Annotated in this window: 44 protein-coding genes; 40 read left to right on the forward strand and 4 right to left on the reverse strand. The window is 48.8% G+C overall.

From position 1 onward, the window contains the following. The first annotated feature begins 110 nt into the window (after nucleotides 1–110). The gene (locus EFBL_RS18130; RefSeq protein ID WP_096183782.1) at nucleotides 111–1,244 is read left to right on the forward strand and encodes a dihydrolipoamide acetyltransferase family protein; all 1,134 of its coding nucleotides are present in this window, start codon (nucleotides 111–113) and stop codon (nucleotides 1,242–1,244) included. Nucleotides 1,245–1,299: 55 nt separating this feature from the next. Here the strand turns inward: EFBL_RS18130 and EFBL_RS18135 are convergent, their stop codons facing one another. Genes EFBL_RS18135 through EFBL_RS18145 form a run of 3 tightly spaced genes read right to left on the reverse strand, consistent with a single transcriptional unit; the run spans nucleotide 1,300 to nucleotide 3,556 of the window. After that, entirely contained in the window at nucleotides 1,300–1,971 is a 672-nt protein-coding gene (locus EFBL_RS18135; protein WP_096183784.1) for a GNAT family acetyltransferase, read from the reverse strand. Nucleotides 1,972–1,988: 17 nt separating this feature from the next. After that, nucleotides 1,989–2,663, reverse strand: coding sequence for a GNAT family N-acetyltransferase (locus tag EFBL_RS18140; RefSeq protein ID WP_096183786.1), 675 nt, complete (start codon nucleotides 2,661–2,663; stop codon nucleotides 1,989–1,991). A gap of 35 nt (nucleotides 2,664–2,698) precedes the next feature. Then, the gene (locus EFBL_RS18145) at nucleotides 2,699–3,556 is read right to left on the reverse strand and encodes a carbon-nitrogen hydrolase family protein (protein WP_096183788.1); all 858 of its coding nucleotides are present in this window, start codon (nucleotides 3,554–3,556) and stop codon (nucleotides 2,699–2,701) included. A 189-nt stretch (nucleotides 3,557–3,745) separates the two neighbouring features. Here EFBL_RS18145 and EFBL_RS18150 point away from each other — a divergent pair, with 189 nt between their 5' ends. The 39 genes from EFBL_RS18150 (at nucleotide 3,746) to EFBL_RS18340 (ending at nucleotide 44,156) form a co-directional block, all read left to right on the forward strand. Next, nucleotides 3,746–4,093: a winged helix-turn-helix transcriptional regulator gene (locus tag EFBL_RS18150; RefSeq protein ID WP_096183789.1), complete on the forward strand. Its 348-nt coding sequence runs from the start codon at nucleotides 3,746–3,748 to the stop codon at nucleotides 4,091–4,093. A 7-nt stretch (nucleotides 4,094–4,100) separates the two neighbouring features. After that, nucleotides 4,101–4,373, forward strand: a complete 273-nt coding sequence (locus EFBL_RS18155) for a hypothetical protein (RefSeq protein WP_096183791.1) — start codon at nucleotides 4,101–4,103, stop codon at nucleotides 4,371–4,373. 409 nt (nucleotides 4,374–4,782) lie between these two features. Continuing rightward, entirely contained in the window at nucleotides 4,783–6,309 is a 1,527-nt protein-coding gene (locus tag EFBL_RS18160) for an ABC transporter substrate-binding protein (RefSeq protein ID WP_096183793.1), read from the forward strand. Nucleotides 6,310–6,376: 67 nt separating this feature from the next. Continuing rightward, complete coding sequence (locus EFBL_RS18165) at nucleotides 6,377–7,318, forward strand: ABC transporter permease (protein ID WP_096183794.1); 942 nt, start codon at nucleotides 6,377–6,379, stop codon at nucleotides 7,316–7,318. A 14-nt stretch (nucleotides 7,319–7,332) separates the two neighbouring features. After that, complete coding sequence (locus EFBL_RS18170) at nucleotides 7,333–8,163, forward strand: ABC transporter permease (RefSeq protein WP_096183796.1); 831 nt, start codon at nucleotides 7,333–7,335, stop codon at nucleotides 8,161–8,163. A gap of 25 nt (nucleotides 8,164–8,188) precedes the next feature. Then, complete coding sequence (locus tag EFBL_RS18175; protein WP_096183798.1) at nucleotides 8,189–9,160, forward strand: ABC transporter ATP-binding protein; 972 nt, start codon at nucleotides 8,189–8,191, stop codon at nucleotides 9,158–9,160. Further along, complete coding sequence (locus EFBL_RS18180) at nucleotides 9,160–10,134, forward strand: ABC transporter ATP-binding protein (RefSeq protein WP_096183800.1); 975 nt, start codon at nucleotides 9,160–9,162, stop codon at nucleotides 10,132–10,134. Before EFBL_RS18175 ends, EFBL_RS18180 begins: the two co-directional genes overlap by 1 nt. Nucleotides 10,135–10,158: 24 nt before the next feature. Beyond that, a complete protein-coding gene (locus EFBL_RS18185; protein ID WP_096183803.1) occupies nucleotides 10,159–10,926 on the forward strand; it encodes a GntR family transcriptional regulator in 768 nt (255 codons plus the stop codon). Between the two features lie 10 nt (nucleotides 10,927–10,936). Then, nucleotides 10,937–11,893: an N-acetylglucosamine kinase gene (locus tag EFBL_RS18190; protein ID WP_096183806.1), complete on the forward strand. Its 957-nt coding sequence runs from the start codon at nucleotides 10,937–10,939 to the stop codon at nucleotides 11,891–11,893. A 24-nt stretch (nucleotides 11,894–11,917) separates the two neighbouring features. Then, nucleotides 11,918–12,814, forward strand: a complete 897-nt coding sequence (murQ, locus tag EFBL_RS18195; protein ID WP_096183808.1) for an N-acetylmuramic acid 6-phosphate etherase — start codon at nucleotides 11,918–11,920, stop codon at nucleotides 12,812–12,814. A gap of 11 nt (nucleotides 12,815–12,825) precedes the next feature. Further along, nucleotides 12,826–14,004 carry an anhydro-N-acetylmuramic acid kinase gene (locus EFBL_RS18200; protein WP_096183811.1) on the forward strand — a complete coding sequence of 393 codons (1,179 nt, stop codon included), beginning with the start codon at nucleotides 12,826–12,828 and terminating at the stop codon, nucleotides 14,002–14,004. A 20-nt stretch (nucleotides 14,005–14,024) separates the two neighbouring features. Next, complete coding sequence (locus EFBL_RS18205; RefSeq protein ID WP_165912484.1) at nucleotides 14,025–15,218, forward strand: serine hydrolase domain-containing protein; 1,194 nt, start codon at nucleotides 14,025–14,027, stop codon at nucleotides 15,216–15,218. A 23-nt stretch (nucleotides 15,219–15,241) separates the two neighbouring features. Next, entirely contained in the window at nucleotides 15,242–16,015 is a 774-nt protein-coding gene (gene nagB / locus EFBL_RS18210) for a glucosamine-6-phosphate deaminase (protein WP_096183814.1), read from the forward strand. Between the two features lie 67 nt (nucleotides 16,016–16,082). Then, the gene (gene nagA / locus EFBL_RS18215) at nucleotides 16,083–17,231 is read left to right on the forward strand and encodes an N-acetylglucosamine-6-phosphate deacetylase (protein WP_096183817.1); all 1,149 of its coding nucleotides are present in this window, start codon (nucleotides 16,083–16,085) and stop codon (nucleotides 17,229–17,231) included. Nucleotides 17,232–17,242: 11 nt separating this feature from the next. Beyond that, on the forward strand, nucleotides 17,243–18,238 hold the full coding sequence (locus tag EFBL_RS18220; protein ID WP_165912483.1) for a serine hydrolase domain-containing protein: 996 nt from the start codon (nucleotides 17,243–17,245) through the stop codon (nucleotides 18,236–18,238). A 143-nt stretch (nucleotides 18,239–18,381) separates the two neighbouring features. Then, nucleotides 18,382–19,665, forward strand: coding sequence for an ABC transporter substrate-binding protein (locus tag EFBL_RS18225; RefSeq protein WP_231705879.1), 1,284 nt, complete (start codon nucleotides 18,382–18,384; stop codon nucleotides 19,663–19,665). A 24-nt stretch (nucleotides 19,666–19,689) separates the two neighbouring features. Beyond that, the gene (locus EFBL_RS18230) at nucleotides 19,690–20,604 is read left to right on the forward strand and encodes a carbohydrate ABC transporter permease (RefSeq protein ID WP_231705880.1); all 915 of its coding nucleotides are present in this window, start codon (nucleotides 19,690–19,692) and stop codon (nucleotides 20,602–20,604) included. Nucleotides 20,605–20,664: 60 nt separating this feature from the next. Next, entirely contained in the window at nucleotides 20,665–21,447 is a 783-nt protein-coding gene (locus tag EFBL_RS18235) for a carbohydrate ABC transporter permease (protein WP_096184193.1), read from the forward strand. A 243-nt stretch (nucleotides 21,448–21,690) separates the two neighbouring features. After that, on the forward strand, nucleotides 21,691–22,203 hold the full coding sequence (locus EFBL_RS18240; protein ID WP_096183823.1) for a DUF2062 domain-containing protein: 513 nt from the start codon (nucleotides 21,691–21,693) through the stop codon (nucleotides 22,201–22,203). Between the two features lie 163 nt (nucleotides 22,204–22,366). Next, complete coding sequence (locus EFBL_RS18245) at nucleotides 22,367–22,930, forward strand: FAD-dependent oxidoreductase (RefSeq protein ID WP_096183825.1); 564 nt, start codon at nucleotides 22,367–22,369, stop codon at nucleotides 22,928–22,930. 247 nt (nucleotides 22,931–23,177) lie between these two features. Next, nucleotides 23,178–24,719, forward strand: a complete 1,542-nt coding sequence (locus EFBL_RS18250; protein WP_096183827.1) for a PucR family transcriptional regulator — start codon at nucleotides 23,178–23,180, stop codon at nucleotides 24,717–24,719. Between the two features lie 157 nt (nucleotides 24,720–24,876). Then, nucleotides 24,877–25,533, forward strand: a complete 657-nt coding sequence (locus EFBL_RS18255; RefSeq protein ID WP_096183829.1) for an aspartate/glutamate racemase family protein — start codon at nucleotides 24,877–24,879, stop codon at nucleotides 25,531–25,533. Between the two features lie 44 nt (nucleotides 25,534–25,577). Further along, nucleotides 25,578–26,450, forward strand: coding sequence for a DMT family transporter (locus EFBL_RS18260; RefSeq protein WP_096183832.1), 873 nt, complete (start codon nucleotides 25,578–25,580; stop codon nucleotides 26,448–26,450). Nucleotides 26,451–26,468: 18 nt separating this feature from the next. After that, nucleotides 26,469–28,076 carry an OPT/YSL family transporter gene (locus EFBL_RS18265; protein ID WP_096183834.1) on the forward strand — a complete coding sequence of 536 codons (1,608 nt, stop codon included), beginning with the start codon at nucleotides 26,469–26,471 and terminating at the stop codon, nucleotides 28,074–28,076. Nucleotides 28,077–28,087: 11 nt separating this feature from the next. Next, entirely contained in the window at nucleotides 28,088–29,149 is a 1,062-nt protein-coding gene (locus tag EFBL_RS18270; protein WP_096183836.1) for an S-methyl thiohydantoin desulfurase family protein, read from the forward strand. Between the two features lie 19 nt (nucleotides 29,150–29,168). Continuing rightward, nucleotides 29,169–30,116 carry a DUF1177 domain-containing protein gene (locus EFBL_RS18275; protein ID WP_096183838.1) on the forward strand — a complete coding sequence of 316 codons (948 nt, stop codon included), beginning with the start codon at nucleotides 29,169–29,171 and terminating at the stop codon, nucleotides 30,114–30,116. Between the two features lie 47 nt (nucleotides 30,117–30,163). Further along, the gene (locus EFBL_RS18280; protein WP_096183840.1) at nucleotides 30,164–30,835 is read left to right on the forward strand and encodes an AroM family protein; all 672 of its coding nucleotides are present in this window, start codon (nucleotides 30,164–30,166) and stop codon (nucleotides 30,833–30,835) included. A 15-nt stretch (nucleotides 30,836–30,850) separates the two neighbouring features. Continuing rightward, nucleotides 30,851–31,798, forward strand: a complete 948-nt coding sequence (locus EFBL_RS18285) for an aminopeptidase (RefSeq protein ID WP_096183842.1) — start codon at nucleotides 30,851–30,853, stop codon at nucleotides 31,796–31,798. A 92-nt stretch (nucleotides 31,799–31,890) separates the two neighbouring features. Continuing rightward, the gene (locus EFBL_RS18290) at nucleotides 31,891–32,751 is read left to right on the forward strand and encodes a nitroreductase family protein (RefSeq protein ID WP_096183844.1); all 861 of its coding nucleotides are present in this window, start codon (nucleotides 31,891–31,893) and stop codon (nucleotides 32,749–32,751) included. A gap of 24 nt (nucleotides 32,752–32,775) precedes the next feature. Next, nucleotides 32,776–33,306 carry a nitroreductase family protein gene (locus EFBL_RS18295; protein ID WP_096183846.1) on the forward strand — a complete coding sequence of 177 codons (531 nt, stop codon included), beginning with the start codon at nucleotides 32,776–32,778 and terminating at the stop codon, nucleotides 33,304–33,306. After that, nucleotides 33,278–33,607 carry a DUF6092 family protein gene (locus EFBL_RS18300; RefSeq protein WP_096183848.1) on the forward strand — a complete coding sequence of 110 codons (330 nt, stop codon included), beginning with the start codon at nucleotides 33,278–33,280 and terminating at the stop codon, nucleotides 33,605–33,607. The genes EFBL_RS18295 and EFBL_RS18300 overlap by 29 nt, the downstream gene beginning before the upstream one ends. A gap of 494 nt (nucleotides 33,608–34,101) precedes the next feature. Beyond that, a complete protein-coding gene (locus tag EFBL_RS18305) occupies nucleotides 34,102–35,085 on the forward strand; it encodes a type I phosphomannose isomerase catalytic subunit (protein WP_096184195.1) in 984 nt (327 codons plus the stop codon). A 126-nt stretch (nucleotides 35,086–35,211) separates the two neighbouring features. Further along, nucleotides 35,212–36,042: a pirin family protein gene (locus EFBL_RS18310; RefSeq protein WP_096183849.1), complete on the forward strand. Its 831-nt coding sequence runs from the start codon at nucleotides 35,212–35,214 to the stop codon at nucleotides 36,040–36,042. A gap of 38 nt (nucleotides 36,043–36,080) precedes the next feature. Then, nucleotides 36,081–36,653, forward strand: a complete 573-nt coding sequence (locus tag EFBL_RS18315) for an LLM class oxidoreductase (protein WP_096183851.1) — start codon at nucleotides 36,081–36,083, stop codon at nucleotides 36,651–36,653. A gap of 61 nt (nucleotides 36,654–36,714) precedes the next feature. Beyond that, a complete protein-coding gene (locus tag EFBL_RS18320) occupies nucleotides 36,715–37,644 on the forward strand; it encodes an NADP-dependent oxidoreductase (RefSeq protein WP_096183853.1) in 930 nt (309 codons plus the stop codon). A 556-nt stretch (nucleotides 37,645–38,200) separates the two neighbouring features. Continuing rightward, nucleotides 38,201–38,464, forward strand: a complete 264-nt coding sequence (locus tag EFBL_RS22010) for a heterocycloanthracin/sonorensin family bacteriocin (protein WP_165912482.1) — start codon at nucleotides 38,201–38,203, stop codon at nucleotides 38,462–38,464. 181 nt (nucleotides 38,465–38,645) lie between these two features. Beyond that, nucleotides 38,646–40,613, forward strand: a complete 1,968-nt coding sequence (locus EFBL_RS18330) for a putative thiazole-containing bacteriocin maturation protein (protein WP_096183857.1) — start codon at nucleotides 38,646–38,648, stop codon at nucleotides 40,611–40,613. Beyond that, nucleotides 40,610–42,553 carry a TOMM precursor leader peptide-binding protein gene (locus tag EFBL_RS18335; protein ID WP_096183859.1) on the forward strand — a complete coding sequence of 648 codons (1,944 nt, stop codon included), beginning with the start codon at nucleotides 40,610–40,612 and terminating at the stop codon, nucleotides 42,551–42,553. Before EFBL_RS18330 ends, EFBL_RS18335 begins: the two co-directional genes overlap by 4 nt. A 22-nt stretch (nucleotides 42,554–42,575) precedes the next feature. Continuing rightward, on the forward strand, nucleotides 42,576–44,156 hold the full coding sequence (locus EFBL_RS18340) for a SagB family peptide dehydrogenase (RefSeq protein ID WP_096183861.1): 1,581 nt from the start codon (nucleotides 42,576–42,578) through the stop codon (nucleotides 44,154–44,156). A gap of 622 nt (nucleotides 44,157–44,778) precedes the next feature. On the opposite strand, the gene EFBL_RS21540 is transcribed toward EFBL_RS18340, so the two are convergent. Then, a partial coding sequence (locus EFBL_RS21540) for a GerAB/ArcD/ProY family transporter (RefSeq protein WP_231705881.1) occupies nucleotides 44,779–45,255 on the reverse strand: 477 nt, incomplete at its 5' end.

Genomic DNA, 45,255 nt, shown 5'->3' on the forward strand with positions numbered 1-45,255 from the left:
TCCTTACAGCCGACCGCTTGAACAATTTGTGATTCCGGGTCCGCAAGCCATTTTTGACACGGTGATGAATTTGCTGAACGAATGACATACGGGAGTGGGAGGAAAAGCAAGTGGCAGAAACGATTGAAGTCAAATTGCCGGAAACGACAGCAGATGTAAATGAAAGTCTGGTCGTTTTTTGGCACCACTCGGAAGGGGAGTGGGTGGAACAGGGAACGGTGCTGGTCGAGGTCCAAACGGAAAAGGCTGTGTTCGAGGTGGAGGCTCCGGCCAGCGGCAAGCTGAGCAAGATTGTGGTGAAGAGGGGGGAAGTGGCCGCTGTCGGAGATGTATTGGCTCATATTGAACCGGCAAGCCAAGATTCCGGAACCCTCCCCTCGCAGGATGGGAAATTGACAGAGAATGAGCTGGCCAAACGGCAAGTCGCTTCCGCCATTGCAGAGAAACAGGTTCAGGTATCTCCGAGAATTCGCCGGCTTGCCAGGGAACTTGGCGTCGAACTGTCGGCAGTAACCGGCACCGGTCCCCACGGACGATTAACGGAAGATGACATCCGAAAAGCGGCTGAACAAATGAAATCAGGTGGCCGGATTCTGCAATCCACTTCAATTCGCAAGACGATTGCCAAACGAATGACTGAAAGTTTGCGGCAGTCCGCCCAATTAACCGAGACCTCCTGGGCCGATGTCACCCGTTTGGCGAGCTTCAGAAAACAATCGGCTCCTTCTGTCAGCTGGAACAGTTGGATTTTGCGTGCGACGGTTCTTGCGCTGATGCAGCACCCTTATATGAACTCCGTTTGGGATGAAGACGGACTTCGCACGTTCGAACATGTACATTTGGGAATTGCTGTCGATACAGAAGAAGGGTTGTTGGTTCCTGTCATTCACAATGCACAGCAATTGTCGTTACAACAGTTGCAAGATACGTTTGACCTGATGATCCATCAGGTGCGGGAAAGAAATTTGGCCGATCTTAAACTGACCGGCAGCACTTTTACAGTGACCAACTTGGGGGGATATGGAATCCAATTTTTCACTCCCATTCTGAATCCGCCTGAATCCGCGATCCTGGGAGTCGGCCAGATTGAACAGCAAGTTGTTTTGAGAGAAGGCAACTTGGAGCAAAGGGAAAGATTGCCGCTCAGCTTGACATTTGATCACCGCGGAATCGACGGGGCACCGGCTGCCAGATTTCTGCAAACGGTCGTGAAATTGCTGGAGAACCCGGAGCAATTGCTGTAAACATTTCTGTCTGGTTCTCAGAATCCCCAACCTTTATCACGGTTGGGGATTTTTTTTAAATAGGCAATAACGCTACCGAATCTTTCGCTTCCAGATTTTCAACCATTTCATACCACGACTTCGGTTTGTTTGATAAGACCGAATAATAACGTCTCAAGAACTTCACAATAAGATCTGTTTTAAGTTCATCCAAGCTATCGTCCATGGGAAGAAAACAAAGATCGAGTCCCGTTACGGCCTCTCCATCATTGTTCCAGGATGGGTGAACATAAGGGAAATCGAGGCGCTTATAACCAAGGTGAGACAATACCTCACGACGAACATACGGATCCATGGGCTTCACCCCGCCAAATTCATAATGCTCTACCCGATAAGGATCATAAATTTCGGCAAACATACCAAATAACCTCTTTTCGTTTGCCTCGGCCAAGGAGTTCAAATCCTTCAACCTCTTTTGCGCCAAAAACCGACCGATACCGAGTCCGGCTTGGCCAATGATCGTAAAATCTGTCATTGCCACATTAAAATCTTCATAATAGCGGTACTCCGTCGCGCCTACAACATTCCCTTCGTGAACGGCAACAAACACACGAATTCCCGGATCTTCCAGAGGCTCTTTCCAAAGATCGAATTCCAATACTTCTTCGGGAGGGAATACGTCTTGCATCAATTGGTGCATTTTTTTAAACAAAGGATCTTCAATACTCGTAATTCTGCGATATTCCATCTTTATGATTCTCCTTGTCAAGATTTTGAGGTGAAAAAAGGGTTTTTCCATTCCATAAGTGTCCCATAATTGCACGATTCTTCATCCTCTAAATAGTTAGGCACCACTTTAACGGGAGTACGGCCACAGCGCAGCAGGAAGGTGATAACAGGGTCCTTCAGTTCTCCTTTTACTACCGCTTCGAGGTATTGTTCCGCCGTCATCTCATTCGCTTTCTTGTGGTAGCCAGGCATTCTTCCTCCGCCTAACAATCGTTCCAATCTTTTGTGAATTACAACATCATACATTGAAAACATCAACCATTTTCCCAATCCTAATTTTCGATAGGAGGGGCGCACGCCGATATCAACGACATATAGCGTATTCCCATTTGGATTGTGGTTGCGAATATACCCGTTATCCGTGATTTCTTCCCATGTGTGTTCGGGATGATTCGGGTCAAAGTCAACAAGCAAGCCAGTCATCGATCCCGCGATTTCACCATTAACCTCAACACATAAGGCTCCTTCCGGGAACAAGGTAACATGGTTATTCAGCTGTTCCGTGTTCCACCATAATTCAGACGGGAATGGGGGAGGAAAACTTTCCTGTTGGATACGAAGTAAACCGGGAAAGTCACTTTCTTTATAATTTCGGATCAACGCCGGGACAGGCCGGTCCTTATCAAAAACGTAAAACTCCTTTCGATACATTTTTCTGCCTCCTCACAGAGAAGCTAAGTTTCTCCTCATTTCCAATCCGGATAGAGATCCGTACGCCGATCGCGCCAAGTGGTGACGGAACCACTTTCACGAACCTGATATAACAGTTCCAAATCCAGATCAGCGGTAACGATCATATCGTCATTGATTTCCCCTTCTGCCAAGATACCGCGGGGAGGAAACGGAATATCGTTTGGTGTAATCACTGCCGCTTGCCCGAAATTCGCGCGCATAAAATCAACGGTTGGGAGAGAACCCACTGTACCTGTAGTTACCACATATACTTGATTTTCCACCGCTCTTGCGTGACTTGTATAACGTACTCGGTGAAACCCATGACGATCATCGGTGCAAGAAGGACAGAAAATAACATCAGCACCCTTGGCCTTCGCCATCCGAACGATTTCTGGAAATTCGATGTCATAGCAGGTTAACATAGCGATTGTTCCCTTGTCGGTCTCAAACACCTGCAGGCTTTCTCCAGGAGTCATCTTCCATTCCTTAACTTCCGTTGGCGTGATATGAAGCTTTGGCTGTTCCGCAATCCTTCCATCGGGATAGAACAAATGAGCGACGTTGTATAATCGGTCACCTTTGCGGATGACATGGGTTCCCCCAATAATATGCGTCTTTGTTTGCTTGGCAAAATTCATAAACAAAGATCGATATTGTTCTGTAAAATCCGGCAGGTCTTGAATGGTCAAGGGTTGTCCGTGATCATTCCCAATCGACATTAATTGGGTGGTAAAGAATTCAGGGAACAGGACAAAATCCGCACCGAATTCTTCGGCTGTTTTCATATAATGTTCCACTTGTTTGGCAAATTCGTCAAAGGATTGTATCGTATGAAGATGATATTGGACCGCTGAGACTCTCAGTTTCATAAGCTCCTCCTTTTGCCACAAGGCCTGAAATATTTTCCCCCAATGTCTTTATGTTATGATAAAAATAATGAAAACAAGTTAAAATAAACGATACCGTTATTATTAGTCATATCATCCCTTAGGACAAGTACATACTTTTCTGTAATATAGTATCCTCAAGTATACTAAAGGGGTCATGGAGGCAGAAGCATGGGAGATACAGTATTTAAAAATTCTATAGAAACAACATTGAAGGTGATCGGCGGCAAATGGAAACCCATCATTCTGTGTCACCTGAAGGAAGGAACGAAACGGTTCGGTGAATTAAAGCGGGATATGCCCGAAATTACTCAAAAAATGTTAACTCAACAATTACGCGAATTAGAGCAAGATGGGATTATTCATCGCAAAGTCTATACCCAAGTACCGCCTAAAGTAGAATATTCTTTAACCGAATATGGGCAAACCATAGGAGAAGTTTTAGATGTCATGTCCCAGTGGGGAAGACGGCATATGGCAAGAAATAAGAACCATTATCTGGATCAGTCAGGAGGCTAAATCTCATATGAAACATTTCTTTACCGGTGAAATAATTTCCGGTGAGCTAAGCCCTGATAAGAGCGAATTTACTGTGACGGAAATTAAAAACATCCACACTCAGTCGATCTGGAATGAAAATCAACTAAGAGAAATGTATGATTTCCTTACAAAAGTCAAGAACAGTGGCGAAGATTCTCTTATTATATCGACAGGTACCTTTCCTGTCCTGATTAATCGGATTGAGATTGAGAAATTACACCAAGAACTTCAAGCCATATTGTCTAATGGAACTGTGTAACCGGGGAGAATGAAAATTCCCGACCCGGGCACCGCCCCAATGCACAACGCGACACCTTGGCTGAATGTGATGGTTCGTTCTGTCATTTCGCACCTTTGTTCATCCCGCACACTACCACCCCCGTTCTCATGTTTCCATTCTATCTTGTTACAATGTTCAACATAAGCCCTTGGAAATTAAAAGGCAAGAATTCGAAACGATCCAAGTGATTCCGATTGGATATTCAACCTCTGAAACTTGTGCAAAATGATATTTTTTTGATTGATTAACTGACAATTCTATCTTATACTGGTTTCAAGAGTTATAGAGGTCTAGACAACTTGATGTTTAAGGCAAGGGAGTCAGTGGACTAGACCTTTCTTTAGAACGGGTGGTTGGTAGAATGCCCGTATCGGAGGAGGATGTGTCGATGAAAAAGTATTGGGTTCCTGCCGCATTGTTATCTGTCAGCATGATTTTAAGCGCTTGTTCCGGCGACAAACCGGCAGCGGAACAAAAGCAGCCGAAAGGAGAAAGCCAGTTGGTGATCGCTGCCGACCAGGATCCGGTGGGACTCGATCCGCACAAAGTTCCGGCGGCTTCCAGTCTCCGCATTTATTCCCTGGTATACGACAGCCTGACCACCATGGACGCTGAATTCAATCTGCAGTCAGGTCTCGCCGACAAATGGGAAACGATTGACAACGGCAAAACTATCAAGTTTCAACTCCATCCGGGTGTTAAGTTTCATAACGGACGAGAAATGACTTCCGAGGACGTCAAGTTCACTTTTGAGCGAATTCTTGACCCGAAGACCGGTTCGATCGCGAAATCTTACTTCACCAGCATCGACAAAATTGAGACTCCCGACAAGAATACCGTGGTCTTCAAACTGAAAACCCCTGACTCTGCATTCCTAGCGAATACATCCAGTTCTTTCGCATCGATCGTACCGAAAGAAGTGGCCGACCTGAACAAGGAAGCGGTAGGCACCGGTCCTTTCAAACTCGAAAAGATTGAACAAGGACAGTACGTATTGTTGAAAAAGAATCCGGATTACTTTAAACAAGGTCTGCCGAAAGCCGATTCCATCAAATTCACGATCATGAAGGACGAAGCGGAACGACTGGCTGCAATTCGGGGAGGCAAGGTGGATTTGACAACCGTTTCCGCCGACTCGGCCAAACTGTTGGAAAACAGCAAAGGTGTTTCCGTCAAGAATTATCAATCGATGGAATACAGCTATCTTGGCATGAACGTAAAGAAAAAACCGTTTGACGATCCGCGCGTAAGACAGGCAATCAGCTATGCCGTTGACCGCAACGCGATTGTGCAAACCGTATGGAAAAGCCAAGCTTCCTTGACGGGACCGATTGCGCCGGCACAGAAAACTTGGGCACTTGATACAGGTGTGTTCCCGAGTTACAAACGGGACATTGAGAAGGCCAAACAGTTGTTGAAAGAAGCCGGTTATGCGGATGGTTTCAAAACCGTCATTCAAACCGCATCCACCTACCCGGACATGATTGAGACCGCTCAGGTTCTCCAACAGCAGTTGAAAGAAATCGGCATCAACGCTGAAATCCAGCAACTGGAATGGGGTACTTACGTCAATACCTGGAAATCGAAAGACATGACCCTGATGGTTGGCCGCAATACTTCCGGTACGGATCCGGACCGTTCGATGCGTTTCTTCTTCTCCACCACGGGATCGGCAAACGTATGGAATTACAGCAATCCGGACTACGACAAGCTGGTTCAAAAAGCTTTGGAAACAACTGATGTTGCTGAACGCAAGAAAATCTACGAAGATGCCCAGAAGATGCTGGTTCAGGACGCTCCGAACCTGTTCCTCGCATCGCCGAAATACTTCTATGCCGTACGAGACAACATTGAAGGATTCGTGCCTTCCGCGGCAGGTGAAGCTTTGGCTCTGATTCAGACATCCAAAAAGTAATTCCGTAAACACGGGTCGGCGGTGTAAGCCGTCCGGCCTTTTCTTTTCCTGGAAAGAGGGGGAAACTGTGGGACGCTATATTCTCAATCGTATGGTGACAATGATCCCGATTTTGTTTGGCATATCGGTGCTGGTATTTACCATCATGCACATGGTGCCCGGCGATCCCGCATCGATCATGCTCGGCACGAACGCGACTCCGGAAGCGATTGCAGCTATGCGGCAAAGCATGGGTTTGGACAAGCCGGTCGTCACTCAATATCTGAATTGGATCAGTGGATTGCTGCAGGGAAACTTCGGTGAATCGGTTCGCACCGGGGAAGCAATTCTGCCGGAAATCCTGGACCGCTTTTCTGTTACCCTGCAGCTTTCCATTTTCGCCGCGATTATCGGATGGACGATCGCTGTCCCTGTGGGTATCGTTTCTGCAGTCAGGGCCCACACTTCGATCGACGTTGTCGGGCGGATTGCTGCGATGCTGGGGATTTCCGTGCCCAATTTTGCGTTTGGTACCCTGCTCCTGCTGACGCTGTCGCTTTATTTCGGATGGTTCCCGCCAGTGGACTATGTGGATTTTTGGGTGGATCCGGCGGAAGCGTTTAAAGTCTTCATTTTACCGGCAGTTACCATGGGAGTTGTGTTGGCGGGCGGCATTATGCGGATGACCCGTTCGGCATTTCTGGAAACCCTCGACAAAGATTTTATCCGCACGGCAAGAGCAAAGGGGAACACTGAATGGAAAGTCGTTTTCGGGCATGCATTCCGTAACTCTGCATTGCCGATTGTTACGCTTGCGGGTATGCAGATCGGCTATCTGCTGGGCGGTGCGGTGATCGTGGAGCAGTTGTTCTCGATTCCGGGGCTTGGCCAGTACATTCTGGACGGAATTCACCAAAGGGACTATCCGGTGGTTCAGGGCGGCGTGTTGTTCGTCGCGTTGGTATTTGTGACGGTCAACCTGCTGGTTGACATCATCTACACCTGGATTGACCCGAGAATCAAGTACTAGAGGGGGGGCACATCTTGAATACGTTTCGTCAAAACCTCTTTCGAAACAAGACAGCTGTTGTCTGTGCCTCGATTCTGTTCCTGGTTGTTTTGAGTGCCGGATTTGCTCCACTGTTGGCCTCGCACCCACCCACGGAAATGTATAATGAATTTCGGTTGCAGGGCATTTCCTCCCAGTTTTTGTTGGGAACCGACCAGTTTGGCAGGGATCTTTTGAGCCGCATTCTGTACGGGGCAAGGGTATCGCTGATCGTAGGCTTGGCTTCGGTTGCCATCAGCGTGTTGTTTGGAACTTTGTTTGGCTTGATGGCGGGGTATTTCGGTCGTAAAATAGACGGGTTCATCATGCGGATTATGGACGTGCTGTTCGCTTTCCCGGAAATTCTCTTGGCACTTGCCATCGTTGCGGCGCTTGGACCGGGAATGTTCAATACGATCCTTGCCATCGGGATCGTCAACATTCCGGTGTTCACCCGAACGGTTCGTGGTGCAGTATTATCCGTCAAGAACATGGAGTATGTGGAAAGTGCACGGGCGATCGGGGCGGGCACGGGCCGGATTCTGTTCCGCGAGATTTTCCCGAATGTAACCGCTCCTCTCCTGGTTCAAGGGTCGATAGCAATTTCCGGCGCCATTCTGACAGAGTCCGCTTTGAGCTTCCTGGGTCTGGGCATTCAGCCACCGGATCCCTCCTGGGGCGGTATGATCTCGGAAGCGCGGAAATATATGGAGTTGGCACCGGGGATGATCGTGTGGCCCAGTGTGGCGATGATCATCACGATTTTGACTTTCAATCTGTTCGGGGATGCGCTGCGGGACCTCTTGGATCCCCGACATCGCAAGTAAAATCGAACACAGAAAGGAGTTTCCAATGGCACCGTTGTTAGAGGTTCAAAACCTTAAAGTGGAATTCATGGGCGGACAGGGAAGCGTGACGGTGGTGGAAGATGTCGATCTTGTCATTGAACCGGCGGAAACACTGGGAGTGGTCGGGGAATCGGGTTGCGGAAAAAGCGTCACCAGCCTCTCGATCATGAGATTGCTCGGAAAGAACGGCAAAATTGAAGGACAAATCCGGTTCGACGGCAAAGATCTGGTTTCTTTGACGGAACGGGAAATGCAGGGGATACGCGGCAACAAGCTTGCGATGATCTTCCAGGAACCGATGACGTCTCTGAATCCTCTTCATACGATCGGTAAGCAGATCTCAGAGCCGCTGGTGAAACATTTGAAACTTTCGAAGGCGGAAGCGAAACAGAAGGCGATTCAACTGCTCAAGGACGTGGGGATTCCCCGTCCGGAGGAGATTTTCTCGGAATTTCCGCATCAGTTGTCGGGCGGAATGAGGCAGCGGGTGATGATTGCGGTTGCAATGGCATGTGGTCCGAAATTGATTATTGCCGATGAACCGACCACTGCTCTTGACGTTACCATCCAGGCCCAAATCCTGCATCTGATGAAACGATTAAAGAAGGAACACCGGTCCTCCATCATGCTGATTACTCATGACCTTGGGGTAGTAGCCGAAATGTGCGACCGGGTAGTGGTGATGTATGCGGGACAGATTGTGGAAGAGGCGGATGTGCGGAACTTGTTCAAGTCACCTAAACATCCGTACACGGTCGGTTTGATGAAGTCGATGCCTGCCCTCGCGACAGGACAGGAACGCTTGGATTCCATCCCGGGCGTCGTGCCGCTGCCGACTGAAATGCCGAAAGGATGCAGGTTCGCTCCCCGCTGCGGACAAGTAATGGAAATCTGCCGGGAAAAGGCTCCGGAGTTGGCTGTGGTGGAAGGATCTCACAAGTGCCGCTGCTGGCTGTATACAGGGGAGGGACAATGATGACTCAACCCTTGCTTGAGGTAAAAGGCCTAAAAAAACATTTTCCCGTGAACGGCAAATGGGGGCGCTCGGCACGGGCGGTCCGGGCCGTCGACGGGGTGGATCTAACGGTATTTGAAGGCGAAACGATCGGGATTGTGGGGGAATCGGGTTGCGGCAAGTCGACCACGGGTCGCTGTATTTTGCGCTTGATTGAACCTACCGAAGGCGAGATCTTATTCAAAAGCAAAGACATTCGCGCACTGAATCCGAATGAACTGCGCCATATACGAAGAGACATGCAGATTGTATTCCAGGATCCGTTCGCGTCTCTGAATCCGAGAAAAACAATCAGGCAGATACTGAACGACCCGTTGATCATTCACAGAATCGGGACCCCGGCCCAAAGACGAAAAGCGGTTGAAGAGATGATCGAAATCGTCGGTCTCCGGAAAGAGCATCTGGATCGTTATCCGCATGAGTTTTCCGGCGGCCAGCGGCAAAGGATCGGCATCGCACGCTCGCTGATCCTCCGGCCAAAATTGATTATTGCGGATGAACCGGTATCCGCTTTGGACGTCTCGATTCAGGCCCAAATCCTCAATCTGATGATGGATTTGCAGAAAGACTTCCAGTTGACTTATCTGTTTATTTCGCATGACCTGAGTGTCGTCAGGCATATATCGGACCGGGTCGCGGTGATGTATCTCGGCAAAATTGTGGAGATTGCGGACAAGAACGAACTTTACGAAAGACCGGAGCACCCATACACCCAGGCGTTGTTGTCGGCGGTGCCGGTTCCGGATCCCGATCTGGTCAGGGAACGAATTTTATTGGAAGGGGACTTGCCAAGTCCCGCCAATCCTCCCTCAGGATGTGCGTTCCATCCCCGCTGTCCTGTCGCCGCCGACCTGTGCAAACAGCAGGCGCCTGCATTCAAGGAAACCGGCAGCGGTCATTGGGTTGCCTGCCATTTGGCGGAAGAAACTAGGTAAAGAAAAATCATTTGAGGTCATACAATGCAAAAGTTGTACAGACCTCCATATGTGCGGGTGAGCGGAGTGTTAAACAAAAATATACCTATCCCTTTGTATTACCAATTGAAAGAAAAGTTGACGCAGATGATTCAGAACGGAGAGATGCCGGTCGGTTCCCTTGTGCCTTCGGAACGGGAATTAAGCGAAAGGTATGGTATCAGCAGGATGACGGTCCGGCAGGCTCTCGGCGAATTGGTTAAAGAGGGGCTGCTTGTCAGGGAACAAGGCAAAGGCACATTTGTCGCGGAGCCGAAAATCAATCAGGGATTGTTGAAGCTTACAAGTTTCAGCGAAGACATGCGCAGCAGGGGGATGGAACCGGATTCCCGGGTGAAAGCGATTTATGTGCAGGAAGCGCCGCCAATGGTTGCATCCGCTTTGGGATTGTCCTCCGAAAAAAGGGTGGTGATCTTCGAACGGGTGCGCTTGGCAGATAACAAGCCGATGGCACTGGAGATATCCCATCTTCCGCTGGCGAAGTTCCCCGAGTTGGACAAGGAAGATTTGCACTCGGCGTCTTTGTACAAACTGCTTGAAGACAAATACAACGTTTCGATTCATCATGCCCGGCAAACGATTGAAGTCGGCCTGTCCAGCTCGGTGGAATCCAAGTATTTGGGGATCCGCAGCAAATCCCCGGTGCTTCTGATTGAACGGATTACCTTTGATGCAAAAGACCAGCCTTTTGAGTTTGTGAAGTCCGTTTATCGCGGAGACCGGTACAAGCTGCAAGTGGAACTTTATCGATAGGAGTTGCGCTATGGACGTTTTTGTCGGAATTGACGGAGGTGGCACCAAAACTCGGGCAATGGCGGTCACCAAGGACGGCCGGTTGCTGGTTGACTTGACGGCCGAAGGAAGCAATGTCAACAGATACGGTTGGGAGCCAACCCAGCGTTCCTTATCCGATTTGTTTGGAAAAATCCGGGCCGTTCTAAAGGAAGACGAAGCTGTGGTTTCCGTTTATCTTGGACTGGCGGGAATCGACCGGGAACAAGAGCGGCAGCGCATGAACGAATGGGTACGGAGTCAGTGGCCGGATGCGCATGTGCGTGTTGGGCATGATGCGCTTCCCGCATTGGTGGCCGCTTCCGGAGAGAGCAAAGGAATTGTTCTGATCGCTGGCACCGGTTCCATTGCATTTGGTGTGAACGAGGCCGGGGAAACCTGCCGTGTCGGCGGGTGGGGCTATCTGATCGGCGATGAGGGCAGCGGCTACGATATTGGGAAACGAGCGCTGATTGCCATAATGAGAAGTTACGACGGAAGAGGGCCTTCCACCCTGCTCACGAAAAAGATCTTAACCCGTTACGGATTGCAGGATGTGCCAGACTTGATCCCCTTGGTGTACTCCGAATGTTATTCGCGCGAGCGGATGGCGGAACTGGCCAGAGTCGTCATGGACGCCGCACTGGAGGGAGACCTTGTAAGTTCATTGTTGTTGGCGGATGCCACAGTCCATCTTTGTGAACTGGTGGAAGTTCTTTTGCGGCGCCTGAAGTTTGAAAGCCGGCAGATTCCGCTTGTTGTTACCGGAGGGCTTTTCCACCCGGGAAGCATGTTGACCGAAAGGATACGCGCAAGGCTGGAACCGGAAGTACGGGTTGTCACAAGCAAACATCCCCCTGTTGTGGGAGCCCTGCTGTTGGCACAGCAACAGTCCGGAAAAATCGCTGCAGAGGAATTCCAACAGTTGATCAGAACTCTGGAACAGTAAAACGACGAAAAAGCGGGTGAGCACGTGGAATCGATAGCAAATTTGGCGACAGAACAGCAAAATGAAAAGTCTGCAAGACTGGACGAAATGAGTGCGCTGGAAATCGTGACGTTGATAAACGGTGAAGACCAAACGGTAGCACAGGCGGTTGGCAAAGCCCTGCCTTCCATTGCCGAAGCGGTGGAAGTGATTACAAAGTCGTTGTCGGCAGGTGGCCGTTTGATCTATGTGGGTGCCGGAACCAGCGGCCGTCTTGGAGTGTTGGACGCTTCCGAATGTCCGCCCACCTTCAGCGTTGAACGCCAACTGGTGCAAGCAATTTTGGCAGGCGGCAGGAATGCCATGTTTGAGGCGATCGAAGGTGCGGAAGATGACATGCAGGCCGGAGGAGAAAACCTGAAGAACATTTCGCTCTCCAACCGGGACGTGGTGGTCGGCATCAGTGCCAGCGGACGAACGCCCTATGTGATCGGAGCGTTGAAATATGCGAAGCAAGTGGGGGCGTCTGCCATCGCACTTTCCTGTAACCTCTCGGCAAAATGCAGCGAAATAGCCGATGTGGCGATTGAGGTGGAAACAGGTCCGGAAGTGCTTGCCGGTTCAACAAGGATGAAGGCAGGCACCGCCCAAAAAATGGTTCTCAACATGCTGTCCACCGCTTCCATGGTACGGCTCGGGAAAGTCTACAAGAACCTGATGATCGATGTAAAGCCAACCAATGAAAAATTGGTCGATCGCGCCCGCCGGATCCTGATGAAAGCTGCAGGCGTTTCCTACGATGAAGCCGCAGCCGCTTTGCAGGCCGCAGACAATCAGGTGAAAGTCGCGTTAGTCATAATCAAGACCGGACTTGACGCGGAAGAAGCAAAGGCCCGTCTGAAAGCTGCGGGCGACTTTGTGCGCCCTGTGATTGAAGAGTAGGGGGATGTCTTATGGTGAATGCAAATACCGAATTGACATGCATCGGGCTTATGTCGGGCACTTCGGTAGACGGGATCGACGTCGCAATTGTTGGGATTTCCGGAAAGCCTCCGGAACTGAAAGTAAGGCTGAGGCACTTTGAGGCGATTCCCTACGAGGAAGAAATCCGGGAGCGGATTTTTCGCTTGTTCCGGCCGGAAACCTCGTCGGTGCTCGAGATCTGCGACATGAACTTTGCCCTCGGGCACGTATATGCAGACGCCGTCCTGCAAACGATCCGCAGTTCGGGAATCGACCCGTCGGAAATAGCCTTCATAAGTTCACATGGACAAACAGTATATCACAACCCGGTACCCACGCGGATCGGAAAGTATGAAATCACCTCCACGCTCCAACTGGGAGAAGCATCCGTTATCGCGGAAAAAACCAGGATTCCCGTAATCTCCGATTTCCGGGTTCGCGACATGGCGGCCGGAGGGCAGGGGGCACCGCTGGTTCCTTTTGTTGACGCTCTGCTCTTCTCGCATCCCACGAAAGGAAGAATAGCGGTTAATCTGGGAGGGATCGCCAATCTTACCGTGCTGCCAGCGGGCGGTTCCCCCGACCGGTGCATCGCGTTTGACACAGGTCCTGCTAACATGATTATCGATGGATTGGTTCGCCGGATCACACGGGGCGAGTCGGAATACGACCGGGACGGGGAGATGGCCCGTGCCGGAAAGGTGCAGGAAGAGTATCTCAAGAAATGGATGGCACTTCCGTATTTTGCTCAGAGACCACCCAAATCCACAGGCAGGGAATTGTTCGGGGAACAATGCGTGGAAGAATGGTGGGTCGACAGCCAAAGGCTGGGCATCCCACCGGAAGATCTGGTGGCGACGGCAACGGAATACACCATTCGCACATTGGCACAGGCCATCCGTGATTTCGTGCTGCCTCATTATGACGTGGAAGAAGTGATTGCGGGCGGTGGGGGATCCTACAATCCCGTGCTTCTGGAAGGGATCCAAAAGGAGCTTCCCGGCTTGAAAATTGTTCGACAAGAGGAAACCGGCATCTCCGCCGATGCGAAAGAGGCCGTCGCGTTTGCCGTTCTGGGCTATGAATGCTACCACCGCCGCCCCAACAATCTTCCCTCGGCAACCGGCGCCAAACATCCGGTAGTAATGGGGAAGATTGTTTGGAAATAAGTGTTTGGGGAGATGTCCGTATGGACTTTGTCAAGAAGACAATCGAAACAATGGAAAAAGGAATTGCGAACCACGTGTTTCCGGGAGCGGTTATCCATCTGGCACGAACGGGACAAACCGTTCTGTTTGATTCTTTCGGCCATGCGGAACTGACCCCGACTTTGAGACAAATGGACAAAAACATGGTCTTTGATCTGGCCTCCCTGACCAAAGTCATGGCGACTCTGCCTGCCGTTTTGCGTTCGGTTCAATTCGGGAAAATCGATCTGGAAGCCCCAGTTGGCCATTACCTTCCGCAATGGAGGAATCAGCCCGGTCAATTGCCGCGTGAACAGGTTACGGTCGGCCATCTGCTGACCCATACTTCCGGTCTGCCCGCCTGGCGTCCCTTCTATTTGTCAGCCCGGTCTCCGGAGCATTACTTGCGGTTGATCTGCGAGGAGCCTTTGGTGTATCCCGCGGGGGCAAAAGTGGTCTACAGCGATTTGGGCTTTATTCTTTTGGGATTTCTGCTGGAACACATCTGGCAAAAGCCTCTCGCCGAGCTCTGCAGGGAATTGGTGTTTGAGCCGCTGGAACTGGAGAATACCGGTTATGGCACGGACCTGCCCAGGGAAAGAGTGGTGGCTACGGAAGTCGGAAACCGTTTCGAAATGCAAATGTGCCGCGAATTTGCCGAAAGGTGTCTTGTCGGGAAGAAAGCGGAAGCAGGCTTTCGCGTGGCTGAACAGGACATTGATAACTTTCCGTGGCGGACGGAAACGATTTGCGGGCAAGTGAATGACGGAAACGCCTTCTACGGATTGCAGGGAATCAGCGGTCACGCGGGCTTGTTCTCAACTGCTTCCGATGTTGCAAGGTATCTGACAATGTGGACCCGGGAAGGAGTTCTCGACGACAAAGAGTTCCTGCAGCGGAACCTTGTTCGGGCAGCAGTCAGGAATCACACCCCTGCCTTGAACATTGCCAGAGCCTACGGATTTGAAGTGGCCCCCGAGCGGAATGCCAAGCAGTGGGAGGCTGGTTGTTCTGCGGGACCCGCAGCAAATCCGGGTGCGTTTGGCCATACCGGCTTTACCGGGACTTCGATGTGGTGGGATCCCAATACCCGGACAGAAGTTGTGATTTTGACCAACCGGATCCATCCGCAAGTTCGGGACGGCATGACGGAATGGCGCCGGCGTTTGCACAAGGCAGCTTTTTCTAAAGAATAACGGCGGAAGGGAGGGAGTCCTGTTTGAAGATTGCGGTTCAGAAAGATTATGATGCTATGAGTTTGTGTGCTGCCCGATTGACAGCAGAAGAAATCAACAAGCACCCGGAACTGGTTCTCGGTCTCGCCACGGGCAGCACTCCGCTGGGAATGTATCGCAACTGGATCCGGATGGTGAAAGACAGCAGCCTGTCCTTCGCAGGCGTTACCACATTCAATCTCGACGAGTATTTGGGCTTGCCTCCCAATCATCCGCAAAGTTACCGGCAGTTTATGAATGAACAATTGTTCCGGTACATCGATATCAATCCGGCGCGCACGTTCGTTCCCAACGGAATCTCACCAGACCCTCTGCGGCACTGCAAAGAATATGATCTCCGCATTGAAAAAGCGGGAGGAATCGATATCCAGATCCTGGGGATCGGCAGAAACGGCCACATCGGTTTCAATGAGCCGGGTGAGGATTTTGGGCAACTCACGCATGTGGTGAAGCTTTCGGAAAGCACCCGCCAGGCCAATTCACGTTTCTTTCCGAGCCTCGATGACGTGCCGACCCACGCCATCACAATGGGACTCAAAAGTATCATGAAGGCCCGCAAGGTGATCTTACTCGCCTCCGGCGAAGACAAAAGCGAGGCGGTATTCCGGGCGGTGTTTGGGGATGTTACGGAATCCCATCCCGCTTCCATCCTACAGCTGCACCCAAATTGCATTTTCGTGCTGGATGAAGCAGCCGCGTCGAAGATTCCGGCGGATGCCAGAGACTGGAGTTTGTGCATGGCCGACACAAGACCATGAAATTTGCGTTTATTGGTTTGGCGATCGTCCTGATTGCAGGAGTAAACTCTGAGAGGGAGATAGTAAAATGAGCAGGTTGATCGTGCAAGGAGACTTAATAACCGACCGCCGAATCATCCCGGAACAGATTCTGGTCTGTGAAGAGGGAAAAATTGTCTATGCGGGCCCCAAACGGGATGAAGTTCCGGATTTGGTCGTATCGAAAGGGTACATTGTACCGGGGTATGTGGATATTCATATACATGGTTCCCATGGCTTTGATGTCATGGACGGAACCTTGGAATCACTGGAAGGAATTGCGATATCCCTAGCCGGTTACGGTGTGACCACTTTCCTGGCAACCACCTTGACCGGTGATCTCGGCCAATTGATCAAGGTTTTGCAAACGTGCCGGGAGTTCACCGGGGAATCCCGTCCGGGAGCCCAGTTGGCAGGGATCCACTTGGAAGGCCCCTGGATCAATAAAAAGCACAAAGGGGCGCAAAATGAGGTGCATATCGTACCTCCTTCTTTGGAAGACGCCAAACAATTGGTGGAAGCTGCCGGGGGGCTGCTGAAGATTGTGACGCTCGCTCCGGAACATCCGGAGGCGGCGGAGGTAATTGAGTACCTGCGGAATAACGGTGTGAAAGCTTCTGTCGGACATTCGGAAGCTGCTTACCAGGATGTAAAGAATGCACTGGCTCATGGACTTTCGCATGTGACCCATTGTTACAACGCGATGCGGGGACTTCATCACAGGGAGCCAGGGGTGGTAGGTGCCGCTATGTACCATGACGAACTCACGACGGAATTGATCGCGGACGGGATTCATGTGCATCCCGTGGTGATGAGCATTCTGCACCGGATCAAGACCACCGACCGGACCATACTGGTGAGCGACGGGATGCGGGCTGTCGGAATGAACGACGGCGAGTACGAGCTTGGGGGACTGCGGGTGTTTGTGCAAAATGGGGAAGCGCGATTGGCGGACGGAACTCTCGCCGGCAGCACTCTAACTTTGGAACGCGCAGTACAAAACATGGTGCGGCTTTGCGGTGTTGCCATTGCGGATGCGGTCGCTATGGCATCCGAGGTGCCGGCAAAGATAATCGGTCTGGGAGACCGCAAAGGCCGGTTGGCAGTCGGGTATGATGCGGATCTTGTAATAACGGACGAACTGCTGAACGTCAGGAAGGTATTTATTGGAGGGACAGAGTTCGAGAGACAGGAATGAGGTGGCCACAAATGGATTTCCGCAAAGTGGAAGACTATCTCGAGCGCGTCATACGTGAAAAATTAATCCCCGGTGCCGTATTGCGGATAGAGCAAAAAGGCGATTTGCTGTATGAAACGTCCTTGGGATTTCGCCACACATCACCCAAAAAACCGATGCGGACGGATACTTTGTTTGACATTGCGAGCCTCACAAAAGTGACGGCAACAGTGGGTGTCTTGTTAACCTTGTTTGAGCGGGGAATCATAGCGCCCGAGGCCCGATTGGGAGATATCTTGCCTGTTGGTGAAGACAAACAAGCAATCACTCTGCAGCAATGTTTGACCCATACGGCAGGATTCCAGGCCACCATTCGATTGAAAAAAGACATAATGGAAATTGCTGACGTTCCGTTGGCGTATCCACCCGGGTCAAAAGTCATCTACAGCGATTTGGGCTTCTTGCTGCTGGGAAAAGTAATTGAAATCGCAACCGGCAAACAATTGGACAAAGCGGTTTCCGAGCTGACAGGAGCTTTGGGAATGAATGACACCTTCTACAACCCAGGGGACCCGGAGCGGTGTGCGGCCACGGAGTGGCGCGACAGTCTGGGGCGGCATCAATGGGGAGAAGTGCATGATGAGAACGCCACCGTTCTGGGAGGCATTGCGGGACATGCCGGACTGTTTTCCACTGCCCGGGACCTGGCGAGGTACGGATCGCTTTTCCTGCCGACAAGTGCCGGAGAATGGTTCTTGCGATCCACTCAATGCTTTACGGAGGGGCTCGGGGAACGGAGGGGCCTTGGATGGTTGCTGTGGCAGCCCGGTTGTTTCGGAAGTCCGGAGGCGGGACCGAAATCCTTTGGCCATACGGGTTTTACCGGAACCAGTCTCTGGGTGGATCCGGACATTGAGCTCGTGGTTGTCCTGTTAACCAACCGTGTCCACTATGGGAGAGAGCCGCATATTATAAAGATACGCGAAATTGTTCATTCGCTGGTATATAACACGTTTAAGCAAATATAGAAGATTACTGCAAAATTTGCAAGCAATCGAACGGCTGGTTGGGTTCTCAATACTATCAGCAATCGATATAATAGTTTTAGATTATATTTTTCAACACTGTGGTCTAGACATCTAGGTAAGTGCAGATCAAAGGAGGGGCAAATGTGAAAAACAGCAGTAAACTGATGGCAGCTTCCCTGGCTGTGGCAATGACGGTAGCGGGCATTGCCGGGTGCAGCTCGAAAGACGCGGGAACAAACGCCGGCGGCGAGAAGAAAGAAAACGTTAAACTCACCATGACGAGCTGGCGGGTGGAAGACACCAAGCAGTACGAAAAGATCATTGAAGAATTCAAGAAAGCGAATCCCGGAATCGATATTGAATTTAAGGCACAAAAAGCTACCGAGTATGACACGATTCTCGATACGGCCCTGAAAGGCGGCCAAGCGGCGGATATCATCCAGCTCCGTCCTTATTCGGGCGCTACAAAGATTGCAGACGCCGGATACCTTGAACCGTTGGATTCCCTGAAAGGGATATCTAACATTGATGCGAGCTACTATGAAGCAGCCAAGGGATCGGATGGAAAAATTTACGGAATTCCCTTGTCAACCAACACCACACAAATCTACTACAACAAAAAATTGTTTGAAAAAGCGGGAGTCTCCGTGCCCAAAACCTGGGATGAACTGGTTCAGGTGGCCAAAACCTTGAAAGAAAAGAAGATTACTCCGTTTGCGCTTGGGGCAAAAGATGGCTGGATCCTTTCCCTGACACATGCAACCATCGGTCCCGACGTTTATGGCGGAAAAGACTTCGTCCAGAAAGTTTTGAAGGGAGAAACGAATTTCAAGGATGCCAAGTTTGTAGATTCTATTAAGAGATTCAATGATCTGACGCCGTACTTCCCGGAGAACTTCACCGGATTGTCGGCGACCGACGGGCAAGCCCTGTTCTTTACGGAACAAGCCGCGATGTACATCGGCGGATCTTTCGATTTGCAGCCGATCCGTGACAAGAACAAGAATCTTGATTTCGACTTCTTCCCGTGCCCGCCTGCAAGCAGCGGCGGAAAGGGCACCATTACCACTTGGGTGGACGGATCCTTTGGGGTGAACAAGAATTCCAAGCATAAAGCGGAAGCCATGAAGTTCATGGAGTTCATGACGACGAAGGAATTCGGGCAGTTGTTTGCGGACAATCTGGGTCGTGTGAGTGCCGTGAAAGGCGTAACGCCGAAAGACCCGATGGTGAAGAAAATGGCCGAGTACTCCGAAACGATCGGAACTCCTTACATGATTCTGATCCATTTTGCACAAGGGAATCCTTCTACCAAGAAGACGCTGGAAAACGAACTGCAGGGCATGTTCCTCAAGCAAGCAACTCCGGAACAAGTTGCGCAAAAAGTTCAGGAATCTGCCAACAGTTGGTTTAAACCGAAGAAATAGACTTATTGAAAGGTGGCGAGCGCTTTGGCAGCCAAAAACAAAAATGCATCCCGATACTTGATCCACTTATTCCCGTTGCCGGCGCTCGCAGTCTATGTTCTCTTCATGATCATTCCCGTGTTTACAGCTCTTGGGTACAGTCTGTTCGACTGGCACGGGATGGTCAGGGGAGACTTCATCGGACTGAAAAACTTTGTGACCTTGTTTACCGATCCTCAATTATCGGGATTGTTCAAAAATGCGATCGGCCACAACGTGATTTATTTTCTGGTCAGCCTTGTGGTGCAGAACGCGGCGGCTTTCTACCTTGCTTACTTAATCTACCGAAAGTACAGAGGGGCTGAGTGGTTTAAAGTCATTTTCTTTGTTCCGCGATTGCTTTCTCTGATTGTGGTCGGATTTCTCTGGAACCTGATCCTGAATCCGAATTTCGGGGCGTTCAATGCATTGCTCAGAACAATTGGATTGGAAGAATGGGCGCTTCCCTGGTTGGGGCAGACAAGCACAGCATTATACGCAATTATTCTGGTGAATGCGTGGTATATGATCGGATTCGGCATCCTGATCTATTTGGCCGGATTGCAGGCAATTCCGCAGGACATTTTGGAGGCCGCCGAGTTGGACGGATGCATCGGATTCGAGCAAATCCGGAAGATTATCCTACCCTTACTGATGCCTTCCATTACAATCATGACAATCCTGACCTTTATCTACTCGTTTGAGGCGTTTGATCTGATATTTGCCATGGAAGGTTCGGAAGGCGGTCCTTATTACAGCACAGACACCCTGGCAACTTTATTCTACCGTCTGTCGTTCGCAAAAGACGGCGCATCGTCGGCCATCGGTCTGGGTTCCGCATTGGCGGTCGTGATGTTCGTCATCATCGCCAGCGTATCCGCCATTTCCCTGTACCTAATGACCAAAAGATCGAATGCCTAGGGGGTGTGACCGTTGAACAGGACGAATCCTGCAGTAAAAACACTCAACTATCTGATTTTGATGGGGTATGCGTTTCTGGCGCTGTACCCGGTTTATCTGATGATCGTTTCCTCGCTGAAAGAGAATGCGGAGATCTATACGAAGCCGCTGACGCTGCCGGAGAAATTCTCGCTGGAAAGCTACAAGGCGATTTTGAACGACACGCCTTTTATGGAATATCTCTTCAACAGCGTTTATATCAGTCTGGTCAGCGTTTTTTTCGTTCTTGTCTTCAGTTCGTTGGCCGCTTATTATATTGCACGAACCAGGTTTAAATGGAATCCGTTCTTGTATTTCTTTTTCCTGTCCGGATTGATGATCCCGCTAAAACTGGGAATTTTGCCGATGTTCCTGATTTATAAGCAACTGGGTGTGCTCGATCATCACATGTCGTTGATACTGACGTATGTGTCGTCCGGGATGCCGTTCTCCGTATTTGTGCTTGTCGGCTTTTTCAAAACGCTGCCGACAGAACTGGAAGAAGCGGCGAGAATTGACGGCTGCAGCGATTTGCAGGTGCTGTACCGGATCCTGGTACCTTTGATGAGGCCTGCGTTGGCAACGGTCGCAATTATGAACTTTATCTCGATTTGGAATGATTTCTTCTATCCTTTAATCTTCATCAAAACGGAAGAATTGAAGACGCTTCCGCTCGCCATGATGAGCCTGTTCGGCCAGTATGAAACGGATTGGAGCGTCTTGTTCTCCGGATTAACGCTTTCCACACTGCCGATGCTGTTGCTTTTCCTGATTGCTTCCAAACAGTTCCTGGAGGGCATGACGGCGGGGGCTGTGAAAGGGTAATGCCAAGAAAAACGGTCGGACAGCTCCGGCCGTTTTTAGGCGATAGGGGTTGTGCGAAGAAGCGGGGATGAACATTTGCTTGAACATTTTGAGGAAGACCATAGTTCCTCGTAGTGGTCGACCGAAACTTTATTCCGAAGCACAGGATCGTTTTCAAATTCCAATAAGTTAGGTATTTAAAAAGTGTTCTCAACAAATTATGCTTGTTAGTAAGAGTATCTATATTTTTAAGGGGATTTCCGCATGGCGAAACTTAAAACAGAAGGATTGAAACGTTTTGGACGGGCTATCAAATATCAATACGTCAAGCTGCTGCGGTCACCGGAGGGAGCCCGTAAGGTGGCCTTGGGATTTGCCATTGGTTTTGGAATCGAATTTTTGGTGATTTCGACTATGGGCGTTATTTATCCAATCTTTATCCTTTTGGTTTGGATAACACGCAGTTCCGTAACGTCCGCAGCGATCGGACATGTCATTGCAAAGCTTACTTTTCTCCCGATCCCGTTATTGATCGTTGGGAAATGGCTGGGCGGATTGCTGCTGCCTTTTGCGGTTCGCATGCCGGATTGGATGCCGGATTGGTTGGACGGCTTTCTGGAGCTTCAATTGAAGACGATCCTTGGGATGACTTTGATCTCGATTGCCCTTGGCGCTTTGTCGTATCCGGTTGCCTATTGCTTATATGAAGCGAATCGGAAGCGTCGAGATGAAAAGCTGTCGAAAAAACTGGCACAGGCCCAAAATAACTGCAATTGAACAAGGGATCTTGGAGCGGAACAGGTTCGGTAACGGATCACGTTTACTATTGCATTTCCTGTTCTGACGAAAGTTTTACATACTTTTATTTAGTAACTATTTTAAATAGTAGAGATGTGGAATATAATACTAAGTGGAATATTTCGAAAGGAGATTGATGAATATGTATGACATTGCCATCATTGGTTGTGGTCCGGCAGGAGCAAGCGCCGCTCTGTTTGCTGCCAAGGCTGGAAAGAAAACCTTGGTAATCGATAACGATCAAAGCATTACCAAGCGGGCCTGGATAGAAAATCATTACGGTGTTATGGAAATTACAGGTCCGGACTTGGTGGAAACGGGAAAAAAACAAGCAACGAAATTCGGAGCCAATCTTGTTCAAGGGAAGGCACAAAATGTTGTCCGATTGGACAGAGGATTTCGAATTGAAACCAGCAATGAACAATTTGAGGCTCTACACGTAATACTGGCTACTGGTGTATTGGCGGATCTCGCAGAAAAAATAGGCTTGAGAACAAAACCGGGTACTGAACCTCGAATCAAGACAGTGATCGTTGTAGACCCAAACGGGAAAACAAATATAGACGGTGTGTGGGCCGCCGGTACCGTAGCCGGAGTAAGCGTTCATACGATTGTCACGGCTGGAGACGGTGCCAAGGTAGCAATCAACGTGATTAGCGAGTTAAATGGAGAACGGTATGTCGATCATGATGTATTGAAGTCATAATGTCTGGATATGAAGAAATGCGAGTTATGGGGATGGACCGATAAGTATTGGTACGTCCCTTTTTGTTATGGAATGCGGTCTTACCTATGGTTTGAAATAAGGTAACTGAAAAGAAAATGTCGGGAAGGTTTCTTGTATTAACAGATGGAAATTGTTATCCTCTTGACCCTGCGAGGTGATCTAAACTAGAGTAAAACAAAATACTTAAATTTTTTTAATTACTAATTCTTACTGAAGGTGACCATACATGACTAGCGAGAAATTTACGGTTCAAAACCTTCTGATGCTTCCAGTATTACAAAATGCTAAACTCCTCAGCGGCGCAAAAGGAATTGGAAACGAAATTTATTACGTTGATATCCTGGAAGTTCCTGAATTATCTGGCTGGGTACGACCTAACGAGTTTCTTTTAACGACAGGATATTCTTTTCAGGACAACCCAGTTGCCATTTGCAATTTACTTGATGAAATGAAAAGGGGGGGAGGAGCGGCAATCGGTATAAAGACCAAAAGGTTTCTTGGGGAAATCCCCTCGATTGCAATTGAAAAAAGCAATGAGTATGGAGTTCCTTTAATCGAAATACCGGCGGAAATCCCGTACATTGATATTACTCATTCCGTTATGGAACAAATACTGAATAAACAGGTTGTTTGGCTGCGTGAAGTCCAAGATATCAACAGCCAGTTTATGAATTTGGTATTACATCGAAGAATCTCGGAACTGGTTGTAATGATTGGTCAATTATTAAACTGTGAAGTGGCTGTGGTAAACCAAAACGGTGAAATTGAAAGCAAAACGCCAGGCTTTACCCCCCAGACAGTTTTGTATTCACAAAGGATTCAAGTGGGTGAGAAAGTTCGGGGTGAACTTGCACTTTCAAGAAAAGTCACCAGCGAGGATCGATTTGCGAAAATCTGCTTGGATCAGGCCGTAATGGTATTGGCACTCGAATTTTCCGCAAAGGATTCTGTGAAACGAGCTCGGGAGCGAGCCAGAGAAGATTTCTTTATCGAGTTATTGGCCGGAACCTCAACTTTTGAAGATATTACTCTGTACAGGGCTAAACAACTCGGGTTCCCGACAACAAAATCCCAGTTTATTATTTCGATTCAAGCCGAAAGAAGTTCCGGAGGGATTCTTTCAAATCAAGACAGGGGACAAGTTCAGGACACTATCGTAAAAGAGCTAAAAAAAACCGGTCACTTTCCAACAATAACCGGTGTGGGAGAGCAAATCGTGGCAGTATGTTCGGCTAAACAAAAAGATCCGGTATTGCAGAGAAAAGAAGCGGTAGAAATAGCATCTTCTCTCCATCAGTACCTCTACGAGAAGTATGGAGTCCGGTTCTTCTTTGGAATTGGGCAACCACGGGAACATTTGACCCAGCTCCACAAAAGTTATATAGAAGCAAAGAAAGCGCTCGAAAATGGACAAAAAGTATCAAGCAGCAAGTATGTTTTTGACTTCAGCGATATTTATGTAGAAGATTTGTTATTGGATCTAAAAAATCACCCATCCTTAAACGCTTTATACGAGCTTTATCTATTGCCGATTCAGACCTATGACAAAAAAAACGGATCACAGCTGCTCCAGACTCTGGACGCCTATGTACGCCATGGAAGCAACACCAAGAAAGTGGCAGAAGAACTTTTTGTTCATAGGAATTCGGTGAATTATCGTTTGGAGAGGATTCAAGATATTCTTCAAGTAGACATAAACGACCCAGAAGTTATGTTTCGACTTGACCTCACTTTGCGGGCTTGGAAGTTGAAAGTTGTTGGAAGCTGAATTGTGAGACCGGGTTTTCACCGGTTCTTTTTTGTTTGTATGACCAAATTCGGACTGTGTCTTTTGGTTGACATACCGTAGGACGCAAATTAGATGGTTGTTATAATTTTTGAAAATTGAATAGTATTACAATTCTTTGAAACGGAGGGATCGTAAAGTGATTGGAGTCATACGCGTTTTTACAACAGGGGACCCGGAGATTCTAAACCAGCATGGACGAATCATTACAAAACATTATGGAATTCAGACAATGAACAAGTGTATACCAGATCAACCTTTGGGTATTTTCAACGATGAGACCGAAGAGATTGCAATTCCCAAAATTGTCGAATTAGGGAAAGAGCTGGAGAGAAACGGGAGTCAAGTGCTTGTTATCAGTTGTGCGGCGGACCCGGGAATCAAGGAGTTGCGTCAAGCGGTAGCCATACCGGTCATTGGTGCGGGAAGTTCGGCTGCATTGGCTGCATTGGCTATTGGAGAACCAGTTGGAGTATTAGGAATCTCTGACTCTGTTCCTAAAGTGGTGGAGAACCTGCTTGGAGACTTAATGATTGGTTATGCCCGACCCGAAGGGGTGACAAATACAACCGATTTATTAACCCCATCCGGACGTGAAAAGGGGGTACAGGCTGCCCGCCTTCTGATGGAACAAGGGGCGAAGGCTATAGTATTTGCCTGCACAGGATTCTCCACCATTGGACTCGCAGACGTTTTGCGAAAGGAGATAAACGCCGTTGTAATTGATCCGGTCGAAGCTGAAGGGATGTTTGCTTCCTTGTTTTATAAACAAGCAGCGAAGGCAGTACAGAATTGAATTTGAAAAGGAATGTTTGCCGTCCCTGAAAGAAGGTCTTTTGTTTGGCCAAGTCTTACCTGATTCTCTTGTTATGCGTTTTTATTTGGGCATTAAATTACATTGTAAGACAGATTTTATTACGCGAGTTTTCGCCCTTATTTCTTTCAGCTTTTAGTCTAACCGTTATTTCTGTTGTTTTTCTGCTTTGGTCGGTACTAACAAAGTCCTTGGTACGACTGACTCGCAGGGAACTGCTTCTGTTCTTTTTATCAGCGGGAATCGGATTAGTAGCGAATCAGATTTTCTTATTCAGTGGTTTAAAGTATTCATCAGCCACGAATGCAGCTCTCATTTTCAGCATGTCTCCGCTCATTACCGCGGGATTGGCAGCCGTTTTCCTGAAGGAAACCATCACATGGCGAATGATAGCAGGGTGTCTGCTTGCCATAACCGGTCTTTTCCTAGCTTTGAATATTCGAGAGCATTTTATTTTTCAGTTCGGTGATTTGTTGCTCTTAGGGGGCACTTTCACGTTCTCTTGCAATCTGATTCTTGTTCGTATGCTTTCCGAGCGATTGTCCCCCCTTATTATCACAGTTTATAGTTTTACAATCAGTTGTTTAATCCTCGATCCGATTGCAATGGCTTTTACAACTGTCAATTGGAGTACTTCATTTTATATATGGGGATTGGCTTTTGTATCGGTGATTTGTGCGCAAGGGCTGACCGGTATCATGTGGAATAAAGGCATGAACGATGTCGGTGCTGCACGATCATCAATCATTCTCAATTTGCAGCCATTAATGACAATGCTGCTGGATTTTTTCATCTTTCACCATACATTTGATATTCAACAAATTGTCGGCGCTGTGATGGTGTTCCTTGGTGTACTGGTTGGCTCGCTTCAGAAGGGATTCATGACAAACCAAAATTAGATACAAGGGGGAGTAATAATGGCAACAGAAAAGAAACACCCAACGATCTTTGATCCGTTTGCACTTGTTCTTAACATCGTCACTGGTGTAATTGGTGCCATCATTGGGATGCAAATCGTAACAACGCTGGGGGTAACGCCCAACACGTCTATTATTGGTGCATTAGTTGCGATGATGATTGCAAGAATTCCGGTAGCACTCTTTCAGAAATACAGATCGGTTCACCGGCAGAACCTTGTTCAAACCTCTATTTCGTCTGCAACATTCGGAGCGGCGAACAGCTTGTTGATTCCAATCGGAATTCCATTCGTAATGGGCGCTCCCGAATTGATTATCCCTATGTTAATTGGTGCAGCCCTTGCGATGTTTATCGATGCCGGTATTCTATACAAATTGTTTGATTCGAAAATCTTCCCTGCAACCGGAACTTGGGCGCCGGGTGTCGCTACAGCCGAATCGATTTTGGCTGGAGACAAAGGCGGAAAACGAGCAGCTCTTCTCGGTGTGGGAACTCTCATCGGACTCATCGGGTCGTATTTTAAAATTTCGATGTCCGCGTTTGGGGTTGCCTTTATTGGAAACGTTTGGGCCCTGACCATGTTTGGTATCGGTCTTATGTTTCGGCAATATTCGGTTCCTTGGTTTGGCATCGATGTCAATAAGTTGTATATTCCGCATGGAATCATGATAGGTGCAGGGCTTGTAGCTTTAATCCAAGTTTCATTGTTAATTTTTAAGAAACAAAAAGACATGATCAAATCATCAGCAATTGGAGCAGCAGCAACGGCAGAAACACCTGTTGCGACTACCCGTTCGATGGATCAAGCCAGGCGTGCGTTGGGATACGGATTTCTTGCCTATCTCGCAGTGGCTCTGATTATTGCGCTTCTTGGCGGGTTATATACTGATATGTCCCCTGGAATGTTAATCGGTTTCTTGGTATTCGCCGCATTTGCAGCTTTCGTTCATGAATTGATTGTGGGAATTGCGGCGATGCACTCAGGCTGGTTTCCTGCTTTTGCCGTAGCATTCATTACACTGCTGTTCGGGATTATGCTTGGGTTCCCGCCGGAGGCACTTGCTTTACTTGCCGGTTTTAGTGCTTCCACCGGACCCGCATTTGCCGACATGGGGTATGACCTTAAGACAGGGTACATGTTGCGCGGTAATGGTGAAGATGCAGAGTTTGAACTTCAAGGAAGAAAGCAGCAGTATATTACAGGAATGATAGCTTTTGGCGTGGCTTTGTTGGTGGTTCTCTTTACTTACAAATCTTACTTTGTTCAAAACTTGGTACCGCCGATTGATAAAGTTTATGTTTCTACGATTCAAGCAGGTGCGTCTCCTGATATCGCGAAACAACTCTTCCTATGGGCAATACCGGGTGCCATAGTGCAATTCATCGGGGGACCGAGCCGTCAGTTAGGAGTACTTTTTGCCACCGGTCTTCTAATTCTTACCCCGAATGCCTGCTGGGCGGTTCTTGCCGGAATTGCAATTCGCCTGATTTGGACTAAGGTGAAGGGCAAAGAAGGTGAAACACCGATGACCATTATGGCAGCAGGTTTTATCGCCGGTGATGCGCTGTACAGCTTCTTTAACTCCGTGTTCAAATTAAAAAAATGAGGTGAGTGATATTGGCCAAGATTTCATTGGATGAAAGAGTCGTAGAATATGCCGTCTACGGAGGGGCTGTCCTCGGAGGCGGAGGAGGCGGCTGGATCGAAGAAGGATTGCAAACCGGAAAATTGGCGCTAGAAATAGGACAACCGACGCTTCTTACAGTGGATGAACTTCAAGAGGACGACCTGCTGGTGACTGTCTCACTCGTTGGGGCTCCTGCGGCGAAGGAGAAGTTTGTAAAACCCATAGACTACGCAAAAGCTCTTGACATTCTCTCAAAAAAAATCGGGAAACCGATTCAAGGTATTACAACGAATGAAAATGGAGCAAGTACGACGGTGAACGGATGGTTTCAATCGGCAGTGACCGGGATCCCCGTAATCGATAACCCGTGCAATGGTCGTGCTCATCCCACCGGTGCCATGGGATCACTTAATTTGTCAGATCTACCTGATTATGTATCGCACCAGGCCGCAGTTGGCGGAAAAGACCAAAACTATATCGAATTGAGCGCTTCCGGTTCTCTGGAAAAAGTTGCATCGCTGATTCGAAGAGCATCGGTGGAAGCCGGTGGAATGGTCGCCGTAGCAAGAAACCCCGTCACGGTGGCTTACGCAAAACAAAATGGTGCGCCGGGTGCCATCACACAGGCCATTGAAGTCGGGGAAGCATTGCTCAACCATAAAGGTGAAGCTGCCATTCAAGCAGTTGTCGCAAAACTTGGAGGGAAAGTGGTTACGGAGGGTTTTGTTACGGACTTTACTCTGGAAACCACTGGTGGATTCGATGTGGGTACCGTATGGATCAATGGTTCCTATGAACTCACCTTTTGGAACGAATACATGACGCTTGAAAGAGATGGAGAGCGATACTCAACGTTCCCGGATCTGATCATGACGTTAGATGCCAAGACGGCAAAACCTGTAGTGTCAGCCGCCATTGAAAAAGGGCAGCAATTGGCAGTGATTGCGGTGCCAAAAGAAAACTTAATACTCAGCTCTACCATGCGCAATGAAAAACTACTGAAACCGATCGAAGAAATTATTAAAAAACCCGTTCTGCAATATATTTTTTAAGAAGCGGAGGAATCGCACCATGGCTCTCAAACAAACTTTGCTAGCATTTGAAACATTGGACAACGCTTTTGTAAACGGGGAAACAGTCAAAGAACTCTTTAAAGATTTTTCGAATGTGACGGTTGAGGTCACCACTATAAAAGGAGAAAAGGGAAGCACCGATTTTGTTAAAATCGTAATCCCTGGAACCAACGGAAAGAGCAATGGCGGTGATGCCCCGACTATGGGAATTATCGGGCGTCTTGGTGGAATTGGTGCACGTCCCAGCCGTATCGGTTTGGTATCCGATGCAGACGGAGCCGTAGCTGCCATTGCGTCCGCTCTCAAATTGGCGGAGATGCAAACCAAAGGGGATTCCTTGAAAGGGGATGTCATTGTCACCACACATATCTGCCCCAACGCTCCGACCCAACCCCATGAACCGGTCGATTTTATGGGATCTCCGGTCGATATGCAGACCATGAACGAGTATGAAGTAGTCCCCGAAATGGAAGCCATTATCTCCATAGATACGACCAAGGGAAATCGCGTAATTAACCATAAAGGAATTGCCATTTCTCCGACGGTGAAGGAAGGATACATCCTTCGTGTGAGTGAGGATTTGCTTCGAATCATGGAAATGACAACCGGACAGTTTCCGGTTACCTTCCCAATCACGATGCAAGACATCACCCCTTATGGAAACGATGTCTACCATATTAACTCGATTTTGCAACCATCTATTGCTACCGATTCGCCAGTGGTAGGGGTTGCCATTACGGCGCAATCGGCTGTTCCCGGATGCGGTACCGGTGCAAGCCATGAGACCGATATTGCCTCAGCGGTGCGGTTTGCAGTGGAAGTGGCAAAAGAATTTACGAACGGAATCAGCCAATTCTACAACAAAGCGGAGTTTGAAAGATTGACAAAACTCTACGGTTCCATGAAAACTCTTCAAACGATGGGAAAAGAATCAGGACGTTCTTAACAGCAGGGGGATACCCCCCTGCCAATTTGCATAGGGGATGGTTTAAGATGAACAAACTGGGGATGATTACAATTGGGCAAGCACCCCGAACTGACGTAGCACCCATAATCGAAAAATACATTACCGGGCAAGCTGAACTATTGCAAGTCGGGGTTTTAGACGGATTTTCCAAACAGTATGTTGAAGAAAATCTGTATCCCGAATCCGGGGACTATGTGTTAACCTCCCGGCTGACCACAGGGGAACAGGTGGTTATGTCCCGAGGGAAGATTCAACCGATTTTACAAGAAAAAATTAATCTTTTAGAAGAGGTGGGTATTACCCAAATTCTTCTTCTTTGCACCGGTGTTTTCCCCGGACTTACGACAAAAATATCCTATCTGATCGAGCCGGATCACATCATTCCGCCTACTGTAAAAGCGATGGTTGGAAATCGGAGATTCGGAGTTGTGGTGCCACTCGATGAACAAAAAACCGAATTGAACACTAAATATCTCCCTTTTGGATTGAATCCTTTATTTGCGGTTGCTTCCCCTTATAAAAACGATTTGGCAAGTTTTGAGGAAGCAGCAAATGCATTAAAGGGCAAGGTCGACCTTATTTTGCTTGACTGCATGGGGTATACAGAAGAGTCACGAGAACTGGTAGCAAAAGCGACTGGATTACCGGTGATACTCTCAAATGCACTGATGGCAAAATTGGTCTCAGAAATGATTTAAAAAGGATGATAGGCAATGAACCGGCAATTAGTGGAAGTCAGTAAAAATGTACTGCAGAATTGTTTGGGGCTTCGCGAAGCGGAGTCATTTCTGGTTGCAACAGATGATGTAAAAAAAGACCTTGCTGAAGCATTGTACGAGGCGGGTAAACAGCTTGGGGCAGAAGCCATTTTGATGGTGATGAAGGAAAGAGAAAAATCCGGACAAGAACCACCAATTGCTGTATCGATTGCGATGGCGAATTCCAGTGTTGTGGTTTGTATCACAGAACATTCCTTGACCCATACACAAGCCCGCAAAAATGCGGTTGCATCAGGTGCACGTGTGGCAACCATGCCCGGGATTACAGAAGATATGTTTTTAGAAGGAGCCATTTCTGCCGATTATTCAAAAGTGAAAGAAATGACGGAGCAAGTGTCGCAGATCCTAACAAAAGGGGCGCTGGTAAGGATCGAAAAAGGTGGATATGCACTTTCTTTTTCGATTGAAGGGCGCAAAGGAATTCCAAGTACGGGTGTCTATTTATCTCCCGGTGAATCGGGAAACCTGCCATCAGGTGAAGCGTATATTGCCCCGATTGAGGGGACAGCAACCGGACAAATCCTGATTGATGGATCTATAGCGGGAATTGGAAAGCTGAATTCCCCGGTGCTGCTCACGATCGATAATGGACGGATTGTGAATGCAGAAGGAGAGTCGGCAGATATTCTGCTTCAAATCTTAGGTGATGGAGACGGCAGGCTGCTTGGAGAATTCGGAATCGGTACAAATGAAAAAGCCCGAATCACGGGTGTTGTTCTTGAGGATGAAAAAGTGTACGGAACCATACATGTAGCTTTCGGCAGCAATAATACGTTTGGCGGCACCATTGCAGCTGGTGTGCATATCGATGGTGTTGTAAACCAACCGGATGTATATATTGACCACGTTCAGGTTCTTAAGAAGGGGGCGCTTGTCGTGTAAGGCATAATTCCCAAATACAACACTTTGTTTTTGGGTATTTGCTGAATAACAAGGTGCTTCTTTTTCTAGTCATAAGGGGAGGAAATTTTTTTATGAGCCACCGACTGATCCGGAGTCGTTTGGAACTTGAGGGAATCGAGCTTCCTGAAAAAATACTGAACCAGACACTGGATGTTCTGACTCGCCACGAATCGATCCGGGGCTTTCAGAAAAGGCCTCTCCCTAAAGGAGTATTGAAGGCCATTCTTACGGCCGCAAGGAGCGCGCCAACATCGTCCAATCTTCAGGCCTACAGTATTATTGTCGTTACCGATGAAGAACGAAAGGATCGGTTGGCTACTCTTTCCGGCAATCAGGGATTTATTCGGGAAGCCCCCGTATTCCTGGTGTTTTGTGCAGACATTTACCGATTGAAATATGTGACAGAGCGTCAAGGGTATCGTTTTGCTGCTGAGACACTGGAAATGTTTTTATTGGCAGCTGTAGATGCGGCACTTGCCCTTCAAAACGCACTCGTAGCCGCAGAGTCTCTGGGACTCGTATCGGTTCCCGTTGGCTCGGTCCGAAATGATCCCGTTAGAATGTCGGAAGAATTGGGATTACCGGATGGAGTCTTTGCTCTGGCAGGGTTGTCCATCGGATTTGAACGGGAGGGTGTGCGCCGTGGGGTGAAACCACGTCTTCCCGAACAAGTAACGGTACACCATGAGCAGTATTCAACGGAGCATCTGGAAGAAGGATTGGCTGAATATGACAGAGTGATGATCGAAAGAAGGACGTACGATGGACGGCGGGTTTCAATAGCGGGAGAACCAGAGCGGGAAGGAGTTGAGTATGGGTGGTGCGAACATACCGCGAGGCGTTGCACACGCCCTGAAACAATTGCCGCTTCGGCAAGTCTGCGGGAAAATCTGAGACAAGTATTGGAACAAAGAGGATTTTCATTTCGATAAACCAATGATAGTGAGGAATCAGGTGTGAATGTATTGGATGCTATAAAGATCAGGCGCAGTATTCGCTCTTTCGAGAGACGATCACTCCCGCCGGAAGTAATTCAGTCTATTGAAGATGCAATACTGCACAGCCCATCCGGAAGCAATGCACAGGAATCCCATTTTGTAATTGTCCAAGACCCGGATCAAATTCGACGAATCAAACGATTTGCACAAGGATTGTCTGGCGATCCAGCCGCCGTGGTCGTACTCTGTACGAATAAGGAAGAGGCATTGGCACGCGGGGGTCTTGATACAGCTGAAGTACTTCGCTTCGTAAATCTTGGGATTGCGGCTGCGTATATTCTGCTGACGGCAAGTTCTTTGGAAGTAGGAAGCTGCCCTGCCCGCTCATTTCATCAGAAAGCCATAAAGGAAATATTGGGATTGCCAGAAGGTATCGAACCCGAGCTGTTGATCAGTCTTGGATACTCGAATCAACCGCCTCGTCCCAAGAGCAGTAAACCGGTTCGGGAGGTGATATCGTATGACCAATACGGAAAAGAAAAGCCTTGAGGAAGGTTTGCAAAATCGTCTTCTTGACTATGTTAGTTACGTCTTAACAAGTGCCAGGGGGCTATACAAGGAACCGCACAGCTACGGCCCCATGCGAATGGTTGATTCGCTCGAGAAAGCTTTGTTTCTTCTTCGGGATATGGGGATTAAGGATGATGCGATTGAGGAGTCAGTGGCAGTAATACGGGAAAATCGTTGGCGTGTAACCTCAGATCCTGAAGCATTTGCACAGGCATTAGATGATGCGATTCTTCGACTCGTCAAGGTGACTTTAAAAGAAAGCAGTACTAGTCACGAATAATCGGGTAACGGTTCGCCGCCCTATTGCTCTATCTTGCTATAGCTAGGCAATAAAAGAGTTGAGTTAATTTTCGAAAGAGGCCTTGAACCCAAAAGGGACAAGGCTTTCTTTTTTCATGAAATAATGATGCTCATTATATGATTCAGCTCCTTCTCGAATCCGAAACCAATATTGGGGACGTGCATATTTAACAAACGGATTTTGTAAAGATAATGTATTTCAATTGGTTCATTTGAAAAAGTTTCCTGATACGGAAACAAATCGAACGAGTGGATGGAAAGCTCGTTTCAGGATCGCAGAAAATGGGGAATCGATTGACCACCCGGGAGATTTTTGCATTAGATAAAGAAGGTACCGCATAAATTTCCGCCCTGAGCGAAGATGTTTTTGCCGCGATCGGGATTGGCTAGGTAACGATGATCAAATTATTTGACCCTGAGAAAATTGTGATTGACGGCGGCGTTAATTCTTTTGTCGAAAGAAGGAGAAAGACTTTGTTCGCATACCCTGTGAAATTTGCCCCAATTGCCCAGGCGAGAATTTGGGGAGGAAAGAAACTGAAGGAATGGTTTTCCGAAAAACAGGAAGGACCTATCGGGGAATACTGGGTCCTGTCAGGACATCCCAAAGCGACCAGTGTTGTCGTAAATGGGCCGTTTGCAGGAAATACATTGGTGCAGCTAACGGGGGAATTTCCCGAAGCCTATCTGGGAAAATCCCCGCAAGACCGGTTTCCGCTGCTAATCAAATTCCTTGAGGCAACTGATGATTTATCTGTTCAAATCCACCCAAATGATGAGTATGCCAGACAAAATGAAGGGGATTTTGGCAAAACGGAAGCATGGTATATTCTGGATGCGAAAGAAGATGCTCGAATCATCTATGGCCACACGTTTCCAAGCAGGGACGAGTACGTATTGGCGGTCAAAGAGAAAAGGGTACCCGAATTCTTGCGGTACAAACCGATCGAGAAAGACCAGTTGATTTTTGTCCCATCCCGAACACTTCATGCACTGCTTGCCGGAACGATCTTGATTGAAATCCAGCAAACATCGGATGTCACCTACCGTGTGTATGATTGGGATCGGGTGGATGACCAGGGCCGCGGTCGGGAACTGCATATTGAAAAAGCGGCCGATGTGATGATCTACGGCGAACCGGCAGGTACAGACGGGGTTGATACGAATCGGCGAACACTGTTCGAGAATGGACATGTCGTTCATCAGCATTTGGTGACATGCCCCTATTTTGTCATTGAAAAGCTGACGATTAAAGTATCAGCGCATCAGATCAACTTAGGCAAGCAGGGCAATCCGGATATCATCATAATTGCAAACGGTGAGGGTGTACTCGATCCCGTTGTCGATTTTGAACCGATAGAATTGAAGTATGGTGATACAGTTTTAGTTCCAAGCACAATATCTGAATATCAGATTCGAACAACTTCAAAAATTGAACTTTTGAGAACGTATTATTAAGCAGAAAGAATAAAAACAGGGATACGGAAAAAAAGTGGATGGCGAAAGTTACTCCATTTGACAAGGGGAAACTAAAAATTTATGATTCTAATAAAAGGTAAGTTAATTACTTTTAGGTGGTGCTGAATGAAAGAACGAGGTATTCGACGCAAGAAAACTGTACAATATCAAAGAAACAGCCCGATTCATCGCAACGGGTTTGTATTGGAACCTGGCAATTGGAAAGAGTACGACCCTTTTTTAGCATTGATGGAAGATTTCTTCCAAAAAGGAACTTTCGATTATCACCCGCATCGCGGTATCGAGACAGTCACGTATGTGATCGACGGCACGCTTGAGCATTTCGACAATAAAGCGGGAGAAGGAACACTGGAACCGGGGGATGTGCAGTGGATGACCGCTGGAAGAGGTGTCATTCACAAGGAAGATCCGGCGCCCGGTTCCACCGTTCACAGCTTGCAATTGTGGATCAACTTGCCAAAATCGAAGAAAATGACCGAGCCGCGATATCAAAATTTGAAAAGTAAAGACATGCCCGTTCGAAAAGAAGATGGAGCAACCGTTCGTGTCTTTTCAGGATCTTCGAAAGGCACACACGCTCCGACACTCAATCATGTGCCGGTAACCATGGTAGAAATTGAATTGGAACCGGAGACAAGTGTGTCGCAAGATTTGCCCGGAAATTACAACGGCTTTCTATATATTCTTGAAGGAAGCGGAACCTTTGGTATCGACGGAACCGAAGGACGTGCCGGACAAGTGTTGTTTTTAAGCTCTGTGGATGGAGATTCGGAGAGCGAAATCGTAATGACCGCCAAGGAAAAACTTCGCGTTCTAATGTACGCGGGCGAACCCGTGAACGAACCCGTTGTTTCGTACGGACCGTTTGTGATGAACACGCAAGAAGAAATTCGGCAAGCAATTTTGGATTATCAAATGGGAAGATTCGATGAGTAATCAATTCAAGAATTTACTGAATACCTTCTGCCCTTAGTATGTCCAAAGGAATTGCTGTACGTAACAGCACGAAACGACTTAGCGATATCCCATTGTCGGTTCTGGATCTTGCCCCGATTGTGGTGGGTGGAACACCCTCTAACTCTTTCCGAAACAGTCTTGACCTTGCCCAGCTCGCGTTTGCCAGCCATTTCTCACCGGATAATAAACTGTCGGCCCTGAAACTCTACCGCAGCAGTTTCAGACCTTCGGAAGTGCTTGATGCGCCGTACGCAATGGTGTGTGTCAATGTCATTGCAGCCGATAACGACGAAAAAGCCCGCTGGCTGGCTACCTCGATGGAACAACAATTCCTGAATCTGGTACGCGGTCGACCCGGTCAGTTAAACCCACCGGTGGAAAATATGGACGAACTGTGGACCGAATACGAAAAGGCCGCTGTCAAACAGCAGTTACGCTACACCTTTACTGGCGGTCCGGAGACCGTAAAGGAACAACTGGAATCGTTCCTGGATGCCACCCAGGCAGACGAGATCATGATCAATGCCCAGATTTTTGACCACCAGGCTCGTCAGCGCTCATACGAAATTGTATCCCAAATTGTCAGTTAGTAAGATATCCAAAACAAATGATTGGGTAAAGAAGAATATGAATGAACGGGAGGAAGAAAGAATGAAAGCTGTAATAATCGAAAATTATGGCGGGCGGGACCAATTGAAGCTTGTAGACACGCCGGTGCCGGAGATTAGAGAGCGTGACGTGCTGGTCGAGGTACATTCAGCATCCGTTAATCCGGTCGATTGGAAAGTCAGGGAGGGTCGTCTGAAGGCCAGGATTACATATGAATTTCCACTGATTTTAGGATGGGATCTTGCCGGGGTGATCAAACAGGTCGGAAGTCACGTAACAAAATTCAGAGTGGGTGACGAAGTTTTTAGCCGTCCCGATATTTCTCGGAACGGAACGTATGCTGAATATACGGTGGTAGAAGAAAATCTGCTTGCGATAAAACCCAGCAATCTGACATTTGAAGAAGCCGCTTCGGTTCCGCTTGCCGGCTTAACAGCTTGGGAAGCGCTGGTTGAAATCAGTCAGTTGAAGACCGGGGATAAAGTTTTGATTCACGCAGGCGCCGGCGGAGTAGGCGGTTATGCGATTCAACTGGCCAAAAGTCTTGGTGCCTATGTGGCAACTACCGTCAGTGGTAGAAATGTCAAATTTGTGAAAGAACTGGGCGCAGATGAAGTGATCGATTACGGACTGCAGGATTTTTCGAAGGTCCTGCACGACTTTGATGTAGTGTTTGACACCGTTGGTGGCGAAGTGCAAACTAAGAGCTTTGAGGTTTTGAAAGAAAACGGGATTCTTGTCTCGATTGTTTCACCCCCTAACCAGGAAGTGGCCCTTCAGAAAAAAGTTCGGCCGGAGTACTTTTTTCTGCAGCCGGATGGAGAAAAACTCGCCAAGTTGGCAAATTTATTTGAAACTGGCGATATGAAACCGATAGTCGGGAGCGTATTCTCTTTAAGCGAAGTTGCCAAAGCCCACGAGTTAAGCGAATCCGGACATGCACAGGGTAAAATCGTGATCAAAATCAAGTAGGGTAGTCACCTGAATAGTTCCGATAGTATATATTCCGGTACGGTGAAATGCGACTTATAGGGATGGACTGATCATTATTGGTTCGTCCCTTTATTTTATGGGATGCATCCCTGGGAATTATTGTTCTCAAAAATAAGTAGCCGTAATCGCTTGGTTTTCAAGTTAGATGGTATGCTCCATCTAGTATTTTCGCCCAAATGTTACCTCGTACGATTCGATTTACTCCATTCGTGTACAAGTTGCAAGGCGTTTACGAATTCATCCGACTTCTCCTGCACAGCCTCCTCTCACGTGTCGCCATGATTTTCTTCAGGATCTTTCTGGATAACGGTTGCTCGAAGCCCCAATAAAAATAGGCATTTGGAGCCGTGACAGGGGCGGAGCTTCTTTCATAGAAATAAAGCATCTTTTGTCGAGGGGGATATTCGCGGACAGAGTATTTGGCGGATTCACCCGTGGGCAGTTGTTTTCTGATTATCTTCGTTCTGTTCCTTTTGTTAGTTCCTGGTTACAGTGCTGGAGCAACCCAATAATCTTTTTAATGGAGGTTGTAAAAATGGATGATTTCAAAAAAGATCTCCAAAAGTTGAATGTCGACGAGTTCAGGGCGGGCGAGGTGACTCCTTGGGACAATCAAGGCCACTATGATATTGTTCAGGCTCGACAATTAGGTTGCGGTGGTTGCGCTGGTTGTGGTGGTTGTGCCCGCTGTTTCCCCTTTTTACTTTGTTTTCCTTGTTTCCCTTGTACTCCATGTGCTCGTTGTAGCCCATGTGCTCGTTGTGCTCGTTGTAGCCCATGTGCTCGTTGTGCCGGATAGTTTCCTAAGGGAAACCATGGCTCCCTAAGGAGAAGAGGTCGCCCCTGCATAGACTGGCGGTTGAGCCGGCAGGGGCTCTTCTCAAAAAATGATCAGGCAAGTGGGACAAATAGCAGTACATAAGATAACTGTGAAAATGATGGCGCAGTATTGAGAACAGCATACAGTGAGGAGGAGCGGAATGACAAGTTTGAACCCTTCTATGCGTCTGAAAGTGAAAGGGGACACGTTTTTTCTCCCTGATCCGAACGGCGGTGTATATTTTCGGAACAACTTAGGCTCGTTCCGTATGGAAGGCAGGACGATCGATCAGTGGATTGAAAAACTGATACCGGTGTTCAACGGAGAGCACACGTTGGAGGATTTGACAGACGGTCTGCCAGACCAACACCGGGAACGAGTGTATGAAATCGCAGAATTGTTGTACCAAAACGGTTTTGTTCGGGATGTAAGCCAAGACCTTCCGCATCAATTACCGGATGACGTTCTCAAAAAGTATGCTTCTCAAATTGAATTTTTGGACAGTTTCGGGGATTCGGGTGCCTACCGTTTTCAGTCTTATCGTCAGACCAAAGTGTTGGCGGTCGGCTCCGGCCCATTTTTTGTCTCGTTGGTTGCGGCGTTGTTTGAATCCGGATTACCCAAATTCCACATGCTGGTCACGGACTCAGAGCCTACCAATCGGCAGCGGTTAGAGGAACTGGCGGCACATACCCGGAAAACGGACCCCGAGGTAGCGGTAGAAGAAATAATCACCCTGCAGGTGCAGGGGGCGATTTCTTGGCGGGAGGCTGTGCAGCCGTTTGATTATATTTTGTATGTGTCGCAGGAGGGCGATGTCGAGGAACTGCGGGATCTTCATGCGGTTTGCAGGGCGGAGAAGAAGGTGTTGCTTCCCGCCATTTGTCTGCAGCAGGTGAGCCTGGCGGGACCGCTGGTGCATCCAGACTCAGAGGGATGTTGGGATTCGGCTTGGCGCCGCATACACAAATCCGCGCTATGCAAAGACTCGCAGCTGCACACTTTTTCTTCCACAGCGGGAGCGTTGTTGGCGAATGTGATCGTGTCTGAATTGGTAAAAACGGTTACGGGAGTTACCGAATCAGAACCGAAGAATAAATTCTTCCTGCTGGCTCTGGAGACGTTGGAAGGAAACTGGCACTCGTTCATACCCCATCCGCTGGTGACCGGACATGCGGCAGCCGAATGGGTTCAGGATGTCGATCTACGATTCGAACTGAATTTGATCAATAGTGAGTCGACCGGTTTGCTTCCTTACTTCAGCCGGTTGACATCGGCGGAAACAGGGATTTTCCATGTTTGGGAGGAGGGGGATTTGAAGCAGCTTCCGTTGGCTCAGTGCCGTGTTCAGGCAGCCGACCCGCTGTCGGAGGGACCGGCTGAGCTGTTGCCGGACATTGTCTGTGCAGGTCTGACGCATGAGGAGGCGCGGCGGGAAGCGGGGTTGGTCGGGATTGAAGCGTATGTGTCGCGAATGGCCGGTCTGCTCGTTTCGACGCTTCCCTCACATCAGGAAACAGAAGGTAATAAGGTAGAACCGCATGAATTTGTCGGTGTCGGAGCGGGGAAAACGGTTGCGGAAGGTGTTTGCCGCGGGTTGCAAAAGTGTTTGGCCGAGGAACTGGTCAAGCAACAGGCGGATCAGAAGCCCCCTGTCTTTCGGGTGGAGTTGAGAGAGGTAGAAGATGAACGTTGCCGGTTTTATCTGCAGGCATTGACCACGATGCAGGGAGAACCGACGATCGGCTTGGGAGAAGATGTGTCCGGATTCCCAGTGGTGTGGGTCGGTACAGGCGGTCGCTGGTATGGAAGCGTAGGCTTGAATGTGACAATGGCATTGCGAAAGGCATTGCAACAGGCGCTGCAAAAGGCACAGAACCAAGCGGCGAACCTCGCGACACAAGCGCTGGAAGTTACGTCCGTGCTTCTGGAGGAAAAGGTGCCGCAAAGCCTTGTGATTCCCGCGTGCAAAGAGGCGGCACATTCGGAAGTCTTGCAGTCCGCCCTGCAGGTTTTAAAACAGAACCGCAAGCGGCTCCTGGTCTTCGATCTGGCGCTGGAACCGTTTTTGAAAGAGGAACTGGCAGGAGTGTTTGGCGTGCTGTTGCGAGAGGAGGAATCACGTTGAGTGCTGTCGTGGCAGTTGTCGGAGAAGGGCTGCTGGCGGACTTTGTGTGCGCAGAACTGTCTGCCCAATACGAGGTCGTTCGTCAGACCGATTTGAAGGCAGGAGTACCGGAATCGACGGATTTCGCTCTGGTGTTGCACGATGCCTGGCATCCCTCCGTTCATCACGAGGCGGAAGAGGTGTTTCAGCAAAAAGGCATCCCTTGGCTTCGCGGATTCGTTTCATTTGGCGAGGGGGTGATCGGGCCGCTGGTCCGCCCGGGTACTCCGGGGTGCTCCAGGTGCGCAGACATGAGGCGCCTCATGGCGGGACGCGACCGCAAGGAGATGTGGGAACTGCAAAAGAGGCTGGCGGAGCAAAAGGGAATGCCACGTGACGTGTGGGCATCGCGCACGGGTCTTTTGCACATGGCTCACCTGCTTGTGGCGGAGGCCCATAGGGTGTTGCACGACAGCCGGGCCCACTTGGAAGGGCGGGTGTTTTTGATCAACCTGAAAACGCTGAAAAGCTCACGACACTTCTTTCTGCCCGACCCGCTGTGTCCTGTGTGTAGCCAGTTGCCTGATGATTCTCCGGAAGCGGCGCGAATTACACTGCAGCCAAGTCCGAAAATCAGTGCCGACAGCTACCGCTGCCGTTCGATGGATGACCTCAAGCAAGTTCTGGTCAAAGACTATCTGGATTACCGGACCGGCTTTCTGAATGGGAAAATGTATGACCTCGTGTCGCCGTTTGCCGATGTGATTGTAAATCTGCCGTTGTTTACGGAGGACGAGGCCGCTTCAGGTCGGACGCATTCATATGCAGATAGTGAGTTGACTGCGATTTTGGAGGGCTTGGAGCGGTACTGCGGTATGGCACCTCGAGGCAAACGGACGGTCATCCACGACAGCTACCTCAAACTGGCTGATCAAGCGCTTTACCCCGTCAAGGTAGGTGTACACGCGAAGGAACAGTATGCACGGCCCGATTTTCCTTTCAAACCGTTTGATCCTGAACGCCCAATCGATTGGGTATGGGGATATTCATTTTTGCAAGAGCGTCCGATTCTGGTACCGGAGTTGCTCGCCTATTACAGCGCGGCATGCGGGCATGGATTTGTCTATGAAACTTCCAATGGATGTGCGTTAGGCGGAAGTTTGGAGGAGGCCATTTTCTACGGCATTTTGGAAGTGGTGGAACGTGATTCGTTCCTGATGACTTGGTACGCGCAACTGCCTCTCCCGCGCCTTGACCCCTATTCCGCTGACGACCAGGAATTGCGGTTAATGATCGACCGTTTGCAAACAGTGGCGGGATATGATCTGTATTTGTTTAACTCAACGATGGAGACCGGGATTCCAAGCGTTTGGGTATTGGCGAAAAACAGGAAACAAAAGGGAGTGAATCTCGTCTGTGCGGCCGGAGCTCATCCGGACCCGATTCGGGCGGTAAAAAGCTCGATACACGAAGTGGCCTCCATGCTGCTGACGCTCGACGATAAATTTGAGGCGAACCGGGAGGAGTATATGCGAATGTTGCACGATCCGTCCCTGGTGCAGAAGATGGAGGACCATTCCATGCTGTACAGTTTGCCGGAAGCGGAAGAGCGTCTGCATTTTTTGCTGGATGAAAATCGTCCGTTGCGAACGTTTGAAGAGGAATTCAAGCGGAAGGTGAGGCATTCGGACCTGACCGATGATTTGAAGGACATTCTCCAGGCTTTCCGCCGATTGAACCTCGATGTGATCGTGGTGGACCAGACGACGCCGGAAATCAGACGAAACGGACTGTACTGCGTAAAAGTGCTGATTCCGGGGATGCTGCCGATGACGTTTGGACATCACCTTACCCGCTTGACAGGGCTGGAGAGGGTGTTGAGGGTACCAATGGAACTCGGGTATACGAAGCAACCGTTGACGATTGAGCAGCTCAATCCGCATCCGCATCCGTTTCCATAAGCCGTAACCGGGAGGAAGAAGGATGAATCTGGAAGCGTTTCTACACAATCTGCATTTTGACACTGACAAGGTCAGACCGCCGGACTGGGATGTGGATTGGGAAGACGCACCGCTTGCGTATAAGCTCTACCGTGGCTTGCCAGTGGTTCCGTTATCTCCGGAAGTACCGCTGACGCTCGAAGCACGGGAAGCGTCCACGAAGCCCGACCTACACGGAATTGGACATTTACTCTGGTACGTTTTCGGGCTCACTCAAATCTGCCAGTCAGTCTTTGACCTGGATTTCACAGAACCAGCGACGGGTCCAATGCAATCGTACCGGAGGTTTATTCCCTCCGGCGGGGCGTTGTATCCAAACGAATTATACGTGTATCTGAAGATGGAGGATTTGCCTGCCGGCGTGTACCATTATGATGTGGCACACCACCGCTTGGTGTTGCTGCGCGAAGGAAATTACGATTCCTATCTTGCCCGGGCTCTTGGCAACCGCTGTGACGTGTCGGCTTGTTTTGGCACTGTTTTTGTGTCGACTATGTTTTGGAAAAATTTCTTTAAATACAATAACTTTGCCTACCGCCTGCAAGGTCTGGATGCAGGCGTGCTGATCGGGCAGTTGATTGAAGTGGCGAAACGGTTTGGCTTCGCATCAGGGGTGTACTTCCAGTTTCTAGATCGGGCCGTCAACAATCTGCTCGGGCTATCCGAACAGGAGGAGAGCGTGTATGCGGTTATTCCCTTGTCGGTGGAGCCTGCAATCACTTGGTTTGGGAACGGGAATGACGGAGAAGGGATTGTCTCTGCCACCGAATTATGCCGGGAGTTGACAGCGGTTCATCATGATCACTACGTCCGGTCGCGGAGGGTCATGGAGTATCCGATGCTGATCAAGATGAATGAAGCGTCCCTGCTGGAATCACTGCGATCGTTTCGGCAGTTCGGGGGGAAGAAGAACGTAAGCTGTGAGGGCGAGGCGATAACTCTGCCCCAGGTGAAGCGGTTGGCGTATGATCTGGCATCTGTTTGCCGAAAGCGGTATTCACCGGGGATGGATTTCGTTTGGGCCAAGGTAAGCCAAGAGCAACTGGCCATTCTGTTGCAAGAGACGACGGCTTCCTTCTCGTATCGAAATGACTTGGATGGAGCGCATGAGGGGTCCGAGCCCCGTATCTCACTGTATTGCTGTTTGTACAGCGTCGAAGGCATCCCGGATGGCGCTTACTGCTATGACAGCGCTGCTCATGCGTTGAGGCGGGTACGTATCGGAGATCTTCGGCCCCGACTGCAAGAGGGAATGTTTCTGGATAATGTAAATCTGTTCCAGGTACCGATCTGCCTGCATGTGGCGGGGGAACGGGATCACCTCAAAACGGCACTGGGGTACAGAGGGTATCGCATCCAACAGATGGAAGCGGGTATGCTCGTGCAACGTTTACTGCTGGCGGCGTCCGCCATCGGGATGGGAGGACACCCGCTCCTCGGATTTGATGCAAACCTGTGTGATGAGATCTACAGGATGGCGCCGCAAGGAAAAACCAGCCTGATCCAAATCCCGGTCGGTCCCCATCGTCCTCGCCCCCGGTTGAAGGGAAGTTTGCATGGCTAGGGGAAGTAAGAGTGTAAGTTCTGGTTGTGGTGCAAAACATGTTGATAGATTCTACGACGGAAAGGGCAGCCGAGTGTTGATTACATTGGGGCTGCCCTTTAGGGTAAATAAAATTTATGTGTAAACTCCCGCACCAGAACACACAGACGTTCAACAGATTGCCGAACAGCATTTGCTGTATGTTTAGATTTCTATTTAAGTTAACATAATATATATTATCGGACTCAAAAAAATACACAGAAATCAGAATTCTTCCGGCGTCATTAGATCGAACCACAGATGTCTTATTCCAGTCCTTCATTCATAGCTTGCTATAACTTCGAAATAAACGCTAACCGGTTCCCACACGCAACCCATTTTTCTTTGCAGCGTAGTTTGTCTCCCGCAGCACTTGCAAGGCGCTGATTTCGTAATTCATCTGCTCCACAGAATCCTTCATCATACCCGGTTCGGTAGATACGAGACCCTAAGGATTTTCCGATCCTTGTTTCTGCTGTACTAGTCCACCCCGACGTCCTCGTGACCGGCGATTCACCCCCGTTTTTTCATCCCGTGGATATGTTTATGTAAAACTCCCTATTCTTGTCTCCCCCGAGAAAATTGTTGGTGATAAGAGCGGGATTTACCTTGTTGCCATGATCCTGCTGAGTCGTTTTTTCCCCCAGGCAATACAGAACAGAAGCACAGGAATGGCTACAAACACAATCATGAAAGAAAATGTCACGGACGTAGCTATCGCATGCGTTAATTCCTGCAGATTGGGTGCGACCCAAACACTAAACAAAGTTAAAAGAAAGCCAAGCGGAAACACGATCGGCCGATAATCGGACAAGGCCATCCATTGGGCGGTTCCAAGAACGGACACGTAAAAAAATACGCAGATTTTCACAAATGCACCTAACACCCAAATAGCCATATACAGCGATTCCAAACGGCTAAAAAATTCGGCCAGACTGATGTACCTCGCAACAATCAAGAAGGGATAGGTATAATTGCCGGTCATCTCTCCCAAGAGCAGCAGTGTTGCCAGATTCGAAATCACCAGCGTCAAGATCACCGCGAATAAGGAAATCAAGATACTTTTCGCCGCTTTTTCGCG

Source organism: Effusibacillus lacus (genome assembly GCF_002335525.1).
GTDB classification, from domain to species: domain Bacteria; phylum Bacillota; class Bacilli; order Tumebacillales; family Effusibacillaceae; genus Effusibacillus; species Effusibacillus lacus.

Excerpts from the sequence above, each read along its gene's own strand:
- EFBL_RS18135 (WP_096183784.1), bottom strand. The coding sequence starts at position 1,971 with ATGGAATATCGCAGAATTACGAGTATTGAAGATCCTTTGTTTAAAAAA.
- EFBL_RS18140 (WP_096183786.1), bottom strand. The coding sequence starts at position 2,663 with ATGTATCGAAAGGAGTTTTACGTTTTTGATAAGGACCGGCCTGTCCCG.
- EFBL_RS18145 (WP_096183788.1), bottom strand. The coding sequence starts at position 3,556 with ATGAAACTGAGAGTCTCAGCGGTCCAATATCATCTTCATACGATACAA.
- EFBL_RS18150 (WP_096183789.1), top strand. The coding sequence starts at position 3,746 with ATGGGAGATACAGTATTTAAAAATTCTATAGAAACAACATTGAAGGTG.
- EFBL_RS18155 (WP_096183791.1), top strand. The coding sequence starts at position 4,101 with ATGAAACATTTCTTTACCGGTGAAATAATTTCCGGTGAGCTAAGCCCT.
- EFBL_RS18160 (WP_096183793.1), top strand. The coding sequence starts at position 4,783 with ATGAAAAAGTATTGGGTTCCTGCCGCATTGTTATCTGTCAGCATGATT.
- EFBL_RS18175 (WP_096183798.1), top strand. The coding sequence starts at position 8,189 with ATGGCACCGTTGTTAGAGGTTCAAAACCTTAAAGTGGAATTCATGGGC.
- EFBL_RS18180 (WP_096183800.1), top strand. The coding sequence starts at position 9,160 with ATGACTCAACCCTTGCTTGAGGTAAAAGGCCTAAAAAAACATTTTCCC.
- EFBL_RS18185 (WP_096183803.1), top strand. The coding sequence starts at position 10,159 with ATGCAAAAGTTGTACAGACCTCCATATGTGCGGGTGAGCGGAGTGTTA.
- EFBL_RS18190 (WP_096183806.1), top strand. The coding sequence starts at position 10,937 with ATGGACGTTTTTGTCGGAATTGACGGAGGTGGCACCAAAACTCGGGCA.
- EFBL_RS18200 (WP_096183811.1), top strand. The coding sequence starts at position 12,826 with ATGGTGAATGCAAATACCGAATTGACATGCATCGGGCTTATGTCGGGC.
- EFBL_RS18205 (WP_165912484.1), top strand. The coding sequence starts at position 14,025 with ATGGACTTTGTCAAGAAGACAATCGAAACAATGGAAAAAGGAATTGCG.
- nagA (WP_096183817.1), top strand. The coding sequence starts at position 16,083 with ATGAGCAGGTTGATCGTGCAAGGAGACTTAATAACCGACCGCCGAATC.
- EFBL_RS18220 (WP_165912483.1), top strand. The coding sequence starts at position 17,243 with ATGGATTTCCGCAAAGTGGAAGACTATCTCGAGCGCGTCATACGTGAA.
- EFBL_RS18235 (WP_096184193.1), top strand. The coding sequence starts at position 20,665 with ATGGGGTATGCGTTTCTGGCGCTGTACCCGGTTTATCTGATGATCGTT.
- EFBL_RS18240 (WP_096183823.1), top strand. The coding sequence starts at position 21,691 with ATGGCGAAACTTAAAACAGAAGGATTGAAACGTTTTGGACGGGCTATC.
- EFBL_RS18245 (WP_096183825.1), top strand. The coding sequence starts at position 22,367 with ATGTATGACATTGCCATCATTGGTTGTGGTCCGGCAGGAGCAAGCGCC.
- EFBL_RS18250 (WP_096183827.1), top strand. The coding sequence starts at position 23,178 with ATGACTAGCGAGAAATTTACGGTTCAAAACCTTCTGATGCTTCCAGTA.
- EFBL_RS18265 (WP_096183834.1), top strand. The coding sequence starts at position 26,469 with ATGGCAACAGAAAAGAAACACCCAACGATCTTTGATCCGTTTGCACTT.
- EFBL_RS18275 (WP_096183838.1), top strand. The coding sequence starts at position 29,169 with ATGGCTCTCAAACAAACTTTGCTAGCATTTGAAACATTGGACAACGCT.
- EFBL_RS18280 (WP_096183840.1), top strand. The coding sequence starts at position 30,164 with ATGAACAAACTGGGGATGATTACAATTGGGCAAGCACCCCGAACTGAC.
- EFBL_RS18285 (WP_096183842.1), top strand. The coding sequence starts at position 30,851 with ATGAACCGGCAATTAGTGGAAGTCAGTAAAAATGTACTGCAGAATTGT.
- EFBL_RS18290 (WP_096183844.1), top strand. The coding sequence starts at position 31,891 with ATGAGCCACCGACTGATCCGGAGTCGTTTGGAACTTGAGGGAATCGAG.
- EFBL_RS18300 (WP_096183848.1), top strand. The coding sequence starts at position 33,278 with ATGACCAATACGGAAAAGAAAAGCCTTGAGGAAGGTTTGCAAAATCGT.
- EFBL_RS18310 (WP_096183849.1), top strand. The coding sequence starts at position 35,212 with ATGAAAGAACGAGGTATTCGACGCAAGAAAACTGTACAATATCAAAGA.
- EFBL_RS18315 (WP_096183851.1), top strand. The coding sequence starts at position 36,081 with ATGTCCAAAGGAATTGCTGTACGTAACAGCACGAAACGACTTAGCGAT.
- EFBL_RS18320 (WP_096183853.1), top strand. The coding sequence starts at position 36,715 with ATGAAAGCTGTAATAATCGAAAATTATGGCGGGCGGGACCAATTGAAG.
- EFBL_RS22010 (WP_165912482.1), top strand. The coding sequence starts at position 38,201 with ATGGATGATTTCAAAAAAGATCTCCAAAAGTTGAATGTCGACGAGTTC.
- EFBL_RS18330 (WP_096183857.1), top strand. The coding sequence starts at position 38,646 with ATGACAAGTTTGAACCCTTCTATGCGTCTGAAAGTGAAAGGGGACACG.
- EFBL_RS18340 (WP_096183861.1), top strand. The coding sequence starts at position 42,576 with ATGAATCTGGAAGCGTTTCTACACAATCTGCATTTTGACACTGACAAG.